The organism is Veronia nyctiphanis, from assembly GCF_004116385.1.
In the GTDB taxonomy this organism is placed as follows: domain Bacteria; phylum Pseudomonadota; class Gammaproteobacteria; order Enterobacterales; family Vibrionaceae; genus Veronia; species Veronia nyctiphanis.
In genome coordinates, this window is sequence record NZ_PEIB01000035.1 from 1 (window position 1) to 54124 (window position 54124).

General features: G+C 44.5%; 49 protein-coding genes and 8 pseudogenes. 28 read left to right on the forward strand and 29 right to left on the reverse strand.

The features are described 5' to 3' along the window. Positions 1 to 72: 72 nt before the first annotated feature. On the reverse strand, positions 73 to 1293 hold the full coding sequence (locus CS022_RS20240; protein ID WP_129123770.1) for a NupC/NupG family nucleoside CNT transporter: 1221 nt from the start codon (positions 1291 to 1293) through the stop codon (positions 73 to 75). A gap of 378 nt (positions 1294 to 1671) precedes the next feature. Here CS022_RS20240 and CS022_RS20245 point away from each other — a divergent pair, with 378 nt between their 5' ends. Beyond that, positions 1672 to 1938, forward strand: coding sequence for a hypothetical protein (locus tag CS022_RS20245; protein ID WP_129123771.1), 267 nt, complete (start codon positions 1672 to 1674; stop codon positions 1936 to 1938). Positions 1939 to 1948: 10 nt separating this feature from the next. Here CS022_RS20245 and CS022_RS20250 read toward each other — a convergent pair whose 3' ends face one another. The 3 genes from CS022_RS20250 to CS022_RS20255 all read right to left on the reverse strand — a co-directional run bounded on the left by CS022_RS20250 (position 1949) and on the right by CS022_RS20255 (position 3724). Next, a complete protein-coding gene (locus CS022_RS20250) occupies positions 1949 to 2647 on the reverse strand; it encodes an endonuclease/exonuclease/phosphatase family protein (RefSeq protein ID WP_235869821.1) in 699 nt (232 codons plus the stop codon). Then, positions 2617 to 2988 (reverse strand): hypothetical protein, encoded by a 372-nt coding sequence (locus CS022_RS26775; RefSeq protein ID WP_235869822.1) that lies wholly within the window; start codon positions 2986 to 2988, stop codon positions 2617 to 2619. The genes CS022_RS20250 and CS022_RS26775 overlap by 31 nt, the downstream gene beginning before the upstream one ends. A 184-nt stretch (positions 2989 to 3172) precedes the next feature. Beyond that, complete coding sequence (locus CS022_RS20255; RefSeq protein ID WP_129123772.1) at positions 3173 to 3724, reverse strand: YtfJ family protein; 552 nt, start codon at positions 3722 to 3724, stop codon at positions 3173 to 3175. A 245-nt stretch (positions 3725 to 3969) separates the two neighbouring features. On the opposite strand from CS022_RS20255, the gene CS022_RS27465 reads away from it, so the two are divergent. From CS022_RS27465 to CS022_RS26790, 5 genes and pseudogenes are all read left to right on the forward strand, one after another. Then, a complete protein-coding gene (locus CS022_RS27465; RefSeq protein ID WP_268967918.1) occupies positions 3970 to 5172 on the forward strand; it encodes a sugar-binding domain-containing protein in 1203 nt (400 codons plus the stop codon). Positions 5173 to 5182: 10 nt separating this feature from the next. Next, entirely contained in the window at positions 5183 to 5284 is a 102-nt protein-coding gene (locus CS022_RS27470) for a hypothetical protein (protein WP_268967920.1), read from the forward strand. Continuing rightward, entirely contained in the window at positions 5272 to 5961 is a 690-nt protein-coding gene (locus CS022_RS27475) for a glycoside hydrolase family 2 TIM barrel-domain containing protein (protein WP_268967919.1), read from the forward strand. Before CS022_RS27470 ends, CS022_RS27475 begins: the two co-directional genes overlap by 13 nt. Further along, a complete protein-coding gene (locus CS022_RS26785) occupies positions 5952 to 6158 on the forward strand; it encodes a DUF4981 domain-containing protein (RefSeq protein ID WP_235869823.1) in 207 nt (68 codons plus the stop codon). The genes CS022_RS27475 and CS022_RS26785 overlap by 10 nt, the downstream gene beginning before the upstream one ends. A 92-nt stretch (positions 6159 to 6250) precedes the next feature. Beyond that, positions 6251 to 7066 (forward strand): annotated as a pseudogene (locus CS022_RS26790) (beta-galactosidase small subunit-related protein). Positions 7067 to 7110: 44 nt separating this feature from the next. Here CS022_RS26790 and CS022_RS20265 read toward each other — a convergent pair. Both CS022_RS20265 and CS022_RS20270 read right to left on the reverse strand, forming a co-directional pair. Next, positions 7111 to 7461, reverse strand: coding sequence for a hypothetical protein (locus tag CS022_RS20265; RefSeq protein WP_129123809.1), 351 nt, complete (start codon positions 7459 to 7461; stop codon positions 7111 to 7113). 73 nt (positions 7462 to 7534) lie between these two features. Then, positions 7535 to 8257 carry a YebC/PmpR family DNA-binding transcriptional regulator gene (locus CS022_RS20270; protein WP_129123773.1) on the reverse strand — a complete coding sequence of 241 codons (723 nt, stop codon included), beginning with the start codon at positions 8255 to 8257 and terminating at the stop codon, positions 7535 to 7537. A 170-nt stretch (positions 8258 to 8427) separates the two neighbouring features. On the opposite strand from CS022_RS20270, the gene pcp reads away from it, so the two are divergent. Beyond that, positions 8428 to 9066 carry a pyroglutamyl-peptidase I gene (pcp, locus tag CS022_RS20275; RefSeq protein WP_129123774.1) on the forward strand — a complete coding sequence of 213 codons (639 nt, stop codon included), beginning with the start codon at positions 8428 to 8430 and terminating at the stop codon, positions 9064 to 9066. Between the two features lie 54 nt (positions 9067 to 9120). Here pcp and CS022_RS20280 read toward each other — a convergent pair whose 3' ends face one another. Further along, a complete protein-coding gene (locus CS022_RS20280) occupies positions 9121 to 11463 on the reverse strand; it encodes a M4 family metallopeptidase (protein WP_129123775.1) in 2343 nt (780 codons plus the stop codon). A 622-nt stretch (positions 11464 to 12085) separates the two neighbouring features. On the opposite strand from CS022_RS20280, the pseudogene CS022_RS20285 reads away from it, so the two are divergent. After that, positions 12086 to 13053 (forward strand): annotated as a pseudogene (locus CS022_RS20285) (ABC transporter substrate binding protein). Positions 13054 to 13117: 64 nt separating this feature from the next. On the opposite strand, the pseudogene CS022_RS20290 reads toward CS022_RS20285, so the two are convergent. Then, positions 13118 to 13572, reverse strand: a pseudogene (locus CS022_RS20290) (Lrp/AsnC family transcriptional regulator). Between the two features lie 179 nt (positions 13573 to 13751). Here CS022_RS20290 and CS022_RS20295 point away from each other — a divergent pair. Then, positions 13752 to 14747: a DMT family transporter gene (locus CS022_RS20295; RefSeq protein ID WP_235869827.1), complete on the forward strand. Its 996-nt coding sequence runs from the start codon at positions 13752 to 13754 to the stop codon at positions 14745 to 14747. Between the two features lie 56 nt (positions 14748 to 14803). Here CS022_RS20295 and CS022_RS20300 read toward each other — a convergent pair whose 3' ends face one another. Continuing rightward, positions 14804 to 15445, reverse strand: coding sequence for a hypothetical protein (locus CS022_RS20300; RefSeq protein WP_129123777.1), 642 nt, complete (start codon positions 15443 to 15445; stop codon positions 14804 to 14806). 203 nt (positions 15446 to 15648) lie between these two features. On the opposite strand from CS022_RS20300, the pseudogene CS022_RS20305 reads away from it, so the two are divergent. From CS022_RS20305 to CS022_RS20325, 5 genes and pseudogenes are all read left to right on the forward strand, one after another. Continuing rightward, positions 15649 to 16757: pseudogene (locus CS022_RS20305) on the forward strand (quinone-dependent dihydroorotate dehydrogenase). 156 nt (positions 16758 to 16913) lie between these two features. Beyond that, positions 16914 to 17252: a zinc ribbon domain-containing protein YjdM gene (locus tag CS022_RS20310; protein WP_129123778.1), complete on the forward strand. Its 339-nt coding sequence runs from the start codon at positions 16914 to 16916 to the stop codon at positions 17250 to 17252. 44 nt (positions 17253 to 17296) lie between these two features. Continuing rightward, on the forward strand, positions 17297 to 17689 hold the full coding sequence (locus CS022_RS20315; protein WP_129123779.1) for a DUF2750 domain-containing protein: 393 nt from the start codon (positions 17297 to 17299) through the stop codon (positions 17687 to 17689). A gap of 135 nt (positions 17690 to 17824) precedes the next feature. Then, on the forward strand, positions 17825 to 19147 hold the full coding sequence (locus CS022_RS20320) for an ABC1 kinase family protein (protein WP_408057277.1): 1323 nt from the start codon (positions 17825 to 17827) through the stop codon (positions 19145 to 19147). Between the two features lie 171 nt (positions 19148 to 19318). Further along, positions 19319 to 19972: a YdcF family protein gene (locus tag CS022_RS20325; RefSeq protein WP_129123781.1), complete on the forward strand. Its 654-nt coding sequence runs from the start codon at positions 19319 to 19321 to the stop codon at positions 19970 to 19972. A 16-nt stretch (positions 19973 to 19988) separates the two neighbouring features. On the opposite strand, the gene CS022_RS20330 is transcribed toward CS022_RS20325, so the two are convergent. From CS022_RS20330 to CS022_RS20360, 7 genes are all read right to left on the reverse strand, one after another. Next, positions 19989 to 20531: a GNAT family N-acetyltransferase gene (locus CS022_RS20330; RefSeq protein WP_129123782.1), complete on the reverse strand. Its 543-nt coding sequence runs from the start codon at positions 20529 to 20531 to the stop codon at positions 19989 to 19991. Positions 20532 to 20709: 178 nt separating this feature from the next. Then, positions 20710 to 21201: a LysE family translocator gene (locus CS022_RS20335; RefSeq protein WP_235869824.1), complete on the reverse strand. Its 492-nt coding sequence runs from the start codon at positions 21199 to 21201 to the stop codon at positions 20710 to 20712. Between the two features lie 177 nt (positions 21202 to 21378). Next, a complete protein-coding gene (gene rarD / locus CS022_RS20340; protein ID WP_129123783.1) occupies positions 21379 to 22290 on the reverse strand; it encodes an EamA family transporter RarD in 912 nt (303 codons plus the stop codon). A gap of 223 nt (positions 22291 to 22513) precedes the next feature. Next, positions 22514 to 22885, reverse strand: a complete 372-nt coding sequence (locus CS022_RS20345) for a hypothetical protein (RefSeq protein WP_129123784.1) — start codon at positions 22883 to 22885, stop codon at positions 22514 to 22516. A 238-nt stretch (positions 22886 to 23123) separates the two neighbouring features. Beyond that, positions 23124 to 24422 carry an alpha/beta fold hydrolase gene (locus CS022_RS20350; RefSeq protein WP_129123785.1) on the reverse strand — a complete coding sequence of 433 codons (1299 nt, stop codon included), beginning with the start codon at positions 24420 to 24422 and terminating at the stop codon, positions 23124 to 23126. 139 nt (positions 24423 to 24561) lie between these two features. Continuing rightward, entirely contained in the window at positions 24562 to 26004 is a 1443-nt protein-coding gene (locus tag CS022_RS20355; protein WP_129123810.1) for an ATP-binding cassette domain-containing protein, read from the reverse strand. Between the two features lie 122 nt (positions 26005 to 26126). Continuing rightward, a complete protein-coding gene (locus tag CS022_RS20360; protein ID WP_129123786.1) occupies positions 26127 to 26522 on the reverse strand; it encodes a thiol-disulfide oxidoreductase DCC family protein in 396 nt (131 codons plus the stop codon). A gap of 240 nt (positions 26523 to 26762) precedes the next feature. Between CS022_RS20360 and CS022_RS20365 the strand changes: the two genes are divergently transcribed. The 3 genes from CS022_RS20365 (at position 26763) to CS022_RS20375 (ending at position 29988) form a co-directional block, all read left to right on the forward strand. Next, positions 26763 to 27389, forward strand: a complete 627-nt coding sequence (locus CS022_RS20365; RefSeq protein ID WP_129123787.1) for a LysE family translocator — start codon at positions 26763 to 26765, stop codon at positions 27387 to 27389. A gap of 62 nt (positions 27390 to 27451) precedes the next feature. Then, positions 27452 to 28078 (forward strand): NAD(P)H-dependent oxidoreductase, encoded by a 627-nt coding sequence (locus CS022_RS20370; RefSeq protein ID WP_129123788.1) that lies wholly within the window; start codon positions 27452 to 27454, stop codon positions 28076 to 28078. Then, entirely contained in the window at positions 28075 to 29988 is a 1914-nt protein-coding gene (locus tag CS022_RS20375) for a monovalent cation:proton antiporter-2 (CPA2) family protein (RefSeq protein ID WP_129123789.1), read from the forward strand. Before CS022_RS20370 ends, CS022_RS20375 begins: the two co-directional genes overlap by 4 nt. A gap of 89 nt (positions 29989 to 30077) precedes the next feature. Here the strand turns inward: CS022_RS20375 and CS022_RS28265 are convergent. After that, positions 30078 to 30715 (reverse strand): annotated as a pseudogene (locus tag CS022_RS28265) (CatB-related O-acetyltransferase). A 70-nt stretch (positions 30716 to 30785) separates the two neighbouring features. After that, positions 30786 to 31685 (reverse strand): LysR family transcriptional regulator, encoded by a 900-nt coding sequence (locus tag CS022_RS20390; RefSeq protein ID WP_129123791.1) that lies wholly within the window; start codon positions 31683 to 31685, stop codon positions 30786 to 30788. Positions 31686 to 31807: 122 nt separating this feature from the next. On the opposite strand from CS022_RS20390, the gene CS022_RS20395 reads away from it, so the two are divergent. Beyond that, entirely contained in the window at positions 31808 to 32434 is a 627-nt protein-coding gene (locus CS022_RS20395; RefSeq protein WP_129123792.1) for a class I SAM-dependent methyltransferase, read from the forward strand. A gap of 269 nt (positions 32435 to 32703) precedes the next feature. Here CS022_RS20395 and CS022_RS20400 read toward each other — a convergent pair whose 3' ends face one another. The 3 genes from CS022_RS20400 to CS022_RS20410 form a co-directional block, all read right to left on the reverse strand. Then, positions 32704 to 33300 carry a hypothetical protein gene (locus CS022_RS20400; RefSeq protein WP_129123793.1) on the reverse strand — a complete coding sequence of 199 codons (597 nt, stop codon included), beginning with the start codon at positions 33298 to 33300 and terminating at the stop codon, positions 32704 to 32706. Between the two features lie 546 nt (positions 33301 to 33846). Next, complete coding sequence (locus tag CS022_RS20405) at positions 33847 to 34299, reverse strand: hypothetical protein (RefSeq protein ID WP_129123794.1); 453 nt, start codon at positions 34297 to 34299, stop codon at positions 33847 to 33849. A gap of 465 nt (positions 34300 to 34764) precedes the next feature. Continuing rightward, a complete protein-coding gene (locus CS022_RS20410; RefSeq protein ID WP_129123795.1) occupies positions 34765 to 35901 on the reverse strand; it encodes a fatty acid desaturase in 1137 nt (378 codons plus the stop codon). Between the two features lie 697 nt (positions 35902 to 36598). Here CS022_RS20410 and CS022_RS20415 point away from each other — a divergent pair. The 5 genes from CS022_RS20415 (at position 36599) to CS022_RS20435 (ending at position 41348) form a co-directional block, all read left to right on the forward strand. Further along, on the forward strand, positions 36599 to 36901 hold the full coding sequence (locus CS022_RS20415; protein WP_129123796.1) for a Rho-binding antiterminator: 303 nt from the start codon (positions 36599 to 36601) through the stop codon (positions 36899 to 36901). Positions 36902 to 36998: 97 nt separating this feature from the next. After that, positions 36999 to 37664 carry an HAD family hydrolase gene (locus CS022_RS20420; RefSeq protein WP_129123797.1) on the forward strand — a complete coding sequence of 222 codons (666 nt, stop codon included), beginning with the start codon at positions 36999 to 37001 and terminating at the stop codon, positions 37662 to 37664. Between the two features lie 180 nt (positions 37665 to 37844). Continuing rightward, entirely contained in the window at positions 37845 to 39674 is a 1830-nt protein-coding gene (locus tag CS022_RS20425; RefSeq protein ID WP_129123798.1) for a hybrid-cluster NAD(P)-dependent oxidoreductase, read from the forward strand. A 262-nt stretch (positions 39675 to 39936) separates the two neighbouring features. After that, the gene (locus CS022_RS20430; RefSeq protein WP_161569696.1) at positions 39937 to 40941 is read left to right on the forward strand and encodes a response regulator; all 1005 of its coding nucleotides are present in this window, start codon (positions 39937 to 39939) and stop codon (positions 40939 to 40941) included. Positions 40942 to 40946: 5 nt separating this feature from the next. Further along, positions 40947 to 41348: a PAS domain-containing protein gene (locus tag CS022_RS20435; RefSeq protein ID WP_129123800.1), complete on the forward strand. Its 402-nt coding sequence runs from the start codon at positions 40947 to 40949 to the stop codon at positions 41346 to 41348. An 85-nt stretch (positions 41349 to 41433) separates the two neighbouring features. Here CS022_RS20435 and CS022_RS20440 read toward each other — a convergent pair. After that, positions 41434 to 42212 (reverse strand): annotated as a pseudogene (locus CS022_RS20440) (M48 family metallopeptidase). A gap of 106 nt (positions 42213 to 42318) precedes the next feature. Between CS022_RS20440 and CS022_RS20445 the strand changes: the two are divergent. Continuing rightward, positions 42319 to 42747 (forward strand): hotdog fold thioesterase, encoded by a 429-nt coding sequence (locus tag CS022_RS20445; RefSeq protein ID WP_129123801.1) that lies wholly within the window; start codon positions 42319 to 42321, stop codon positions 42745 to 42747. 1 nt (position 42748) lies between these two features. After that, the gene (locus CS022_RS20450; protein WP_129123802.1) at positions 42749 to 42979 is read left to right on the forward strand and encodes a DUF3389 family protein; all 231 of its coding nucleotides are present in this window, start codon (positions 42749 to 42751) and stop codon (positions 42977 to 42979) included. A gap of 84 nt (positions 42980 to 43063) precedes the next feature. On the opposite strand, the gene CS022_RS20455 is transcribed toward CS022_RS20450, so the two are convergent. Together CS022_RS20455 and CS022_RS20460 are read right to left on the reverse strand one after the other, a co-directional pair. Then, positions 43064 to 43879: a DUF2797 domain-containing protein gene (locus tag CS022_RS20455; RefSeq protein ID WP_129123803.1), complete on the reverse strand. Its 816-nt coding sequence runs from the start codon at positions 43877 to 43879 to the stop codon at positions 43064 to 43066. 130 nt (positions 43880 to 44009) lie between these two features. Then, the gene (locus tag CS022_RS20460) at positions 44010 to 44963 is read right to left on the reverse strand and encodes an endonuclease/exonuclease/phosphatase family protein (protein WP_235869830.1); all 954 of its coding nucleotides are present in this window, start codon (positions 44961 to 44963) and stop codon (positions 44010 to 44012) included. 305 nt (positions 44964 to 45268) lie between these two features. Here CS022_RS20460 and CS022_RS20465 point away from each other — a divergent pair. After that, positions 45269 to 46449: pseudogene (locus CS022_RS20465) on the forward strand (amino acid aminotransferase). A 75-nt stretch (positions 46450 to 46524) separates the two neighbouring features. Here the strand turns inward: CS022_RS20465 and ylqF are convergent. The 4 genes from ylqF to CS022_RS20485 all read right to left on the reverse strand — a co-directional run bounded on the left by ylqF (position 46525) and on the right by CS022_RS20485 (position 50787). Then, entirely contained in the window at positions 46525 to 47460 is a 936-nt protein-coding gene (gene ylqF / locus CS022_RS20470; protein ID WP_129123805.1) for a ribosome biogenesis GTPase YlqF, read from the reverse strand. 197 nt (positions 47461 to 47657) lie between these two features. Next, entirely contained in the window at positions 47658 to 48947 is a 1290-nt protein-coding gene (locus CS022_RS20475; protein ID WP_129123806.1) for a TRAP transporter large permease, read from the reverse strand. A gap of 14 nt (positions 48948 to 48961) precedes the next feature. Continuing rightward, complete coding sequence (locus tag CS022_RS20480; RefSeq protein ID WP_235869825.1) at positions 48962 to 49552, reverse strand: TRAP transporter small permease; 591 nt, start codon at positions 49550 to 49552, stop codon at positions 48962 to 48964. A gap of 71 nt (positions 49553 to 49623) precedes the next feature. Then, a complete protein-coding gene (locus tag CS022_RS20485) occupies positions 49624 to 50787 on the reverse strand; it encodes a TRAP transporter substrate-binding protein (protein WP_129123812.1) in 1164 nt (387 codons plus the stop codon). A gap of 428 nt (positions 50788 to 51215) precedes the next feature. On the opposite strand from CS022_RS20485, the gene CS022_RS20490 reads away from it, so the two are divergent. After that, the gene (locus CS022_RS20490; protein WP_129123807.1) at positions 51216 to 52871 is read left to right on the forward strand and encodes a GMC family oxidoreductase; all 1656 of its coding nucleotides are present in this window, start codon (positions 51216 to 51218) and stop codon (positions 52869 to 52871) included. Here CS022_RS20490 and CS022_RS20495 read toward each other — a convergent pair. Beyond that, positions 52822 to 53610, reverse strand: coding sequence for an IclR family transcriptional regulator (locus CS022_RS20495; protein ID WP_129123808.1), 789 nt, complete (start codon positions 53608 to 53610; stop codon positions 52822 to 52824). The two genes, CS022_RS20490 and CS022_RS20495, sit on opposite strands and share 50 nt — an antisense overlap. 285 nt (positions 53611 to 53895) lie before the next feature. On the opposite strand from CS022_RS20495, the pseudogene tnpA reads away from it, so the two are divergent. Next, positions 53896 to 54117 (forward strand): annotated as a pseudogene (tnpA, locus tag CS022_RS20500) (IS200/IS605 family transposase); the annotation flags it as partial. Between the last annotated feature and the right edge of the window lie 7 nt (positions 54118 to 54124).

The window sequence follows — 54124 nt, forward strand, 5'->3', positions numbered from 1 at the left end:
GCCCCCTTTTAGGGGGCTCATTGAAAGCCACCTTCTTTAGAAGGTGGATGTTTACTTGTTTACACCGAGTTTTTACAGGCTGAGATAAATGCCAGCCAGAGTCGCACTCATCAGGTTCGCCAGCGTTGCCGCAAAAATCGCTTTGAGGCCAAGCTTGGCTATATCAGCGCGCCGAGATGGAACAATACCACCAAGTCCACCCATCAGCATTGCAATAGAAGTAAGGTTTGCAAAGCCACACAAGGCGAAAGTCACAACGGCTTGCGAATGTGCGCTCAACTGGTCTTTCACCGACATTAAGTCAATGAAGGCGACAAACTCATTGACTGCTATTTTTTTGCCAATAAGACTCCCAGCAGTAATGGCTTCTGACCAAGGTACACCAATAAGCCAGGCTACAGGCGCGAACAGGTAACCAAATATCCATTCTAGTGTTAGATAGGGCATATCAAACCACTGCCCCAGTTTAGCGAGACCACCATTAATTAGGGCGATCATACTGATCACTGCAAGAAGGCTTGCGCCAACTGCCATCGCAATTTGGAGCCCACTTAATGCCCCCTGTGTGCCGGCATCGATAACGTTAACAGGTTTGTCATCATCGTTATCAAACGTACTTGTTCTGTCATTCGTTGAGTGTTCTGTCTGAGGTAACAAAATCTTCGCCATCATTAAACCAGCTGGTGCAGACATGAATGACGCTGCAATGAGGTACTTAAGCTCGACGCCCAAACCAGCGTATCCAACCATGGTGCCGCCTGCGACAGATGCCAATCCGCCAACCATGACAGCAAACAGTTCTGAACGTGTCATTTTTTCAAGGTAGGGACGAACAACGAGAGGTGCTTCTACTGAGCCAACGAAAATATTTGCGGTTGCGGACATTGATTCGGTGCGGCTGGTACCTAAGAGTCGACGGAGGCCGCCTCCCAATATTTCTACCACTTTTCCCATAATACCGAGGTGATAAAGTACAGCAATTAAGGCAGAGAAAAATACAATGGTAGGAAGCACGTTGACTGCAAAGATGAAACCAAGTTTGTACTTTGCTAAATCCCCAAACACAAACTCTGATCCAACGCGACCAAAATCAATAATCCCAGATACGGCGCCAAAAACACTATTGAGTATGTCTCGACCAGCAGGAACAGAGAGGATGAATCCGGCGAAGGTGATTTGAATAGCAAAGGCACCTAAGACCGTTCGCCAATTTATAGCACGGCGATTTTCAGAACTGAGTACGGCAACCGCAAAAATAACTAAAATACCTAGGACACTGCCCCAGTGCTGCATGGTGATTCTCCGGGAATAGGAAATAGAAAACGATTGCGGCGGTATTCTAGCGGCAAAAATAAATGTGATAATTGTCTAATAAATAATGTAACATATTACATTTATGTTCGATGTAAAAAGAAGCAGATTTACTGATTTCTGGAGGGGAAATAGTCATAAAAACTGGTTTAACGATTGCGTAATCGGCTTAGTTGCCTTTTGGTGGGTCCACTACATCGAGTAACAGTGAGTACTATTTTGCGGTGCAACTATAAATGAACAATGTTGTCTTAATCGAAGAGCATCGGTTAGATTTTAAATCGACACTATATTTGATAGCGTAGAACCAATAGAGAAAGTAAAAGGGTCGAAGAGAACGACTCAAGGGGGATAGGTAATATGAAACAACTGATTTTAAATATCATCGCACTGTTTGCTGGCTTATTTGTACTGATGCTCTCTGGCGCATTTGTCATCGTTGTGTCTTTAGTTGTATTGATACTCAGCCCGATATTGAAGAAGAAGGTATTAATCTTGACGCAAAAGCTAAGGCAAGGTGGCAGCAGGACTTCGATAAATTTCGCCAAAATCAGCACGGTAAGCATTCCCAGAAGACTGGCAATGTTATCGAAGGTGACTATAAAGAGATCAAGTAGAGTAACTTGATCTCGTTTATCTAGCGCCGCAGTGACAGTGTTATGGAAACCAACGCGTGATCACTACTGTGGCTGTCTTGGTCAAAATGCGGATTGACCAAGTGTTTATCTTCGCAATGATACTCCGCTACTTCTACCAAGCTTGCAGGGTCTGAGCTGTCGAATTCATTTGAGAGTAAAATGTAATCGATAACGGACCCACGCCCACCATGGTAGTGCGTTGGGGGGCGTTCAAAGTCAATTTCTTCCTGCGTTTTCACATAAAGATCCCAACAATCGTGCATCTGGTAGTGAGACAACGGCATCTGAGCCATGTCTTCCGTTACTTTCCTGATTCCCCCTAAATGAAAAGGATGAAGAACCTCACTGTCTAAGCGATCATTAAAATCACCGAGTAACACGACGGGGTTGTTGGTATGAGAACGGCGACGCAAGATATGTGTCATCAACTGGCTTGCTTCAGTACCACGCTGAATTGCTGACGCCCAGAAGCCTGTCATTTCATCGATCATTGCATCATGCAGCGACACTTTTTCCTTCTCTTTGTCGCCAATTTCAATTGGACGTTTGGACTTCAGGTGAACGACATAAAAGTCTGTTTCACCTAACCCTGGAAGTTCTAAGGTGGCAAAAAGTGGGATTCTACTAAAAGCGAAATCTTTCGATAAACCGGCTTCAGACGCTAGGCTCAGATCGGGTAAAACGGGTTCTGCGCACAAGATAGGGTAGCGTGATGCCAGCGCAACAACAGGATCTTTGTAGATATACTCGTCACGAGCGTCGGCTCGTCGATAACCGCAAAAAACGTGTAGCCAAGGTGCTCCAACTGTGAACGAAGAGCTTTTGGGCTGAATACTTCTTGAAAAGCAATAACATCAGGATGGTAGTTGCCGATATAACGGTTTAGCCAGTTAAGCTTTTTATGCCACTCGTGCTCGGTGTAGATGTTATCAAATTCATAGCAAGCTTGAGGTGGCTCAATATAGTTAAACAGATTGACCGTGGCTACCTTCAGGCAGAATGCGCTGTGTGCAAATGAGCTTTTATTGGTTGCGAACACGTTACTGTCTCACGATTGAAATTAATTTTATCAGTATAGCGAAAGCTTGGCGTTTGATGTGTATAACTATTATGCGTAATGGCGCATAAAAAGGTATACAGTTAGGAAAAGTTAAGCGCTCGGCATGAAAATGAAACAAGAAAATACAAGGCTGAAAGTTATCTTACTCTCAGCCTAGGACTTGTTACAAAAGTGCGTTGATAATTTCCATGGCCTGAGCAATTTCTGTCTGCGTCAGTTCGCCGTCTTTCGCGAATCTCACGTTACCTTGTTGGTCAAGTACAATAATGGCCGAACTTTTCTTTTTTAATTGCCAAGCTTTAGCAACTGAACCCTCAGCGTCGAGAACAATCGAAGACCAGCTAAACTCCCGTTTACTGTCTTCAGCAGAGGAAGTAACAAACCCCCCTGTTCCCCAAATAGCGTCATCTTTGTTGATGATTGTGGTCGTTTGATATTTGTCTTTTGGTAAGTCTGCTGCTTTGATTGCTTCGATCATGGGTGCGTTAAGTTCTTTCGCTGATGAACGACCAGCGATCGCCTGAATGACGCGAACTTTACCTGTTAAACTCGAGCTGTCCCACGTTGAATAAGTAATCTTATCGCCCGAAAGTATTAGTTCGCCCTTATCTTTTACCACAACACTGGCAACGGGAGAGTTGGCCGCGAAGTTATGAGCGAAAGTGATTGAAGAGCAAAAGAGAGCAGCTAACGAAAGAAGATGAGAGAAACGCATAAGCTTTTATCCATAAATGTGAGTTATTGTCCAACTGTCTAGCATAGTTTAACCTTGTTGATTATCTTGAGGATTGTTCGGGAAGTTTGAGCTAACTCAGAGTTCTTAACCGCTATCAGTAACTATTTGGGCGAGATTTCCTCTCATATCTGAACCCATAAACATAATTGCTCTTTTGAACGCTTCAATTCTGGTTGCTTGACTATGCTGACTCAGCATACTGTCAATTAGACGGGGAGATAGAAGTGAAAAAACTCACTGACCTTATTAGGCGAGCAGACTGGCAAAACCCTGCAATCTGTCATATCAATGGTTTGCCTCCGCATTGCGAGTTATTTTCATTTAATAATCCAAGCGAGGCGCTCCTCGAGTGCCAAAATCCGAGGCCAGCCTCAAGCAACATACTCACATTGAATGGTAAGTGGCGGTTTTGTCTGTTTGATTCGCCCCACGACTTACCAGACGAAATTATTAACCCTGAAATCAATGACAGTGATTGGGAAAACCTTACTGTGCCAGGTGTCTGGCAACTCCAAATAGATGGTGATATTCCCATTTACACCAACATCCGCTATCCCTTCATTGTCGATCCTCCGTATGTTCCTTCTAAAAACCCGACGGGTGTTTACCGCAAAGAATTTTTCATATCCCAGCAATGGCTTCTTAAGCAAACAAGAATTCAATTTGCAGGCGTAAGCAGCGCGTTTTATCTCTGGTGCAACGGAAGCTTTGTAGGTTTTAGCAAGGACAGCCGTACACCCGCAGAGTTTGATCTATCAACCCATCTTCACGTTGGTGAGAACGTACTGACCGTCATAGTTTTGCGTTGGTCTGATGGCAGTTATCTTGAAGATCAGGACATGTGGTGGCTTAGCGGTATTTTCCGTGATGTGACTCTGCTTAGTAAACCCGTTTCGGCCATCACAGATTATGAGGTGATAACCAAGATCCGTGATGATGCGGCGTATGTAACGGTTCGTTGTTTCGCGAAGCGTGAGCTCATCAGTGCTCAACTATATCACCAAGGGAAAGTCTGTTCAGAGGCTACAAATGTGCCTTTGAAAACTCAGCAAAAAAGCAGCAGCCAAGATGAACCGCAATCCTGTGAGCTTATCTTGCGCGTTGAGTCACCCAAGCTCTGGAGTGATGAGGCGCCTCATCTCTACCAATTGGTGTTGACGCTTCTTGATAGTGATAACCAAATGTTGGATATCGAAGCATGCTGTGTCGGGTTAAGAACCGTCGAAATACGTAACGGTTTGCTGTGTGTGAATCAACAGCCTGTCACGATCCGAGGCATTAACAGGCACGAATTTGAACCAGAGAGCGGATATACACAGACAACCGAGAAAATTGAGCGGGATTTACGCCTGATAAAACAAAACAATTTCAACGCGGTCAGAACGGCGCATTATCCGAACCATCCGAGATTTTTACAGGCTTTGTGACAAATACGGCCTGTTTGTTGTTGATGAAGCGAACATCGAAACGCACGGGATGGAGCCCATTTCGTACCTTTCTGATGACCTTAATTGGCAGCCTGCTACATGGACAGACTGACACGAATGGTTGAGCGAGATAAGAACCATGCTTGCGTCATCATCTGGTCATTGGGGAATGAGTCTGGATTTGGGGTTAACCATCGAGCCATGTATCGCTGGTTGAAACAACGTGATCCGTCGAGGCCATTGCAATATGAAGGCGGTGGGGCGAATACTGAAGTGACAGATATTCTGTGTCCGATGTATGCAAGGGTTGACGAAGATACATTTTCGGAAGCTGAACCGAAATGGCGGCTAGAAAAAATGATTAATCAGCCAAATGAACAGCGTCCCCTCATTCTTTGTGAATATGCCCATGCAATGGGGAATAGCCTGGGTGGTTTTGGGCGTTATTGGCAAAGTTTTCGTGCTAATAGCCGCTTACAAGGTGGTTTTATCTGGGATTGGGCCGATCAGGGAATTTCGAGAAAAACAGATGATGGCGATGATTACTGGGCGTACGGTGGCGATTTTAGTGATGCTCCCAACGATCGTCAGTTTTGCATCAATGGGCTTGTTTTTCCTGATAGAACGGCCAAACCCTCTCTGATTGAAGCCAAATTTGAACAGCAACCCTTCCGATATCGTCTGATTTCTCAAAAGCCTTTGGTTGTTAGTATTCTCAATGAGTATAACTTCGTTCCGCCCGGCAAAATTAGACTCCAATGGGACTTAGTGGAGGAGGGGTGCCATTAGTCAGTGGACAGGAAACTCTCTACCTTGAACCACAGAAAGCGTGTGAGATTCCCTTATGCCTTAAAGACAATAATTGGGGTTCTGGAGCCGAAACCTTCCTCAATATCTCGCTGCATTTGGATGAGACGGTTTTGTGGGCGGATGAGGGACATGAGCTTGGCTGGTGGCAGTTTCCTTTGGCGTCAGCCCCTCAATAAAAAGCTTGTCGGAAGAAGCTCAGTTACTGCCACGATTTTTTGAAAACGGCGATAAGATTAAAATTGATTGTGACGCCGTCACATTTTATTTGATGCCGGAAACGGGTAACCTTTCGGCTTATACAGTCAATGGTGCACCTGTTATTTTGTCGCTTGCCGATAACTTCTTCCGGGCACCAACAGATAACGATATTGGTGCCAGTGAAGCCAACAACCCAGACCCAAACGCATGGGCGACACGATGGCGAAATGCAGGTGTTGGGCAATTCAAGAAATCTCTGATAGGGGATATTGAAATCACAAGCACCGACATTGCTGTCCGCATGATAGCGGAATATGAATAACGCCACAGCAACAAGCGAGCGATGACATCATGTTGGAGGTGGACATTTTTCTCGTCAGGTTATGTTGAACTTACTATTGATATAAAAATGGAGAAACACCTTCCGCCACTACCTAGAATCGGTATTGAACTTACGCTCCCACTGGAAGAATCGGTGAATTGGTATGGCCGAGGCCCTTTTGAAAACTACCCTGATAGAAATGAGGCAGCCAAGGTTGGCTCTTACGTGGCGCCTATCAAAGATATGCATACCGCATATATCTTTCCGTCGGAGAATGGACTGCGCACTGATGTCCGTCGTGTTTCCCTATCAAACCTCACTATCTTATTACTCGACAATGACCAGCCGTTTCATTTTTCCGTGAGTCGTTATAAACAGAAAAATTTGGCTATGGCGTCGTATCAACACCAGTTGAAAGAGGAGGAAGGCGTCATGTTTTTACGTCTTGATGGTTTTCATATGGGGGTAGGTGGTGATGATTCTTGGTCCCCCAGTGTTCATCAAGACTACGTACTCGACAACGCGGCTTACCAGTTTGGTTTCAGGCTGCATGTTGCCGAGTAAATTTCAGTTTAATCGCCAGACTGTCTGACTATTTTACAGCAGGCTTAACTGCGTTTTGGCTGCTGATAAGTGCGACCAGCCGCCGCGTATGTGTCTTTGTGCTTGACCTCAAACATGGCATAAAAAAACCATGAGATGAATACCAAGACATCATCACCTTCGTTCATAACGTGTTCAACAAACTCCTGATCTTCACCATCATCATTTGTTTCAGTGAACACATGGTAAATGCGCTTTTCACCCTCGACCTCAGCGAGAGAAAATTGACCCGCCAATGATTCTGCCGCCTTAGCAATTTCCTCATCTTCTGAAGCTTTGAGTGCATTCAGCGCCTCAGGGAGGTTTTCTAATTGGCAAAGGCTCGTGATGAGTGCTTCGAAGTCTTTTTGTTCCATGGTTGGTGTCTCTTTCGTGCTAAATTGAAAATGCCCGGCAGAACCGGGCATTCTGAATGATACTGCAAACTTATCAGCGAGCAACTTCAGCGTTGTGGTAGACGTTTTGCACGTCGTCACAGTCATCAAGCATATCGATAAACTTGTCGAACGTTGCCACATCATCGCCAGAAACTTCAGTCATTGTTTGCGGAACAAACGTAATTTCTTCAACGTCCAGCGTCACATCCGGCATCTCATCAGCCAGCGCATTTTTGACTTTGAAGAACTCAGTGTGTGGTGCAAACACAGTGATAACACCGTTTTCGCATTCGATGTCAGTAACATCAACATCAGCCATCATCAATGCTTCAAGAACCGCTTCTTCGTCGTCACCGTTAAACTGGAAAACTGACTGGTGCTCGAACATATGCGCAACAGAACCCGGACTACCGATCTTCGCATTTGTTTTCACGAAGCACTGGCGCACTTCCATGTAGGTACGGTTGTTGTTGTCGGTCAGACAATCAACGATAACGGAACAACCGCCGGGACCAAAACCTTCATAACGTGCAACTTCATAGTTCTCACCGCCCGCACCGTTCGCTTTTTCGAGGGCTTTATCGATGATGTGAGAAGGCACTTGGTCTTTCTTTGCTTTTTCAATCAAACGCTTCAGTGAAAGGTTTGAACTTGGATCTGTACCGCCATTTTTAGCGACAACGTAGATCTCTTTACCGTATTTTGAATAAACTTTGATTTTTGCGCCTTGTGTCTTCGCCATAGAGGCTTTGCGCACTTCGAAACTGCGTCCCATCGGGTCACTCTCTTTTTATTACTCAATCAATATTGTCGAGATTTTAACAACGTCAGCTTATACATTTCCAGCACTAGCGATGCCAAGGTGACGTAATTAGCGATTTAGCCATTTTACTTGGACGTTTCTCGGTTGATGTTGGCGGAATTATCAGCAACAAGGTGAAATTAATGACGAAAATACTGATCACAGGCTTTGATGCATTTGGTGGGGCAGCGATCAATCCCACAGCGGAGATTATCAAAGAGCTTGAGGGTGAAGTGATTGCAGGTGCTGAATTGGTGGTCTGCCGGGTGCCTGTTGTGAGATACGATTCATTAAAGACTGTGATGGATGCGATTTCCGAATATCAACCTGATGCGGTTGTTTGTCTTGGTCAAGCCGCTGGTCGAAAGGGCGTTACGCCGGAGAGAGTCGCCATCAATCTTGATGATTTTCGAATTCCTGATAATGCAGGTCATCAGGTGATTGATGAGCCTGTTGTTCAGGGGGCACCAGCGGCTTATTTTTCAACGTTACCGATAAAAGCAATGGTAAGAGACATGACTGAAGCAGGTATTGAAGCCTCAGTGTCTGAAAGTGCAGGAACCTTCGTGTGTAATCACCTTTTCTATGCTTTGCAGCATGCGCTTAATGGTACCGGGATACGAAATGGTTTTGTCCATGTTCCTTTGTTGCCTGAGCAGGCAAAAGATAACAGTTACCCGAGTATGCCGTTAGATATGATGACTGAGGCAGTGCGGGTGATGGTGAAAACATTGCAGACTGTTCAGGGTGATATTTCTGTCACTGGTGGGAAAATTTGTTAGTACCGGAAATAAAAAAGGGCGTCTTTGAAGACGCCCTATGTCATGACTTATTGTTTAGTTACAAGCACCGAGGTCTTTCCAAACACCCCATTGGCCAGTTGTGCCAGGCTCTTGACCTTGCGTCCACCATTTGGCTTCATACTTCTTGCCATTATGTGATATTTGGTCTCCAGTATTGTAAATTTTGCCTGCGTCCCATGCTGGAGCACAGCCGCCAGTGCTTCCTACTTTTACAGTGACTGATTTAGAGCTGCTTAAGCCTTCAGCATCTTTCACGGTCAGCACGACAGAGTAATCACCCGCTGAAGCGACAGTATGATTTACAACTTTATCTGCTGAAGACAATACAGAACCGTTCACACTCCATGTACGTGAAACGACGCCTTTATCATCTGTAGAGCTATCAGTTAAGGTGATCGTCAGGTCATTCACAACCGATGAGAAGTTGGCAACTGGCGCATCGTTCACTGGAGGGCAGTCGGCGAAAACAACCAGTCCTTGCACCTTTTTCCACACGTTGGTGTAGATGTCAGGGCGTGCGCCTGTTGACCACCAGGTTGCTTCATAAGTGCTGCCGTTGTACGTCACGATGTCGCCAACTTTGTAGCTCTTAGTTTCGCTCCATGCGTTGGCATCACCGCCACCACCATTTCCGCCATCATCGCACTTCTCTACAACCGTTACATTTAAAGACTTAGTGTCTTCTCCGAGGCTGTTTTTCGCAGAGAGTGAAACGCTATAAGTGCCTTCAGCGCCATATGTATGAACCGGGCTCATACTACTTGCTTCATTGCCGTCGCCGAATGTCCAAGAATACGAGTCAGCAAATTGCGAGGTGTTGTTGAAGGCCACTTTTAAGCCATCAACTGAAGTGTTAAAGCCCGCCACTGGCAGCTCATCACCGCCACCACAACCACTACCTGTTCTCGCGCCCGTTGTCACACCGACAACGTCGAACGCATCTACAACGTCATTGACACAGTAGCCCAGTGCTTCGGCGGCTTTGTAAACACCCGCACCACCTTGGTCAAAGGTTGAGTTTGCTGTCCAGTAAACTTGGTTTGCTTTGATATATGCATCAAAGGCTTTACGTATATCCCAACCCTCTTTGTTAGATAGAAGGTAGAACGCCTTGTTGAACACACCTGAGCTATAGTGCACGTTCATGCCGTTTGTGAAATCTCTGGCATGACCGATAGATTTTCCATCAAGCGGTGGATTGTCCATATAGCGCATTGCACCGCTGCCTTTCTTGATGCGATCACCGATTTTCCAGTTAAAATCGCCTTCAAGGTAATAGAGTGCAGCAGCTGCTGAGACATCAGAGAATGCTTCGTTCATGCCACCTGACTGGTTACGATAGACGAGGTTAGAGTTTTGAGATGTCACACCATGACTGACTTCGTGAGCGACAACGTCAAGAGAAACTAATGGGTAGAAGGTATTCTTGCCGTCACCAAAGGTCATTTGACGGCCATCCCAGAATGCATTCTCGTATTCGCTGTCATAGTGGACGCGTAGTCGAAGTTTCTGAGTGATAGGGCGTATGCCATACCATTCTTTGTACATGTCGAAGGTCACCAAGCCGAATGCATGGGCATCATTCATTGCAGAAAACGCACCATTGACTTGTCGCTCTGTGTTTTCTGGGCACGTAAAGCTGTGAACAGAACCACCGGATGTTCTGTTTCTCATATCCAGTGTTTCGACATTCGGGCTGTCCAGTGTACAGGTACTTCCATTTTGACGGACTTCGAAAGAGCCGTATCGTTTTCCTGGACCAAACTCATACCTGCCCGTTTTTCCGTTACCGCCGGGACCTGTTGCCTCGGCATGATTCAGACCATCCCAGCTATCGAGCAGCTTGCCAGATTTAGCATCAACAAAACCCATTGGACGAGTCGGATTTGAACCATAGATTGTGTAAGAAACATACCAAGCAAGGTGGGCAACATCTTTTGCATCTAACCAGACAACCAATTGCTTCTGTGGGCTGTGTATTCTATGAATTTCGTGCTGCCACTCGGAGGCAAGTGTTGAAACTGCAGTGTTTGCTTTTACAGACGGTTCTACTGAGGCAATGTCTTTATCGATACCAGAAATTGCTGTACCAGTGAATGCGGTCATGAAACCTAACGAGTTTTTGGTGGCGGCGAAGCTTTCACCAAATACCGGTAGACCTTGGTAGGTTTGCTGAATACGCACAATTTCATCACCATTGGCGGCGACGAATGATGCTCCTTCAACAAAAGCGTCATTAGAAATGACGCTTTGCGCTGCGTTGGCCGCAAATATCGTTGGTGCATCCAAGTTAATTCTGTCTGCGGCTAGCGCTGGTAACGAGATAATACCAGCGAGTGCAATAGCAACGGCTGATACTTTTGGGTAAGCCTTCATAATAACTCCATGTTCCTCAAAAAAGTTGATAGCACATATTCCTTGCGGCTATCTATAAAAGAGTCATCAGAAAAATTAACACTTAAAAACAATCTTTCTGATGCCTTTTGTTTAACTTTTGGGCTGGATTTATTCAACGCTCACTCGTGTTAATATAAGGTTAAATAAATGTTTTTTTGTACTTACTCCGAGCGAAACTGAAATGTTGCAAAATATATTTCAAAATACTGATACACATTCAATGAGGAGTATTTTATGAAGGCGTTCTTGAGTGGTATTTTTGGCTTGTTACTTTATGACTTGAAGTTATATCAACTGCTGGCCATTATGATATGTAATAACATAACATTTCATGCTTTAAGAATAAAATTAGTATGATAGTAAATTTTGAAATAGATCTGATAGTTGTTGCAAATGTAACGATGTTAAATTATGAGATGATTCATAAATTTATATCAATACTTTTTGTTTAAAAAACACATAAGATTAAACTCCGAATAAACATTTACATTTTTATTTGTTGCTAGTCGAAAATGTCCATCTAAATAATATAACTGACAGGAAATCTATATTCATTATGCTAACAATTATCCCTACATAATTATTAGTTAGAGGTAATGAAATGAAAGTCTCTGCATTATTAGGTGCGTTGTTGGTTTCTGCATCAGCATTAACCGTTCCATTCTCTATGGCGGCTGACGTAAAAAAAGTCGCCGTATCACAAATTGTTGAGCATCCAGCTCTGGACTCTGCACGTCAGGGAATTTTAGATGGACTTGCCGAGCGCGGTTATAAAGAGGGTGTAAACCTTGAGTTCGATTATCAAACGGCGCAAGGAAACCCTGCTATTGCAGTGCAGATTGCGCGACAATTTGTTGGTGAGCAACCGGATGTATTGGTTGGTATTGCGACCCCTTCTGCGCAAGCACTTGCATCAGCGACAAAAGACATCCCGATTGTGTTTACTGCGGTAACCGATCCAGTCGGCGCAAAACTTCTTAAAGATATGAAAAACCCTACCGGGAATATCACAGGTTTGTCTGACCTTTCACCAGTTTTTCAACATGTCGGGCTCGCTAAAGAAGTATTACCAGAAATGAAGCGGATCGGTGTTGTTTACAACCCGGGCGAGGCTAATTCAGTTTCATTGCTTAAACTCCTAAAAGAAGCAGCGAAAGAACATAATTTGACCTTGGTTGAGGGGACAGCGCTTAAAAGTGCTGATGTGCAGTCAGCGGCTCAAATCGTCGCTTCTAAGTCTGACGCTATCTATGCGCTGACAGATAACACAATGGGAATGGCGTTAGACAGTGTGGTTGCGGTTTCAAATAAAGCGGGTATTCCAGTCATTGCAGCAGATACAGGATTTACAAAGCGCGGTGCACTTGTCGGACTCGGATTTGATTACTACCAGATTGGCCTTGAAACAGCAGGTACGTGGCTGATATTCTCGACGGTAAGTTGCCGAAAGATTTACCCGCTAAGGTAGCGACAGGTTCCGACTTGTTTATTAACCAAAAAGCGGCACATACGCTGAATATTACACTGCCAAATGCGTTAGTCGAACGTGCAACGCAAGTAGTCAATTGAAAATGATACTCTGCCAAAAAAGCCGCCTCAAGGGCGGCTTTCTCAGTTAATAACACGATCTTTTTCACAGATAAATCGGCAACGCACCGCGATCTTTTACCTTACGGATTGCTAATTGGGTATGGATATCTTTCACCGTTTGCAGACACTGGAGTTTGCGCGTGAACTGCTCGTAAGCGACAAGATCTTTCGAAACCACCTCTAACAGGTAATCGTAACTGCCTGATACCACATGACAGCTTACGACTTCAGGCATCTCCCTGATAGCTTGTTCAAAGTCATCGACCGATGTCACCTGATGGTTACTCAAGCTGACTTCGACAAACATGGTCATAGCAATACCCACCTTATCGCGGGTCAGTGATGCGTGGTAACCCGCAACAATTTTTTCCTTTTCAAGGCGTTTTATTCTTCTCGCACAAGGGGAGGGTGAAAGCCTACCAGTTCTGCCAGTTCTGCAGTTGTCAGTCTCGCGTCGTTTTGCATGAGTGTGAGGAGTTGTTTATCAATTCGATCCATTTTCACGCTTTAATCCATCAATAATTGACAATATCTTAGCGTAAAAAGACAAAAATAGAACCTAAATGGCTCTACTTTGCCACCGAACACTAATAGGTTTACGTGATAATAGCGCCATAGAAATCGCCATAGAAATCGCCATAGAAATCGCCATAGAAAGGACCCCCTATATGACTTCAATGCAGCAAGGAGCCACAACGCCATTAATTGCCAACATTCTGAACGCAAAAACAAAAGGTTACTTAGCCATGCTGGTCACGCTTTTGATTTGGGCTGGCTTTTTTATATCGTTAAAGGGAGGGGCCAATTCTGACTTGCAGCCTGCCGATCTTTCACTGATGCGATTTGTTGTTCCCGCGATTTTTCTGATGCCATTTGTCTACAAGGCATGGAGAGAAATTTGCACTATCCCCAAGAAGTATCTGCTTGGCATGTTTATCGGTAGCGGGTTACCGTATTTATTGGTCGCAAGTACTGCAATGCAATATGCTCCGGTGTCTCACGGCAGCGCACTTGTGCCGGGTACTTTGTCATTGTTTGTCACGACCATTGCAGTCATTGTATTTCAACAGCCATTGAGCTCGCATCGAATTGCTGGTTTGACTGCGATACTTTTCGGAACAGTCCTTTTTCTCGCAACAAACCTCAGTGGTGGAATAGGTGCTGAGAGCTATGACGTTCTGCAATTACAGGGTCATGTTCTGTTTCTTACCGGAAGCTTAATGTGGGCAGTGTTCACGATTTGTGCACGAGTGGCTAACCTCAATCCATTAGCCTGCTCCGGCTTGCTCGCCATGATGTCATGTGCGGCACTGGTTGTTGCTATTACTATGAATTGGTTGCCAAGTTCGCTGGTCTCCTCCTCTCCCTCAACTTGGCCATGGCATGAAGTATTGAGCCATACTCTGTTGCAAGGTGTCGGCGCAGGTATTGTGGCCTCCTTTACCTACTTATACGCAGTTAAACAGTTGGGAGCGGAGCGAAGCGCTGCATTTGGAAGCGCAACTCCTGTTGTTGCTACTTTCTTTGCCTTCTTAATATTCGATGAAGTCCCAGACGGGATGACAATTGCTGCAATGACTGCTGTAAGCCTCGGCAGTTTGGTGGCCAGCAATATATTCATGAAAAATGACGCCTCAACACATTTTGACGCTCAGAAATTCAGGACTAGGTGAAGGGTATCGCGATATCAAGGCTGGAACCTCAGATTCCAGCCATTCAATTCTCTTTCTTATAGGTGGCTGGGCAATAGACCCGGAACAGCCTGCTCGAGTGCGAGTTTATCGGAGCTTGTAAAAGGTTCGTCAAAGTTTGAAGAGCACACCGGCACGGCATCGGACAGAATTGCAGGTACTGAACCATTAATTTCTTTGAGGATGTCGATAAACTCCTGATAGTTAACATTGTGAACTTTCTTGATGGTTGGAACGAAATTTCCTCGCTCTGCGAGGGATAGCGAAGCATCATCACACTTGTGGAAGGAGGTTTGGAATCGCGCTTCTGAACGTTGATAGTCAACGTGCTCAAATCTCAGCACCGCAGCCTCGGGAATTGCTTTCACCCTCACTTTTCCCAAGCACTCTTCCCAGCACACGCCACAAACCGTCAGTGAATAAATCGAGGGTATGTTCGAAACAGGTTTTGGGCAGACGCATTCACTTTCACTCAACTCCCTGAGAAGGGATGCCAGATTTTCTTCTTGTATTTGCTCAAGAGTTACCAAGCCAGATTTACTTTGATAGCGGAGCTTTAGCGTTGACAGTAGGTAGTACACGTGACCGTTTGGAAGCCAACGGGGCGATTCATTTTCAGTGTTGATGAATGTAGCACCGTTCTGTCTTCTCTTCACAAACTGAGCAAGCAACTTTCTCATTCCACCCTCCACGACGAACGTAATAAAATCTAAATATAAATACAAATGATAATGATTGCCATTAAGATCTTTGGTAATGTGGTTATGATTTAAACAAAACAGCCCCAAGAAAACCAAAGGAGAGAGAAATGAGTTACATCATTGGACTACGAAACTTCCTTCTTAAAGTTGTTTATCGTGTCGCCCGCCCCATCATCTTTTTAATGGATCCAGAAGCCGCTCACTACCGATTCAAGCGGGTAGGTGTGCTTTTGGGGTCAAATGCCTTTACCAAAGCGTTGACGTCACTCTTTTTCAATTACGAACACAAAAGCCTCAACATTACGGTAGATGGTGTTAAATATCGAAATCCTGTCGGCCTCTCAGCCGGGTTCGATAAAGACGGAGAGCTAACAAGTATCTACCCCTCGATAGGTTTTGGACTGGCTGAGCTTGGCTCGTTTACGGGGGAAGTGTGTCCCGGAAACCCGGGCAAACGATTGTTCAGAATGCCTAAATCAAAGTCTATTTTGGTATGGTACGGCCTGAATAACCAAGGCGCAGAGAAAATATCAGCTCGACTGAAGGATGTTGATTTTGGGTCATTACGAGTCGGTATTAATGCCGCTAAATCCAACCTGACGCCCGAATTTAATCTTCAAGAGTCCATCGAGGATTACACCAAAACGATGGATTGTTTCAAAGATATCGGGGATTACTACACCATCAACATCAGTTGTCCGAATACGCAAGATGGCGAACCTTTTGTCAACCCAGAATACCTGAATGCGTTATTGACAGCAGTGAACGAACACCGTGTCGAAGGTCGCCCTATTTATGTCAAACTCGCTGCGGATATGGAGCTAAGCGAAGTAGACGCCATCGTTGATGCTTGTGTTGAGCACGGTATGGACGGTGTTGTTCTGACAAACCTCGCAAAACCCAAGTACAACGAGGAGTATGTCAAAGAGGAACTGCCTTTCCATAAGGGTGCGATGAGTGGCCTGCCGTTGAATCGCATTTCTACCAGCTTGTTCGTCATGTCTATCGTCGCACAGGAGGAAAGCTGACAATCATCGGTGTTGGTGGCGTGTTTACTGCCAAGGATGCTTACGAAAAGATCACATCGGGTGCAAGCCTGCTGCACATGATCTCTACGTTAATATTTGATGGTCCTCAGAGCATCAGTGAAATCAATCGTGGTTTGGTGCAACTGCTTAAGGCTGACGGCTTTAACAGTATTAAAGAGGCAATTGGTTCACGTAACCCTCTGCCGAAAACGCTCAAGTCAGTTGACACAACTGAGCAAGAGAAAATTAAAGACATAGCGTAGCGCTAAAACAATCGATCGGTTGGTTAATACATCCTTCGTTTGTATGCCAATTGGTCGATTGTGCCACCCAATTTGTCCACTTAACTATAATAGTACCCCTAAGGTCTGTATTGGTTTACACTTGCGCCTCTTTTTTTGCTCACCGAGGCTCTACAAATGTCTTCCCTACCGCATTGCCCTGAATGTAACTCTGAATATACGTATGAAGATGGCATGTTATTCGTGTGCCCTGAATGCGCTCACGAGTGGTCACAAGAGCCATCTTCAGATGCTGAAGATGAAAAAGTGATCAAAGACTCGAACGGCAACGTGCTGCAGGACGGCGACACGGTAACGGTTATTAAGGATTTAAAAGTAAAAGGCTCGTCGCTGGTGGTTAAAGTGGGCACCAAAGTGAAGAATATTCGCTTGGTGGATGGAGACCATGACATCGATTGTAAGATTGATGGTGTGGGTGCAATGAAGCTTAAGTCTCAGTTTGTTAAAAAAGTCTGATAATCTCTATCTACTGAACATTCATCTGACGAGGAAAACTCAAAATGACTAAGCAACTGTCAGACAAGGACATCGAAAATACACTGTCGATGGATGCCGAGCGACGTTATAGCTACCTGCGTAAAGAAGTCGTTGCAAACCGTGAAATTTGGATTTTGGTTGACGACCATGGCTGTGTAATGCTCAACACAGAAGATGAAGACTGTGTGCCCGTTTGGCCAAATCGTGAGTTTGCTGAAATGTGGGCAAACGGTGAGTGGGAAGAATGCCGTGCTGAGAGTATCGCTCTTAACAAGTGGCATTCACGCTGGACGATGGGGCTCGAAGATGATGAGCTCGCCATTGTCGTCTTCCCGAATACCGAGAATGATGGCCTTATCCTGTACCCAGACGAATTTGATCAAGATTTAAAGAAACAGGCACGCAAGACAGGCTGAATGCATTGTTTCTTCAATGCTAATAAAAGCGGGCCCTGTGCTCGCTTTTTTTTGATAAATTGCCGTGTCTCAAATGAACGCTTTGGGGTAAATTGCCGTACTATTAAGTCTATGTATCTGTTCCAGGACAAGCACGTGACAAACTCTGAAAGCAAAACCGAAGCAAAAATTCCATCAACTAAACTACAACGTTTGGGTGTCATCGGTTCGTTGGTCACACGGGTCGCGTCTAATATGGTTGCTGAGGGAGCCAAACAGTTGGCCTCTGGCAAAAAACCAAACGCAAGAGACCTTTTGCTTACGCCCCAGAATGCTGCCAAGGTCGCGGAAAAGCTCTCTCATCTGCGTGGAGCAGCAATGAAAGTCGGTCAGTTGGTTAGTATGGAAGCTGGCGACCTGTTACCGAAAGAGCTAACTGAAATTCTCTCCATTCTTCGCTCCGACGCGTCACCGATGCCCGCAAAAGATCTTGCGAACATATTAGAAACAGAACTTGGTAGCCAATGGCAAGGCAATTTCATCACCTTCACATTTAAGCCGATGGCGGCGGCCTCTATTGGGCAAGTGCATGAAGCTTACAGCGATGATGGTGACCACCTTGCTATTAAAGTGCAGTACCCAGGGGTTAAAAACAGCATCGAGAGTGACGTAGATAATGTGGGTACTTTGCTACGCGTAACGGGTCTAGTGCCTGATGCTGTCGACTACAAAAGCCTACTAGTCGAAGCGAAAAAGCAACTTCTCGAAGAAGCTGACTACATTCGCGAAGCGGAAATGATAAACCAATACCGCGAAAAGCTTGCATCGCTACCTCAGTTCGTCGTCCCACGTGTTTTCGATAACATTACAACGCCAAATGTTCTTGCAATGGAATATATAGAAGGCGATGTGATTGACAGTGTCGTTGACCAGCCGCAAGAAGTCAGAGATGCGGTAGTGACTCACCTATTCGAACTTCTTTTAAAAGAAATATTCAGCTTCCGGTTAGTTCAGACTGACCCTAATTTTGCCAATTATCTTTACCAAAGCCATACCGGGAAAATAGCCTTGCTCGACTTTGGCGCGACCCGAGTTTACCCAGAGAAATTCAGCGTGGGTTATCTGCAATTGATGGCGTCAGCTGTGGCGGGAAATCAACAGGGAATAGAGAAAGCACTGTCTGACATCGGCTTTTTCAGCACTGAAATTATGCCAGAACAAAAACGTGCGGTGGTTGAGTTAGTCGAAATGGCGATGGAACCGATGAAGTTCTCAGGTGCTTATGATTTTGCCAGTAGCGACCTTGCTTTACGCATTCGTGAGGCAGGCATGGCGTTGAGTATGGAGAAAGGGTATTGGCATACGCCTCCCATAGATGCGATGTTTCTCCATCGGAAAATTGGCGGCTTGTACTTACTGGCTGTGAAGCTAAAAGCCAAAGTGAACGTTGCTAAGCTTCTAGAACCATACATAATCTAAACCCGCCAAAAAACTTAAATAAAGCTGATGTATTCATCTGTATGTCGGCTTCATTTCACTTCACGACAAAACTTCCAGTTTGCTAACAACTGCACGAACATAAACTAAAACCTTAGCAATCACGTTGTTTTAGCGTTGTAATTGATCAGTAGTTTCTCACCGGATAATGTTATGAACGCTGAGTATTTTCAGGATATCCTGACCATCTGGCAGTACCATCAACTTGAACATCAACCGTCGAAGTGTGACTGTATAATCGCCATGGGTAGCAATGACCTGCGAGTAGCGGACAGAGCGGCAGAGCTTTATCTGAATGGCATTGCCCCTCTCGTCGTCGTCTCAGGTGGTTTCGGTCGGTTTACTGAACACTACTTTGAACAGCCTGAGGCTGATTTATTTTCCGAAGTTTTGTTTGAACACGGTGTACCCGAATCGGCAGTGCTTATCGAAAATCACTCAACCAATACGGGCGAGAATGTGCGTTATTCTTGGGAAATACTGAAGGGCTCAGGTCACATTCCTGATCGCGTGCTTTTGGTTCACAAGCCCTACATGGAAAGACGCGCTTATTCGACGTTCCTGAAGCAATGGCCTCAGTATGCGGAAGAAGTGAAAGTAACATCGCCGAAAATAGATTTTTTAGATTTCATTACCGACGAATTTCCGATTGATAACTTGGTCGATGCCATGTTGGGAGACCTGCTGCGAATTCGTGATTATCCGGAAAGAGGTTTTCAGATCGAGCAAGTAATACCAGAGAATGTCTGGCAGTCATATCGTCGTTTAGTTGCTCTCGCTTTTCAAGGGGCTAGCCATTTGAGGTGATGTGGTATCAGCTGGCTTAAAGGTTTGTATTCAATAATCCATATAGTTGGCTATCGTTTATTTTACCGTCGAACTCCCATCTCCCTTTGAGTGTGCCCTCATGTTCAAAATTCAACGAAGAGAGAAGCTTTGCTGAATCTTTATTTTCAGGGTTTATATCAGCCTCGATACGACGAACTCCGACTTCGTCAAAGAGGTAAGCAATGACAGATTGCATGGCTTCCTTCATGTAGCCCTTCCTTCGATAATTTCTATTGAGTGCATAGCCAATTTCACCGCGCCTGCTTGTATCGATGAGATTAAAAAATAAAACAAGTCCGACTAACTTCATTGATGAACACTCGAATACACCAAGAGTCAACTTCGTTCCTGACGCCATCGCTTCCGTTGCGTCTTTAACGATGTTTGAAATGTCGGCTCTCTCATGAATGGGGTGCATTCCCCAGTATTTAATGGTGTCTCTGTCTGAATAAATCTCTTTGAGATCGTCAACATCCATTGGCTGAAGTGGCCTGAGAAAGAGGCGTTCGGTTTCAAGTTGTTGTAGGGTAAATTTCATCTTATCCAACGTTTCAGAATGTTAGGTATGGCACGACATCATCTGGATACTGCCAACTTTGCGGCCAACCCGATAAATATCAGGCCCAGAACGCCATCGGTATGTCGACCCAAGGTGATTTTATGTTTCAAGTGAGCGGCGAGTTTGCTGAACAAGAAGGCAATGAAAATGTTAAACGTTAAGGCAAGTAGCTGAGTAACACACCAAGGGTCATGATCTGGCCAATAAGACTGCTTTCATGGTGAGTAAATTGGGGTAAGAACAAACTGAAGAATATGAGCGCTTTTGGGTTCAACAGATTGTTTAACAGCCCTTGTGCAACAACGTCTTTTGTTGTGCGCTGAGATATTTCAATATCTACCGAACCGATATTCTGAGAATAAAACCACGCCTTGATCAGTTTTAGTCCAAGCCAAGAAAGGTAAAGCGCACCAACGACTTTTATCAATATCACCAGTGGCGGCAATTCCTGCATCAACTTTCCGAGACCAAACGCAACAAGCGTTGTTTGGAATAACCCGGACAAAAAGATCCCAAGCGAGACTAAAATGCCTGCCTTCATACCTCGGGCAGAAGAGTAGGTAGAGACAAGTAACAGATCTGGGCCAGGAGAAATCACCAGGAAGAAAGAGGCGATTAAAAAGACCGGCAGGATATTCACGTCTATCACAAGTTACTATGCCCCGATTTAGATTAATTAGATTGACGCGGGATCATATCATCATGATTTGTTGTCAGGGCTTTGGCGACCGAGAGATGGATAGAAAATTCGTGAACAGCTTGGGTCGGAGAGACAACGATGAGAGCGAAGCCTCAGAAGGTGAGGCTTCGCTCAACATAGCCGTGATTAAGTGTGACTGGAAGTGGCGGAAGAATATCGTCGGCGGATATTGAACAGCCCTTCCAAAACAAGGATCGCAAGACCAAGCCAAATCATGCCAAAGCTGACTGCTTTCACGTGATCGAACATCTCGCCGAATATCAATATGGCACAAAGGAATTGAAGGCTCGGTTCTATGTATTGCATAAAGCCTATCATCGATAACGAGGTGCGTTTGACTGCCGCGTTGAAAATAAATAAGGGTAATAATGTCACTGGCGCGGCACCAACATAAAAAAGAAGGGTGGATATGTCCTCGGTATTTATGGCCTCGATGGTACCATTGTTAAGCTTATAAAACAGATAGCCAAGAGCAAAAGGCAATAACAGAAAATGTTCAACGAACAGGCTGGTCAGCGTATCGTAATTCACTTGTTTTTTCGCTAAACCATACAAAGCGAAAAACGTCGCCATTTGCAGTGCAGCAAGAGGCAACTCGCCATATTGGTAAACTTCGTACCCCAACCCAAATGCACCTAACAACACCGCCAGTTTTTGTCCGGTGCTGAGTCTTTCTTTCAGAAATATTATACCGAGAGCAATCACCACCAGTGGGTTGATAAAGAACCCCATACTGGCTTCAAGTACGTTGTTATTTGTCAGAGCACTGATAAAAGCGATCCAAGATACACTCATAAATATTGCGGACAGAAGTGAATAGAGCAGTGACGCTTTGTCTTTCCAAATACCTTTGAAGTCAGGTAATTTCCGCTTAAATATCAAGAACGCAAGAGAAATGATGGGGACAGCAAAAGTTAGACGAACGGCATTGAGCTCATCCATCGCGGCATTGGGAATAAATTGATAATACAGAGGCATAAAGCCCCAGAGCACAAAAGCGAGCGCAGCAAGTAAATTGCCACTTTTTCTATTTGTCATTCGTCATCCAACCAACAAGAGATAAAGGCGTTACAGGGAGCGGGCAGGCGTTATGTTTGACTGCTCAAAGAGGGAAGTTGCTCCTGCTGCATTTGTACAAAAAATGACGGAGGAATGAAAGGAATATAATGCTTGAGAAGGTGATTTGTTCTGAGCTGTCTAGAGGGTAAGAGTAAAACGCCAGAATCTTCTTTAGCTTTAGATGATTTGGCGTTTGGTTCAATTAATAGCCTTCAAAGTGAATCTGGCCTGATTCTGTGTCCCTTGGTAGTGAATGTTGCATCACTAGAATTTCGTTAGCCTGACAAAAGCTGTGTGTCTTGTTCAGGGCTTTACGTGCTTCTTCAATTTGAATTTCAGCCAGTCTTCTGACTTCCACATCCGCTTGTTTGTCGCTAAAGCTGATTTGGCGTTCAAGCATGTTTTTTGCGAAGATTTCTCGGCATGTGGTTTCCTGATTCTTTGTTTTTCTCGCGAGAAGGAACGATGCATCATCGCGATGAAGCGATGAGGGCTGTTCCTCATCATCGACGTCAGTGGCCAGCGCGAGCGAAGGGATAGCAAATAACAAAGGTAGTAAATAATTTTTTAGCATTAGTACTGTACAGCAATGAACCCAGTAAAATTTTGCCATTAGGCTTGATTGACAGCGAGAGGCGGATGGCAATGATCCGGAGAATATCACAGGTTTAAAATTTAGAACTTGAAAGAAAAAACAGAAATTCAGGCATCCTGCGGCAAAGAACAACCTTTTAACAAAATCTAATAATTTCAGTCATGTAAATTGAACATGGAGTCCACCGATTGACGGACACCATGTTTTATTGACTAAATTATACTTTCGGCCTTGATGCAATACTCTCAGCAATATCGATGAGTTTGCCTAAAATTCGCTCACCGTCTGCCCGAAGGCCATTGTGTTCGTATTCATTCGTTATCCACGCTTTACTGTTCGGTACTTTCGCCAGCGTTTCTCTCGAATAATCCATTTCTACATACATATCATCTGCATAGACAGCACAGGCAAAGGGCACGGTATTCTCAGCCAATGTTTCAGGTGAATATAACGGTGCCCAATCTGATTTTTCAGCGATAAGCTGAGCAGCTTCTTTCAGGGCAGTAAGGTTCTTCAGTTGGTCGAACATCCATGGGTAAACCATTTCACCTGTGAACAGGAAAGGCTGACCTGTTTGATAGTTGAATTCGGCATATTCTTCATTACGGATGCGGTGAGCAGACCATTCAGATGCGGTATGTTGATTGTAAATAGCTTCATGCAAAATCGCGTAGATAGGGTTTGTCTGGTGCGACTGCATTTGAAGCATTTGGTCGAGGAAGGTGTAGCTGAGTGTTTCTTTTCCGCCTACGTCAACGAAAGCATCTTCAAGTAGGTAGTACATAGGCAAATAAGCATCACTGCCACCAAACTCGATGCCAATTTGCTGAAATTGTTCGACAGTAAAGTGCTGTCCATTTGGAAGTTCAACATGGTTGGTAAGCAAATGGTCTGCGATTTTTTGACATTGAACCTGAGCTGATGGGAACTGAGCAAAGAACTCCGCGTTTTTGTCGTGTACACGTTTATATGTTGCGCGATAAACATCGTCAGCATGACGAGTGATTGAAGGCACACCGCCAGTGGTATAGACGCGATGCAGACTGTTTGGATAAAAAGAAAGGTACGTGAGGTTACAGAAACCCCCGAAGCTTTGCCCAAGCAACGACCACTTATCGACACCAAGCTGTTCGCGAATAGCTTCAGCATCGCGCACGATGTTGTCTGCTCGGAAGTGACTGAGGTAAGCAACTTGTTCTTCGGTCGACAAGTCACCCATAGTTTGGTGTGTAATCGGGGTGCTCTTTCCGGTACCGCGTTGATCAAGCAGCAGAACGCGATACTCGCTCAACGCGCGTTTTAGCCAACCTGATTTTCCGCCTGGCCGTGGCGATGGAAAGCCCGGACCACCTTGCATATAAACCAGCCATGGAAGGTCAGCATCGCTCTTGTCTGTATCGACCACTTCTCGGGCAAATACAGTAAGCTTTTTCCCTTCTGGCGTTTGATAATCGAGAGGGAGAGAGAAGGTATGTTGACGGTACAAAACACCGTCTTCAATAAAACTCGCTTGCATGCCTGTTTCCTTTCAATGCTGGGTCATTATCAGGCTAGGGTACTTGGTTTTAAAATGAATGAAACCGGAGTTTTGCGGCGAAGATCAGAATTCGCCGCATCGAAAAATCGAATGAATAAAACCTGAACAGAAAACATGCCTATTGGTGGCTGATTATGACGCGATGAGCGTTTTCTGTAGGTTCAAAGTCTATGAAGTGATTAATTCCTGAAAGCTTGTCTTCATTATGGTGACTAACAAAGAGAAGTTGACTGAGATGCTCTTCTGCAATCATTTGAAGCGCATTAGCGACCAATTTCCTGCTGAGAAAATCTAAGCCTTGATAAGGCTCGTCGAGAATCAGTAACGCTGGTCGTTTTATCAATGCTCTCGCGATAAGCAAGAGACGTTGCTGACCATATTCAAGCCGGCGGAATGACGTTTTAGCCAGCGACTCCATGTGGAAGATTTTTAACCACTCCATAGCTTTGTCTGTTTCAGCTTTAGTTGGTTTTTGGTAGAGCCCTATGGAGTCGTGAAGCCCGGAAATCACGGTATCTAGCGCCGACGATCCGACACGATATTCTAGGTGTAGAGCGGATGAAACCATGCCGATGTGGCGTTTAATATCCCAGATAGTCTCGCCACTGCCGCGCTTGAAGCCAAATATGTCGATGTCGTTACTGTAACACTGAGGATGATCACCAAATATCAGACCGAGCAGGGTACTTTTCCCACATCCGTTTGGTCCTCGAATCTGCCAATGTTCACCATGATTAATTTGCCAGTTCACCTTTTCAAAAATCAGGGTATCGGTATACGCCACTCTTCCATTCGTGAGTTTAACCAGAGGGTCTGGTAGCGCAGTCTGATGCTTATTTTTTCTGAGTAGTTCCACCATCGCATCACTGCGTTTTGATGTTTGCGCTGACAATTGACTGATAATGGGATGACTGAGCCATTTATCTCTCGTCATGACGAGCGGCTCTTCGTGACTAAAGGCGCAAACATGGGTGACACAGTCCGGCAGGTCATCAAGGCGGGAAGTCAAAATAATTAACTGATGGTTGAGCACCAACTCGTTCATGATGTCTGATAACGTCTCACGATGCGCGACGTCTAAGCCAGAGTAGGGATCATCAAGGATGAGTAAATCTGGCTCTGTCGCCATGGCTCTTGCCAGCATTAAACGTCGTGTTTCTCCTGTGGAGAGCTGTCGAAAACCCCGATCAGCAAGGTGCACGAGGTCGAGTTTGTCCATCAGGCTATCAACATCAACAGAAGAAGATATGCAGCAGTCTTCGATAAGCTGTTGAACGGATGTACCCGGATCAATCCTATCGAGAAAATCGGTGTCGTCGTTTGCTAATTCGTCTTCTAAAAGTGCTTGTTGGGAAGATAAGGAAACAAGGCCAACTTTTTCAGGTGTGCCTGAGATTGTGCCGCTTTGCGGCGTTATCATGCCAGCAAGAAGCGTTGCGAACAGTTCACCGTGGTTACCCGATGAGGAGAACATGAGCCAATGCTGGTCAGGTTTTATCTCGAGGTGAGGAATGGAAAGTGTCGTCTGTCCGTGCTGGTGATTCAGCGCATCAATTTCTATCATTGCGGTCCCTGCTGATGGTACATCTCTCGTTATTGTTTTGTCGCACTGATTGGTGCCTGTTAAGAACAGTATCCAATTCGGGAGAGAAACCGCAATAGTTATTCAGTCAACGGCTTAGTTTACTTGATATCGCACTTTCCGTTGTTGCAAGGCTCACAACGAGATTTTCCTGTGAAGATCCACGAAATTTTGTAGCGATTGCGGGCAAAAAACAGGTATGCAGCGTCAGCAGCTATTTTGATGACCGGCCACCTTAGAATACGTAACCACGATTTTCTGTTCACCGTCGACCACGCTTTCACGGTTGCATCAAGCCCCAAAAATATCTCACCGTCTTCGCCTTTGGCGTGCAGGATTTGAGTAGCTTTCTGAATATCGATGTCGGGAAACCGCTCATTGAAGTTCTCTGAAAAAATGTCTTCAAACTGAATAGCGTTATTGGTGTTCAAGGTCCGTAGCTCATTCATTTCAGCCACGCACAACGGACAGGTTCCGTCGAAGAAAATCGTTAGCATTTATTGGTCTTCTCTCAGAATGTTTATATGTAAAACTTAATATATACGAATACTTGCTTCCACTGGATTAATGCAGTCTGATAATCACATCTAGCACCATATTTCTTCCAGTTAGCTCATTGCTCATCAGTTGGTGACGCGCATGGTCGCACTTTTGCTATGTTTGGATGCACATCGTTTTGCTCTTTAGGATGAAGTGCGCTAAAACAAAGAGTCGACAATTTATTGAGATTCGTAGCTATGGATTTTTTTCAGGCATTTTTGACTGTCACCATTGTTCACTTGCTTGCAGCGGCATCACCCGGCCCAGATTTCGTGATGGTGACACAGCAGTCTTTATCAAATGGCAGGCGAGCAGGAATGCTCGTAAGTCTCGGTATTGCACTTGGTCTGTCTGTGCATATTTTGTACTCTTCTCTCGGAATGGCTGCGCTGGTCAGTGAATCTAGCGAGATACTGATTTGGATGAAATATCTTGCTGCTGGGTTCCTGGCATATATGGGCATTAGAGGGTTGATGAGTAAGCCTGCCAGTGGCGAAGTTTGTAATCTGCAGGTGAAAAGAGAGCCGGGGATAAAACTCATTTCTATTGGATTTCTGTGTAATGCGCTAAACCCAAAGGCACCACTGTACTTTGTGTCGTTATTTACTTTGGTTCTTAGTCCGCAGATGCCTGTATTTCAGCTATTTTTATTAGGGATATGGATGATGCTGGTGCAGCTGTTCTGGTTTGGTGCCGTGTCTTTCGTGTTGTCCAAACCAACCATCCAAAAACGATTTCGTACCTTCTCACATTGGATAGACAGGGTCATGGGCTCTTTGCTATTCGCAGGTAGTTTGCGCCTGTTGCTAACAGAGACAAAATAAAGCCGTCAGGTTTGTCTGTCCGAGCGGGTATAAGCTGCTAAAGCTGTTAGTTAAGGGAAGCTATGACAGACAAACCTCGCAGTGTCTTGGTACTTTTTGCGCATCCTTCACAGGGTCGCTCGGAGGCTAATTCTCCACTTTTCAAAGCGGTCTCCTCAATAGAGGGTGTCACCAGTGTCGATTTATACGCTGAGTATCCCACTTACCATATTGATATTGAAAAAGAACAAAAGCGCCTTTTGAAACATGATGTAGTGATCTTTCAGTTCCCTATGTTTTGGTATTCGACCCCGTCGATTCTCAAGGAATGGATGGATTTGGTGCTGGAATACGGATTTGCATATGGAGAGGGTGGCATTGCGCTGCACGGTAAAATTTTACTTTGTGCAATGACGGCAGGAGGCAGAGAAGAAGCCTATTGCCAGCAAGGTTATAACCACTTTTCAGTGAGAGAACTCCTGCGGCCAATCGAGCAAACGGCAAGTTTGGTCGGTATGACCTATGTACCGCCTTTTCCACTGTTCGGGTCGCGGACGGCAAAAGAGGAAGGGCGACTTGATGCTCACACTCGTGACTATGTTGATTTAGTGCAGGCTCTCGTTGAACGGCGCTTTGATGTTGAACAAAGCCAACCTCTGAGCAAGATTTCCCTAAGTTTGAATGAATTAATCACGGGGCGTGAAGTATGACGGTTTATCTAATTTATGCCTTTTTGTTTCTGGCTGCTGCCGTATTTACGGTGCCCATTGCCAAAAAATTGGGCTTGGGGTCTGTGCTTGGCTATCTGGTCGCAGGGTTATTAATTGGTCCCGTCACCGGGCTTGTCGGGTCGGAAACCGAATCTATTCAGCATTTCGCCGAGTTTGGCGTAGTGATGATGCTGTTCCTGGTTGGACTTGAACTTGATCCCCGAGTGCTTTGGAATATGCGCCGCCGACTATTTGGCCTTGGTGGTTTACAGCTGCTCCTGACGATTTTACCCGTTATGGGTATTGCGATGCTTTTCGACTTTGAATGGACGATTGCGTTGACTATCGGCTTCATTTTTTCGTTGTCTTCCACCGCCATCGTTTTACAAACTTTTCATGAAAAATCGCTAACCAATACTGAAGGGGGCCGTAGCGCTTTTTCCGTGTTACTGGTGCAGGATATTGCGGTGATTCCCATGTTGGCGGTGATCCCGTTGTTAGCGTTGCCAGAACTAGCTGCCTTGTCGGAGGCATCGGCAGATGCGCATCACAATCTATCTTTGGTAGAGGGTAAGCCTGGCTGGATGCTGGCGCTTATTATTGTTGGGTCTATCGCTTTGGTTGTTGTCGGCGGGCATTACTTAAGTCGGCCCTTGTTCAATTTTGTTGCGGCGTCAAAACTACGAGAGGTATTTACTGCCACAGCACTAATGCTGGTGATTGGTATTGCAGCCTTGATGAGCTTGGTTGGCCTTTCTCCTGCATTGGGAACCTTCTTAGCCGGCGTTGTGCTGGCGAACAGTGAGTTTCGCCATGAACTGGAATCGAGTATTGAACCGTTCAAAGGTCTGTTACTCGGTTTATTCTTCATCACAGTGGGATGTGGTGTTGATTTTGGTGTGCTTGTACAAGAGCTGGATATTGTTATCCTGCTGACATTGAGCGTTATGTTGCTCAAAGCGATTGTGTTGTTGGCATTAACATTTATCTTCAAAATCCACTTTTCAAACCGCTGGCTTTTTTCACTGAGTCTTGCGCAGGCGGGTGAATTCGGTTTTGTCTTACTCAGCTTCTCGGTACAGAATTCAGTGCTGCCACAGGATATGGCTAAAATCCTCTCGCTGGTTGTTGCGTTATCTATGTTCTTAACACCGCTTCTTTTCATCTTATTCGAGCGGGTTGCGTTGCCCCGATTTGAAAAAGCGAGTAATGCGAAGGTACGAGATTCCGATGAGGTTGATGAGTGGGGGCCTGTTGTTATTGCCGGTGGAGGCCGATTTGGTCAGATAGTCAATCGATTGCTGGTGGCAAACAATATCAAGACTGTCGTGCTAGATGCTGAGATAGCGCAGATAGATAACCTGAGAGAAGTAAAAATAAAAGCCTTCTTCGGCGACGCAACAAGGCCTGAGCTTCTGCACACCGCTGGTATTGAGCAGGCGAGTTTGTTGATTAACGCGATGGATAATCACGAAGGCAGTTTGATGCTGATTGAGCATGTAAAAAAGGCGTACCCACACATCAAAATCCTGACCCGTGCTTTTGACCGCAGTGTCGGATATGAATATAAGCTAGCAGGTGCAGATTATATAATTTCAGAAACCTATCACTCGGCGCTTGAACTCGGCTCTGAAGCAATGCGAAGCCTTGGCTACCATCCTTTCTTGGTTGAACAGAAACGTGAAACCTTCGAACGCGTCGAACGAGAGGGGTCAGGGATACTCTACGAGAAATGGCTACATAAAAATGAAGAGGATCCGCTCGGCATTCACTTCAGTGATATGTTCATTCAGCTGGAAGAGTCCATCAAAGAAGCCATGAAGCGGGATCGTGCAGATAGGCACAACTTCGCAGAGCGGGAGTGGATGCCACCGCCTAAAGGCTATGATGAGGGGCTTTCTGAAGACTGAGTCGTCTTCACGGGCCAACAAGTATAAAGCCAAAGAATAAGGCCGGGATTCCGGCCTTTTTGTCACGCCATAGGCGGTTTATGCCACTACTACTCGCTCTTGTGGGAAACCAAATGCTTTATGTCTCGACCTAATATGTGCTCTAAGTTTGCGGTTATTTTTTCTGCAGGCCAATCCCACCAGGCAGCCTGCAATAGGCGTTCTATTGTTTCGGGCTCAAAACGATATTTAATTACTCTTGCTGGGTTCCCGCCGACTACAGCGTAGGAGGAACATCTTTGCTCACGACGGATTTATTGGCAATGATAGCACCATCGCCAATTGTTATGCCTGGCATGATGGTTGATTCGTAACCTATCCAAACATCATTTCCAACAACTGTGTTTCCTTTATTTGGCAGGTCAGCTATCTGAGGCTTAACGCGTTCCCAGCCACCGCCAAACTGATAAAAAGGCTAGGTAGAGAAGCCCTTTGTGATGTGGTTTGCACCATTCATCACAAACTGAACGTCTTTTGCTATTGCACAAAACTTCCCGATAATCAGTTTGTCGCCCATCACAGGTGCGTGAAAGATTACGTTATCTTCAAAACGTTCGGGCCCTTCAGGATCGTTATAATAGGTGTAATCGCCAACAATAATGTGCTCTGACTTGATGAAGTTTTTCAAGAAGCCAATCTGTGGAAATCCATTCACAGGCGCTTTATCATTTGGTTCTGGGCCTTTCAATCTATTTTCCTTTTGTGTCTGTTTTATCGAGCATCTAGCCGAAATTAAAGCACATATAAAATCTATGTTTTCACTTCGAATTACCTAACGTTTGATATATCTCATCAAAAACGACGCGAACTCGGCGGCTGGTGTGAAGCTCGCGATGCACCACCAGCCAATACTGCCCCTCAAAGACGACCTGTTCGGGGCAAAGGCGCACCATGTGCTCGCATTGCTCTGCGATGTTGGTGAACATGACCCCGATGCCTAAACCTTGTTTAGCCAGTGTCCAATGTGCTAGGTGACTATTTCCGCGCAGCATCACTTGAGCGTCACTGACATTAATCCCCTTTGACCGCAACTGCTCTAGGTATTGGTCTCGACCATCGGTAAAACCGATAAACTGGGCTTGGGTGAGTTCCTCGATGGTTTTAGGGAAACCCAATGATTGGGCATAACTCTTTGTGGCGTACAAACCTAATTCAAAATCACACAAAGGTTTGGCAATTAAATCTGGCTCGGTTGGTTGATAGGCGCGAATAGCAATGTCTGCCTCGCGCCGTTTCAAATCACTGCTGGTATCAGTGCCCATGATGTCTAACTGGAGATTAGGATACTGCTGATGCAATTTTTTCAACACAGGTGACAGCTCAAATGCGGCCATTACCATACAACTGATACGCACAGTGCCGGCAATACTGCTGTTGTGCCCCATGGCACTTAGTGATAGGGCAGAGGCAGCTTCCGCCATAATTTGTACATGCTCGACCAATGCCAGCGCCTGTGGGGTTGGCTCAATGCCTTTACCGACTCGTTCGAATAAGACAATGCCCAGGCTTCTTTCTAAAGCCGCCATCTGACGACTCAAGGTTGGCTGCGCCACCTGCAAAGTTTTAGCTGCCGCCGATAGTGATCCCTGCTCGATAGTAAGTAAGAATGCTTTGATATGATTCCAGTCAAAATTGACGGCCTGCCAGTTAATGGTCATGAACCTACTCTTGGTTTTCTATACATTTATGTATATTTGTTATCAACAATTATGCAATTTACATTAGATTCAATTGTGGCAGACTTTATCTTGTATTCTCAAGGAGATAGGAGACATTTCCCATGGCCGATGCCATCTTTTGGAACAAAATCGCTGACAAATATGCCGCTACTCCCATTGCCAATGAGTCGGTCTATCAAAAAAAATTGGCCATTACAGATAAATATTTGACTGAACAGTCAGAGATTTTAGAGTTTGGTTGCGGTACCGGATCCACTGCGCTGATTCACGCACCTAAGGTAAGCGACTATACCGCGCTCGACACTTCGGCGCGTATGATTGAAATAGCCCAAGAGAAGCTGCAACAAACTCCGCAGTCGAACCTGACGTTTGTCGAAAGCACATTGGAAAACTGGCAACAAGCGCATTCTGATACCAAGTATGATGTGATGCTGGGTTTAAATGTGTTGCACTTGATGGCCGACTACAGACAAGTGATCCGCCAAAGCTTTGATATGCTTAAGCCCGGTGGCTATTTCATTACCAGTAGTGCTTGCTTTGAGGGCTTTTCTTGGTGGAGCCTCGCCTTGCCTGTTATGAAGCTAATTGGTAAAGCGCCGCATGTAGAAAAATTTACCGCCAAACAGTTGATGCAAGCCATGCTCGATGCTGGTTTCGTTCTTGCTCAAGAGTGGAAACCCAGCCCAAAAGGTGGACAGACGTTTTTGGTGATGCAAAGACCCAAGTAGCCCAGTTGATTGATGGATTTAAAGACGGTCACGAGACCGTCAAACCTAGGTGATTTGTCTTTGTACGAAATCATGGCCGACGGAACAACAGGTTCAGCATCAGCATAGCCTCTTACCCAGGAATAGTATGCTGAAACATCCGCGGCTAACATTCAACGAAAAGATGACAGCTTTGGATCACAGCGATCGGAGGTTTTTTCTGCGTTAAATAAATATAATTAAAGCTGGCCCTTTTTGAGAGAGCCAGCTTCGTAGTTAGAAGACAATCTTTAGACGTTCACCTGCAACCTTTGATAGAGCTGAGCATCATTAGACGCTCTTTCTCGCAGCGCTAAAAGAGCAGTTTCTTCAGCACGCTGTACGTTCTCTGTCAGCTCGCGATAGCGCTGTACATACTCTAAACCAAACTGCTTTATCGATGTCTGGTCAAAACGAGAAGAGTGGGCGCGACTTTCCGCAACATATTCGTGGCGCTCATCATCTTCAAAATGTAAAAGTTCTGTGCTTTCGAGTAAGTACTTGGCCCTTTCATGTTTTGGTAGTTGCAGCAATGCTAGGTCGAGCTCGAACGTCGCAATCTTGCTGTCATAATCTGCAAGTCTGTCACATTCATATTGTGTTAAGAGTTTACCCGACAAGCATTTGTCTTTTATTTCCAGATAGTCCTTTTTTTCTGAGTCCAGTGCGAACAAATGTGAAAAATTCAGAATCAGGTTAATGTCGCTTTTACTGATAGTTGAGCTTCTGTTTGTTTTGAAATCTGACTTGAAGTGTTTCTCGACAGATAAAACGTTATTGCTCATTCCGTTCGACAGCTGATTGTCTGAATCACAGAAGGCCGCAGACCGGAGTCTGTTTTCTTCCATATACGTTCCTTATTTAATTGTTTCATCCTATGAGCCTTTCCGATTGCGGTTGGATCTAGCGTAAATTAACTACTACTCAATCGGGGATGACGAATATAAGAGTAATGAATGACACACCGACAGATTGACGTGCCCACAGTACTTAATACTCATCACTCTCTCTGTACCTAAGGCAAGGGTTAGGTTCCATTCAAGCTTTTGCGCGGTGGTTAGTAATTGGTAAGATGTGGATAAGCATGCGGAATTTATGACTGAAAATTAAAAAGTGCCCGGAACGCACACATCATCACGTGGCTGGTCGAATTGTGACATGCTTTCGTGCTAACCATCCCATGGTTTCCGGGCTAAATAGTTCGACAGGAACATTATCGAATTCATAGATACTTACAGGAGAAGAGAGAATTTAGATCAGTGAAAAGCCACATTGCTGCGACTTTTGAAGAATAAGCGACAATACCAAAGCGTCTTGGGTATGGCTTTCTGAGAAGACCCAACTCAATGAGAGCATAAACTGCCCACATTGAGAGGCTATTCCTATTCCCTGATTTATAAGTATCGGTTGGGTGGTGAGTTTCTTAGCCATTCAAGTGGCATTGAATAAGTCGGTTTAGGCTTTCCATACGGTATGATTTGTGGCCTGTGACAACAAACAAAAGGAGGTGGCAAAAATGACCCCGGATAAAAAGTTGAACCACGTAACATTGCATAAAATTGCATTAGCTGCATTTGCATATGTTGAATCTGCATTTGTTGCTGTTGAAGTTTGTATTTCAGGTACATTTCATTCTTTGAGCCACCATTGTGATATTTACCGCAGCAATGTTTGTGTTTAGGGCACTCGGGCTTTGGCTTTTCAGGCGGTTTATGCTCTGGGGGTTTTGCCACTGGCTTGTGCTCAGGGGGGGCTGGCTTATGCTTTTTCTTGTGCTTCAGAGCACCAAGAAGAGCAGCCCCGCCTGCGGCTACAACACCAATAGCTGCGATGGCCAAACAGATCATTATGAATTTCCTCCCAAATAGAAACTCACCGTCTTAAACGTGGCGAATTTCAGTTTTTATTCGAAATGACAAACGACACGGATTGCGGTTTCGCATATCAGTAGTGAAAATTAGCGATAGTTATTAAATTACATCTGAGCTTTATAAAACATCATTCATGATAATTAAATTTATTATCGTTCACTAATGTAAGTGCCTCCGGTTTCGTATTAATTATGTGAGTTGAGTGTCACGGAGTATGATTAAGTTCCCGTTGGAATCACTTAAATAATTAATATGCATTAGAGGAGATTAAATTAACTTTTAGCAATATATTAAATTAAAATATAGTTTAGAAGTTTAAAGTTAAATATATTATAATTTAATTCTCATGATGAGTGTTTTATACAGAGAAGAACTTATTTGTCAGAAAGCGGATTTAAAAAAGCGACCCACTTGGGCCGCCTTTCGTCGTGTTGTCTTTGGCTAGTATGAATAACTGGCTGCTAGCGAGTACCATGTTTTTCGTTGCTGTTGCAGTTCAGATTTCATTTTCTGCAATTGATTAAGCAAATCTGCCCGTTCGTACTTTTTAAGCAAACGACGCTTTTTAAGGTCAAAGAAACGTTTCTTCATCGCGTAGTAGTCAGTCATTCTGGCAAGAAGTGCATCGTACTCAAACTGAATAAGCTGGATACGCCGTTGATTTTCGTCACTCACGCTGAGCCTCGTTTTCAGTCTTGTTAGGAGCATCGTCGCCTTGGCTTTCTCGATTCTTTCCTCGGGCGTTATACGTAGTTTGGTTGTTAAACCTACCCACGAACCTGCTTTAATTAGCCATTTTGTTGGGTCAAACTGCCACCAATGAATACCATTTCGATAGTCATTCTCAAAGATGTGGTGGAAGTTATGGTAGCCCTCACCAAAGGTCAATAGCGCAAGAAAGCCGTTGTCTCTGGCAGAGTTTTTGTTGGTGTATGGTTGTTTACCCCAGATGTGAGCCAGTGAGTTGATGAAAAAGGTCGTGTGATGGTTCAACACCAGTCTCGTAAAACCGATTAAGATCAGTGCGCCCCAGATATCACCGTGGAGTACACCAAACACTAAAGGGATACCAAAGTTGGTTAGCAGAACCAGTGGTAGATAATACTTATGCTGCCACATCACGATTTTGTCTTTTTGAAGATCACGGCAATTGGTGTAATCCGCGTATCTATTTCGTTGATAATCTCTCAGCATCCATCCAATGTGAGAATACCAGAAACCACGGTTAGCGGAATATGGGTCGACGTCGTTGTCATCAACATGACGATGGTGAATTCTGTGATCAGAGGCCCAGTGGAGAATGCTATTTTGAATGGCAAATGCGCCGCCGAGAGCGAAGATGACTTTCAGGACAGAGTTAGCTTCATAAGCTTTGTGAGACCAAAGCCTGTGATAGCCAGCGGTTATGGACATACCCGTAAAGGTAAATGCCACACCTAGCATGATAAATTGAGCAAGGTCAAAGCCATGATGCCAAGCCCAAAGGGGGGTACCAATTGCCGCTACCGCAAAAGTGACGGTAAAGACAATGACATTGAGCCATAAGACTTTTGGCTGTTTAGGTTGTTGACTATCCATAATGATTTTGAAATTCCAGCGAACACTTGTGCGCTAGAATAATTGCCTCTGTTAAATTATGTCAAGAAATTATAGGGGAGCTGTAATGATTATGTGCCTAAATGTAAGAGGCGTGTTCGATCTCATACAGTTTCAGAGTTATGTGTGACTGTGTGAATCCTCGTCTCGAGGTGAAGAGCTTTCGGAAGTGATGTTAATTTGATAGGGAATAAGTGGCGGAGTTTTCGGTCTGTCAGTCAAAACTCCGACAAGGTTGTTACTGCCTAGTGGAATATCATAATGACGTTATATGGTGTACGGCAAAAAACACAGATTGAGTAATGGATAAGGATAAAAACGTTTGATTTTATCTTTCTCATGAGGAACTGGGAGTAATCAGTGCATTTATGGCAGAAGAGTATGCCCATATATGTATGCATAAGATTTATCATATCTTTATTTAATTAATTACTTAATATGTTTCACTGCTTTGAAATTTCGTTAATTTTCAGAAAATTTTTTATTCCAACGTACTATATATCTGGATAATAACTATTATTTTATGAACGCATATTAATTTCTTAGTCTTTGTGAAGTATTAATAATTATACGAATATAAATGATGATATTGGCGTAATGTGGCACGTATAAATATTCCAAAAAAATATGGCTTAGATAAAGATTAAATTAAGGCGTACATGATATAGGGGAATAAATCATGATTAGCAGGGAAGCATACAGGTTTGTGGAGCTGTCATGTCAGCACTACTACGAAATTGAGATACTCTTGCAAAATGGCGAAGAAATCAGTGGCTTTGCGAATAAAGTAGAGTTGATTGATATAAAAGGCGAACCTCGGGAGTTTCTCGTATTAAGGCAGCCTGGAATTAGCATTGATATTGCGCTTGATGAAGTATACGCAATAACCGCTATCACTGAAAATCCGCACTTCAATTATGTCAAGATTGCGGGAAGAAACGCAGCAGTGCCATATAAGGCAAAAAACTGTGCAAAAAAATAGGTGCTTGTTGAGTGTCATAAAACATCGGTAGTAAAGCTATACACTGCGTATTACATTAAAAACGACGAATTCTGATGTAATCGCGAGCAACTGTACTATGACAAAAAAGCTTTATGTTTTTCACTTAGACGAGACCCTTATCCGAACTGATTGCTCCGTTGAGTGGAATCAGTTCCTTGTTGAAAAAGGCGTGGTAAACGATCCGAATTATCTGGAGGAAGATCGTCGGCTGATGGCCGAGTATGCAGCGGGTAATCAAAATTTAGATGAATATCTAACGTTTGCATTGTCCCCGCTTGTTAGCATGCCCACCACTGACGTGAGCGCCTTGGTTGATGAGTGTATAACGACGAGGATCATCCCAACCGTCTATCCGGAAGCGAAGGCTCTGATAGATAAGCTCAGTGAAGAAAACACTCAGATGGTGATCATATCAGCGTCAGTCAGTTTTCTTGTCGAGGCAATAGCCGAAAAATTGGGTCTGAAAAATGCGCTGGGTGTTGACCTAGAAATACTAAATGGATGCTACACGCCGAAAGTAAGAGGTGTAGCCAGTTATAAAGAAGGGAAGGTGGCGCGTTTGAAGCAGTGGATGGAATCCGAATCTATTGCCGTTGATGAAATCCATTTTTATACAGACTCGATTAATGACTTAGCCTCTTGCCTCTATGCTGATCATGTTTATCTGGTTAACCCATGTGCAAAACTACGAGAATTTGCACGTAATACCGATTGGACTATTCTCCCTTGGGGAAATGCATAAACGCGCAGTAAACTCTGGTCTTTCTATGTATAAGTCACTCGATAGAGTGGCTTTTTACGTTTTGGTCGATAGTTTTATCAAAGGCGCTGACAGCCGAAGCTTGCTATGTTCAAATGGATACTCCTCCACCGCCACATTGATTTTGCATAGGCGGAAAAACTAAACAAAAAGGAGTCTTTTGTGAGTAAAGCGGTTGTATCTGATATTTTCGTCTATCCCGTAAAATCAGGTGGTAGCATTAATCTTTCTCAGTCATGGGTGGAGAAAGAGGGCCTGTCTTTTGATAGGCGTTTTATGATTGCTGAAACCAGCGGAAAGATGCTTACGGGTCGAACTTCTGTCGAAATCCCTCAAATAACAATCACGTTACAGCCAGACGGGCTTACCTTCACTCACCCTACAATGTCTCCGCTGATACTAAAATATTCAACATTCGCGATGGACACCTTCAAGACCGGTGTCTGGGATGACGAATTTGAGGGGTTTACAACCACTTCAACCGCAGACGCGTGGCTGAGCCACCTGATAGGAAAAAGTGTCAAGTTACTCTATACCGGAGAGAAATCGCCTAGGCATGGTTCGAAAGCCAAAGTCGATGTCAGCTTCGCTGATGCATTTCCCTTACTTTTGATTTCAGAAGCCTCTCTTGAAGCACTTAATGACCGAGCTCCTGAACCCGTCAGTATGTCTCAGTTCAGGACGAACCTCGTAGTAAAAGGGACGAAACCTTTCGAAGAGGACTCTTGGGCAAAAATCAAAATTGGACAAGTAGAGTTTAAGGTTGATTGTCCATGTAGCCGATGTGTGTTTACAACACTCGATGTTGATGCCGGTATTTATCACCCAAAAGGGGAGCCAATAACCACACTCAGTAAATTCAGGACTGACGGAGATGGAAACGTCAACTTTGGCATGAATATCGTGGCTCTCAACGAAGGTGTCATTTCTGCTGATGACGACATTGAGGTATTGGAATACCGCGACACAGAGGTTTACGAAGATAACACAACGCCAAAATCCCGCCTTGTCTGTGAGGAACGTGAAGAGGTAGCCAAAGACTTTATGACATTCTGGTTGAAGCCTGAAAACGGCGACGTACCTGAATATAAAGCAGGGCAACACCTTCCTATTGATTTTTCTATTAACGGTAACATTGTTCAAAGACGTTACACACTCTCTTCTTCACCAACGCGTCCAGACAGATTGTCTATTTCAGTGAAGCGCGTAGAGGGCGGGTTGGTCTCAAACTGGTTACACGATCATTTTCAGGTCGAAAGCGGTATAAAAGCACAGCTTCCATCGGGTGATTTTCATCTTGATGACGCACCTGAAAAGCGTCAATCTCTGCTCTTTCTCTCCGCGGGAAGTGGTGTCACTCCCATGGTATCTATGCTGCGGTCATTAGCGGATCGTGACCAAGTCAACGATGTTGTGTTTTTCCATCAATGTCGGTCTGAAGAGGATATTCCGTTTATCAGTGATTTGAATGACATTGCAGAGCGGTATCCGAGCCTTAAGATTATGATCAACCTGACTCAGCCAAGCGTTGATTGGGTCGGGATGACTGGGCGTCTTGACCAAGGTCATCTGTCGGCCATTCCGGACCTTCAGGTAAGAGAGACGTTTGTTTGTGGACCACAAGGGTTCATGGAGTCTGCCATGGATTTACTTAAGACCGCAGGCGTTGCAGAATCTCAACTGCATCAGGAATTCTTTGCATCGCCTGAAGTGAAAAATGACGAGGTGTCTAAGCCAGTTGGAATCCAGATTGATGGTGAGTATGTTCGAGGTGACAATCAGCGCGTATTGTTAACTCAGGCTGAAGAAGCGGGATTGAACCTTCCTTACAGTTGTCGCGCAGGCGTTTGCGGCACGTGTAAAGTGAAATTGGTGTCAGGTGAAGTCGAACAGCCAGATATGCCAGGTCTGATGCCCGGAGAGAGTGACGATGGCATGATTTTGGCCTGTTGCTGCGTACCAAAGACAGATATTGAAGTCATTACGCTTTAACTCGATGACGCTCATCATTTGAAATTTGTAGGGCACCTCAACACGAGGTGCCTTATTTTTGAAAGCGCGGCTTTCATTCTTTCATGACCCGTTGACATCTATGCACTTATGAATTGCCCACTACGTGACGTTTAGATAAAATCGCGCTATGGCGCTATGATTAGACGTAATGGTTTTGACATATTGAATTCTAAATTCGAAGGGGCGCAGTAGGTGTTCAGCGCGGAGTAGGTTTAGGTTCGATAATACGAAGAGTTTTGGTTTGCCGCTAAAGATACTGCTCGCTGATGCTTCCTCTTTTTCTGCCAAGCAGCTCGTCAGAACGTTGCCTGAGAGTTTTAGTCGTCATGTTCAGACAGTGCATAACGCGCACGATATGTGTCAGTCACTGTTAACCAGTCAGTTTGACGTACTTATCTTTGATACTGGTTTCGAGTCCTTAGACACCACGGACGCTATCGACCATTTGCGGAAAGAGCAGAGTGAAATACAGATCATTGCCGTGACAGTTGATATGCAATCAGAGAATAAAGAGATGCTGATTGCCTCGGGTGTTGAGTATATTTTACAAAAACCTGTTAGTGCCGCTCAGCTAGAAAGTACTTTGTCTGTCTTGTCCGAAAGCAAACAAAAGAAGGATACCCCTCCCTCAGTTGATGTTTTGATTTCTGCGCTTGGCGCCAGAGAGGTTTATATTGAGGCGGTGCGTTTGGCAATCGCTGAAATCTGCGATAAAAACCACGTTAATGACAACTTTGTTCTTGCTGGATTTACGTCTCAGGTAAACGTGATACGCACAAGCGAATTAACGATGACAGTATTCCACCGGTTGAAAGAGGCATCATATCGAACATTTGTCACCGAATTGGGGGCGGAAGGCATTTCAGCAGAATGTTTACTTCTGTTGCCCAAGTGCACAGCAGATCAATATCAGGGGTGGTTGAACGTAGGTGATAGCGTTGAAATAAACGACCAAGAGTCAGCGCGAGACTTCGCGTTGCTAATGACATCTCGAATTGTGTCGGCATTCGGCCAGCAGATGGGGTTAAACTTTACGCTACAGTGCCCCCAACGTCTCGATGAAGTTTTTGAAATGTCGACAAATGATTTGGTGAAATTGGAAAAGTGCTTTGAACACAAAGTCGCCATTGAATTTCATTTTTGGATAGAGAGTAAAGCGTCCGAAGTGTCAGTGTTATTGATTTTTACCGATGATTCAATTCCTCTCGTGAACAATAAGTTGGCGTATCTGAGTGAAGAGGAGTGACAACATTGTCAGATGATGAATTTGATGCTCTCAACCGGATGCTGGATATTATTCAGCATATTGATGTTGGCGTTATTGTCCTCAACAAGAATCTGGAAATTGAGCTTTGGAACAGCTTCATGACTCATCACACCGGCTTCTTATCAAATCAGGTAAAGAATAAGCGTCTTTTTGAGGTGTTTCCCACAATTGATCAAGGCTGGTTTATGTCGAAAATTTCTCCGGCTTTCGAACATAAAGTGGCACAATTTAGTCTAAACAGTGACAGAGAACCCTATTTTTTGGGCCGCTCCACACGCCCTATCACCGGAAAAAAACGTCCTGTCCGACAGGATGTGACGTTTAAACCGTTAACAAGTCTGACTGGTAAGGTCAGCCATATCGGGGTGTTTATATATCACCGTTAAGGCTGTTTACGATAGACCGAACTCTTTGCAAATCCAGCTAAACGGGCACGGCAACGATTTTATGTATGCCGCACCTACGAATTACTTAAATTTTACAATTTGGCGCCTGCATTTTTTGCCCGGGTAATACACCTATGGCGGCTCGCAAATCATTAATTCGCGTGTTGCTGGAAGGGTGAGTGGATAAAAGTTCTGGTGGCGCACCTTTCGAGCTCTGGCCATGTTTTGCCATAAAGTTACACTTTGATTCGGTCTAAAACCCGCTTCGTTCATGATTTTCAGGCCGATTAAGTCAGACTCGGTTTCATGTGCGCGGCTGAAAGGGAGGATCACACCAAGCTGAAGACCAATGCCAAGACCTGACATGATTTCATTTTTGTATTCGCTTTGCAGTGCCACACTCGCTATCTGTAGCGCAGAGTTACTGGCGATAGAGTGGGATACGCGTTCTGCACCATGATTTGCCAGCACATGACCGATTTCATGTCCGATAACAGCAGCAAGTTGATCTTGTGTTTTTGCTACTTTAAGCAGGCCGGTATAAACGCCAATCTTTCCGCCAGGGAGCGCGAAGGCGTTGACCTGAGGGCTATCAAAGACAACAACTTCCCATTGTTTAAATTCGGCTTGCGGCGGCACAACACGAAGCAAAGCGTCAGTCACACAGTTAACGTACCTGACGGTTGATCTGTTTGAGCTGATTTTTTCTTTTTGTTTTATTTCATCAAATGCTTGTAAACCCATTTGTGCCATTTGCTGGCCATCAGTGATGATGAATTGACTCCTGCCAGTTGGAGATGTTGCACAGGCGGTCAGCAAACACATTGCTCCAACGAGAGCTGCTTTAAGACTGTGATGACTCATTGAAACGTCCCTTTTTTAATTTCATTAATCCAAGCTTAGCATTGTCACATGGCTGAGTTTACCTAAAAATAAAGAACAAACTGATTAGCGTAAATAGGGATGTATTTTGGCGATTTGGAAAAAAGACATTTCACTCGAAAACCTGAACAAAACATCTGAAGACACCATGGTGGAGCATTTAGGTATTGTATTTACAGCATTTGACGAGAAGAGCATTTCAGGCACAATGCCTGTCGATAAGCGGACTCATCAACCACTTGGTCTATTGCACGGTGGTGCATCTGTAGTATTGGCAGAAACTTTGGGCTCGGTAGCAGCTAACTTTGCTGTTGATGAGGGGAAATATTGCGTCGGTCTCGACATAAATGCGAATCACGTGAGGGCTGTTCGTTCTGGCACGGTGACTGGCCGTGCCACTGCTGTGCATATTGGTGCCACAACGCATGTCTGGGCGATTGAAATTACTGATGAGCGAGACAGACTCGTCTGTACCTGCCGCCTTACTATTGCGGTGTTGAAGAAAAAGAGAAATTAAATTGGTTATAGATATTCCGGGCGGAAAGTTAATCGTGACTGCCCATGAAGTTATGGTGAAGCTACAGCAAAACAGAATGACGCTTCAGGCGCAAACGGACGATATTAGCATCCTGGGCGGCGCTAATATGCTTGTCGCCAATGGCGGTAGTGTCAACTGGAGTATTTCTCTTGGCTCAGAGGAAATAGCCAAAAATGTGAGTGAAGCTAGCGGCGTAGCAATAAAGCGATAAAAAAGCCGGACGCTTATGTCCGGCTCTGTTTTTTATACGAATCTTTTGATTCAGCGAATATATGGCGCTCTTAACTACAGAGAGTTAGCACTCTGCATTGACTTCATAACTGGTAAATTTACGGATATTGATAACGCCAGTATCAAAGAATAAGTACTGTCCTTTTATTCCTTGCAACACACCAGAAACGACTGGGTTTTTATCAAAGTTATGAGAGCTGATCTTTGTCGGGTGTTGTTCGACGGGGTAGCTAATTTCAACGACTTCCTGTTGTATGTCCTCGATGGCATCGTCACCAAACTCTGCAGTGATTGAAGCAAGTTGTTCTTTGACCATAGGAATCAGACGTGCAGCTTCTGCGTGCAAGTCTATGTTGTCATTGTCGCCCTTGAGCATTGCTCGCCAGTTGGTTTTGTCGGCGACCCAATTGCCTAGGGCGATTTCAACCAGACCAGAAATGTGACGCGTTTTTACTTTCATAATCGGCAGTGCTTGAGTGGCACCTTGGTCAATCCAACGCGTTGGGATCTGGCTTGCCCGAGTAATACCCACCTTTAGGCCTGAGGTATTTGATAGGTAAACGATGTGGTCAGTCATACAAAACTGTTGGCCCCATTCCGGCTCACGGCATGTCCCTTCAGCAAAATGACAGGTTTCAGGTTTCATAATGCACATATCACAGCGGGCAAGCTTTTTCATGCAAGGAAAACAATGTCCTTGGCTATAGCTTTTCTTGGTTTTTTTACCGCATGCATCGCAGTATATATTTCCGGTATGGGTAAGGGTGAGTGATTTTCCGATCAGGTCGTTCAGTAAGATTTCTTCCTTACCAACAGGTAAACGGTATTGTACAGCACCCTCGAGAGAGCTGCGCATTTTGCTCAAAGTTCCAGTAATCATTGCTATCTACTTATTGTGTTTTTGGCAAGTGTATCAGAGAGGGCTGGTGTTCGCTGGCTAAAATCGATGCATTTAAACCTGTATGTAACGTAAGTGGAAAATAGGCAAAAACCACAAGCCTAAAGCCCAGCTACTGAAGGGTAACAGAGACTGGACAATGATCGGAAAGTCGATGATTTGCGCTCAGGTGATAGGGATATTGATATTGTTCAGCCTTTACAGTCTTGCTGCTGATGAGCAATTGACTACTTAAGATATGATCGACGAGGTTTGTGTAAACCATTTTTTCCCAACGTTGCAGTCTGTGATTGTAACGTTTTACTTTACACTGAGATGAAACGTTTTTGGTCAACAAGGCTGGTTGTGATGCGTGACCATCCGACAGTATCTGAGAAACGCGATTCCCCTCAATATTAAGGTAATGATTAAAATCGCCTGCAATCATGTACTGCTGCTGTTTTTTCTCTCTGTCTGAAATCCATGCGTTTAATTCGTCAGCTTGTTCATAGAGCTTTCGACAATCACGTGTTCGCTTCGAGTGCTTGTGGAAGCACCCTGATTTTAAATGTATAGAGAGAAGGTGTATGGGTTTCGAATTCATCGGCCTGATTTCAATATAATCGCCATATCTCAAGCCACTTTTGCGGAAAAAACTGGGTAAAGACAGAGCGACGTCGTCCGGGTGGTCGAGGACGGTTAACCCCATTTTGACAACCCACCCAGTATATTGCTGACTAGTGATAGATGGCTGGTCATCTCGTCGTTCGGAAAAGTAAATTGCATATTGATCTGATGGAACAATCCGCCGCAAAGCGTCTTCTGAGTCAACTTCTTGAAAAGCCATTACATCGGGCTCAATGTCTGAAAATATCTGAGCAAGTGCCGAATAGTCTGTATCGACGCGCTTCGTTTGCTCCAAATCCCCTTTATCAGACAGCCACTCTAGATTCCAAGTCGTTACTTTTATTGCCGCAGTCGCTTTCGCTGAAAAAAAGTACAGGCAAACAACAAGCACAAAATAGACAACACTATAAGTGGTCTGATTTCGGTCTGAGGTGTTTGGTCTTCGCGGTAAAACGATCATGGCGTTCAAATAGCTATCATGTCTGACATAACTTCATAATTTGCATAAATATACAGACATGGCGCTCATTTTCAAAAGTGATAGATACTTGATGAGGTATTACGCGAAGTTTTTGCTGTGGATTGGATGAAAAGCCATCATTGTTTGATGGCGAATTGAGCTGTAAAAACAGTTGTTCATTTCTATTGCCAAATTTACAGCATAAAAGACCCCAAAACATTCATGTGTAAGGTTTTACCGACGTGAAACTTTGTGTATGTTGTCTGGCATACTGAGATAAGTAAAAAGAGATAAGGAAGTTACTTATGTTTGATCTGCTTACGCCTGCTCAGCAGGATCCTATTCTGTCTTTGACGATTGCATTCAGAGAAGATCCTCGAGAGCAGAAAATCGATCTGGGTATTGGTGTTTATCGCGATAACAATGGCCAGACACCTATCATGCAAGCCGTGCGCAAAGCGCAGCAGCAGCTGGCAGAGACTCAGGAATCTAAAAGTTATGTTGGCCTAGCAGGCAGTGAGCCTTTCAATCAGGCGATCACCGACCTGCTTTTAAAAGGGACTGATGGCTATAGCCGCAGTGCGACTGTGCAAACACCGGGTGCCAGTGGTGCGCTCCGTATGCTGGCTGACTTGATGCATGTTGCTAAGCCGCAAACGACAGTCTGGATCAGTGACCCAAGCTATGTGAATCATAAGCCTGTTATGGAAGCTGCAGGCCTTAAAGTACGTTTCTACCCGTACTTCGACCGTCAGACGAAAACAGTAAATATCGACGCGATGCTGAAAACGCTGTCAGAAGCAGGTCAGGATGACGTAGTACTTCTGCACGGTTGTTGCCACAACCCAACGGGTGCAGACATTCGCCCAGAACATTGGCAAGCAATCACTGAAATGGCGCAAAAACAAGGTTTCACGCCGTTTGTTGACATCGCCTATCAGGGCTTTGGTGATGGTATTGAAGAAGATGCTTATGGCGTTCGTTTGCTTGCAGACAACGTTGAAGAACTAATGATCTCAACGTCATGCTCAAAGAACTTTGGTCTTTACCGTGAGCGTACCGGTGCAGCAATCGTTGTGAGCAAAAACCGCGAAACAGCTTGAATGCAAAAGGTCGTATCCTGACTCTGGCGCGTGCAACTTACACAATGCCGCCTGATCACGGTGCAGCGATTGTCGAAAAAGTACTGACACAACCAGAACTGACTCAAATCTGGCGTCAAGAGCTGGACGACATGAATGCTCGCATTCTGCGTCTTCGTGAAGGTCTGAGTGGTGCGCTGAAGGCCCGTTGTGGAGATGACCGCTTTGAGTTCATCAAAGAACATAAAGGCATGTTCTCTGTACTGGGTATGGAAACTGCCCAAGTTGATCGCCTGCGCGACGAGTTTGGTATTTATGCTGTTGGCGATAGTCGCATTAACATTGCAGGCCTTGCTGAAGCCGATATTGATTATCTTGCAGACGCACTGATTGCCGTTTCGTAATTTGGTAATACGCTAACAAAAAAGCCAGTGTATGAAGCACTGGCTTTTTTTATGTCTGAGCTTGTTAAGAGGCGCTTAGCGTTTGTTTTTGAGATAACGCTTGCGTCTCTCTTCTTTTCTCGCTGCTTTCTCTTCCGCTTTACGTTGATTTTCTTCTTCAACTTCAACCAATTCCTGAGTGATCATGTCGGGATGTTCAAGGGTGATTAAGCCTAAAGTGCCATTCCTTAGATCATTTATCAGTATCTCGGATACTTTATGAATATCGATTCGACCACCGGCACGAAGACAACCCCGTTTCCTGCCAATCTCTTCCATCAGCTCTATTTCAGTTTCAGGCAGTTCACCCAGTCCATAGCGCTCTTGCAGCAGTTGAGGATATTTAGTCGCGAGATACTCAACGGTATAAAACGCAACGTCTTCATATTCCATTGCTGTATCTTTTACAGCACCAGTTGCAGCTAACCGGAATCCACTGTGTGGGTTTTCAACTTTTGGCCACAGAATTCCCGGTGTGTCAGAAAGCACAACGCCATTTTGTAGATTGATACGTTGCTGTTGACGAGTGACTGCTGGTTGGTTACCTGTTTTGGCGACGACACGGCCTGCCAACGTGTTGATGATGGTCGATTTACCCACATTCGGGATGCCCATAATCATAGTTCGGATATTCTTACCGGTTTCCTGACGGTGCGGAGCAAGCTTCTGGCACAGGTCCATGATCTTGTTCACTTCGCTGACTTGCTCGGTAGTGATCGCCATGGCTTTTACGCCTTGCTCTTTTTCAAGATGCTCCAGCCATATTGCCGTCATCTCAGGGTCAGCAAGGTCGCGCTTGTTTAGCACTTTAATCACTGGCTTATCGCGGCGAATTCGACGGATGAGGGGGTTCTCGCTGCTAAAAGGGATTCGAGCGTCCAATACTTCTATGATGACATCGATCTTTGGAACGACTTCTTGAATCTCTTTTTGCGCCTTGTGCATGTGGCCAGGAAACCATTGGATGGACATGCGTTTTTCCTCTATCCGTTGTAATGGGTGCCATAGTTTAATGATTATATTGGATTTGACCAGAAACTTATCAAATGAGCACGTTTAAGTGATTTTTAATAGAGAGAAGGTATTAAGTTCGAATTGGTGAATGATGAACAAATAAGGGAGCTTGTGCTCCCTTATTAAATACCATCGTCTGAGATGCCATAGCCCGTTTAACCTGCTCCCCCGAAAGTGAGCAAGATGGTCGATAAAGGCGGAACGAAGGCAATAATCAACCAGGCAACGCAGAGTGCGAAGAGATAAGGCAGTACAAACTTAACGATAGTGAAATACGGAATACCCGTTATCCCGCTTGCTACGTAAAGATTCAGACCATACGGCGGGGTGATAAATCCAACCGCATCACCGACAAGAAAGATGACCGCAAAGTGAATGGGGTCAACACCGACACTGTAGGCGATAGGCGCTAAGATTGGTGCAAGAATGATGGTATTCGGAAGGCTTTCTAATACCGTTCCTGCTAGCAAAACCATCAACATACAAGTCAATAAGACCAGTGTCGGACTACCGATGCTGTTCATCCAGCCCGTTACTATTTCACCAACGCCGAGTAACGATAAAAGCTGCTGCATAACGACAGAGACGGCGATCAGCGGTGCCAACATACCTGTAATTTGCCCTGAGCGCATTAATATCGTTGGCAGGTTTTTAATTTTCACCTGACGGGTAACTAACACACCCGCAATCAAGCAAAACCCCACTGTTACACCAGCGGCCTCTGTAGGCGAAAACTTGCCCGAGTAAATGCCGTACAAGACGATAGCAATAGCAATAATACCCAAGTATGCCCTGAAGCCTGCTTTGATGATCCGCTTGGGTTGAAAGGCAATCATGGTTCCCCAGCCGTTACGTTTCGAGACGATGTAGCAGGCAAGTTGCATGGCAAAAACCATCAACAATCCGGGAATCATACCGCCGATAAACAAATCACTGATCGATAAATCAAGCAAAAAACCATAAACAATAAAGATAATACTCGGCGGGATGATAATACCAACAGTACCGCCAGCCGCGGCCGTGGCAGCTGCAAAGCGTTCATCATAGCCATTTTTAGCCATTTCAGGTTGCATTATCGAGCCAATGGTTGCGGTTGTGCCCGCATTTGAGCCTGAAATGGCAGCGAACATACCGCAAGCTCCGATTGTCGCCATGCCTAAACCGCCGCGTACAAACCCTAAAATTGAATAGGCAAAATCAGACATTTTTTTTGCTATTCCAGCGGCATTGATCAAATCACCGGTCATAATAAACAGGGGCAACGCTAATAGGCCAAAAAAGTTTAGCCCTTCAAATAACGTTACACCTATATTTGCAAGCGTAAAATCGATAACAAGACTACATCCTACAATCCAGAACCCAATAACAAGAAATATAGGAACACCGAGAATAAAGAGTGCGGTCACAGCTAAAGATATTAACGTGATAATTGTTCCATCTGACATAATTAACCCTCGTATTAGTCTAAAAGTGAGGCATTAATTGTAAATGCTTCTTTATTTCTATATTTAATTACATCTTCATAGAGGTTTTGCAAGACACGAATAATTATTAAACCCCATGCCAGTGGTGTCGCCAAATAAAACCACCACTCCATCACGTCATCAGTACCGCCTACGATGGCAAAATTATCGTAAGCTAACCAAGTTTGGTGGGTTGAGTGGTAAATGACTACTCCAGCGAATATGATCCATAAAGTTGCATCTAAGATAAGGCAAAAAAATTGCAGGCGGTATGGAAAACGTTGCCTAACTTCCGTTAAGGCAAGGTGTGTTCGCTTTTTTATATTATAAGAAGCGCCAAACCAAGTAACCCATAAAAATAATAAAACGGGTACTGTTGTGCTCCATGCCACCTGCTCATTAAAAAGGAAGCGTCGAATTACCTCAACGAATATAATCGCTGCCATTGAGGTATAAGTGATCAGTATAATCACCTTCTCTGTATTATTATTTAACCAGTTCAAGATAAAAGTTAATACGCTGCTTTTTCTTTCTTTTACAGAGTTGTCAATTACGTGATTATCCATTACACCAACATCCCTAGCCATTTCTACTTCCTTTCTCTGACGTTGTATCAGCCTTATAAGACCAGACACCTCAATAAAAAATATTTATAGTTTTAGCTCATCCACCAACGCTGAGGTTGGACATTTACGACATCTGTATCTTTTGGTATTTCTCGCGCGATATCGTAAATTTCTTGATAAGTATCATGACCGCCAGACCACTTATTAAGTCTATCTCTCCATTTCTCCCATGGTTTCGGATTAAACTCAGGCGAACACATCTCTTCAGCTTTTCTTAATTCAGCATCTGACAGCGTCGCAACGCGGGTATTATTATTCGCAAAGATGGTTCCGGGTTTAGGTGGATTGGTTGCGCCAACAACATCAATCAGTGCAGCTTCGTTCATTCCTTGCGTGAAGATTTGTGCCAGGTAGGCTGATTCCATAACGTCGTCCTGCAAGTCAGAACCGAGCTTTTCGAAAACAGGTAAACTCATAGCGGTATGCTCTGTACCGCAGAAGAATTTAAGATCGACACATTGTGAAACGACCGGAGACATACCGGCATAAGCCACCGCACCCATCCATGTTTCAGCACCATCGATCAGACCCTGTTTCAGGCCATCCAAGGTTTCTTCCCATGCAATAGGTACCGGATTCAGGTTCATCAACTCCATTGCGATTCTGCCGAGTTGTGTTCCAGTAACACGGTTCTTTGTGCCGGCTAACTGGTCAATCGAGGTAACCAAAGGTTTATCTTTCCACTTAAGGCCTAACTGGATTCCTCGCAACTCGCAGTGAGTGAACAAAAACTGAATATTATGTCGTTGTCTCAATGGCTCTCTGAGCAAGGTTTCACTCTTATTGCTGTAGAAGAAGTGGAATTGAGCTGCCCGGGAAGGAAACATATAGGCGTAGTCGAGCACATTCAGATAAGGTGCGCCCCCTGCGGAGTTTTGCGTTGATGCAGAGTAGATATCAACGATGCCTTGCTGGGTTTTCTTGACGCAATTTGTTTGACCACAGATTTGGTTGCTACCAATAAACTCAACGCGTATTGCGCCGTTGGTCCGTTCTTCCAAATCTCTCGCAAAGAAGAGTTGTCCTGACTTTTGAATGTCGAGGTTTTTTTCGTTAAAGCCAGATGCACCGAATTTGAGCTGAAATTTTGGTGCAACGGTATACCGTTTTTTCTGAGTAGCTTCAGCGGCATTTGCCAGTGAGGAAAGTGAAGCCCCTGCGCCAACCGCTCCAGCGGCAATGAGCGATGAAGTCATACCAAATTTGGCAGAGACTTTCATGAAATCCCGGCGTGAAAAAGCCGATTTATCCTTACCCATTTCTGTCACTCCTTTGTGTTGTAGATTGCCCGTGCTTACTACTGCGTGCCTCTGTCATTTTCGATGTGTGGGACAGCGGCACTAAAACACCTGAGTACTTACGCAACCGAAATGCTTGTTAAACGATAGTTGCGATATTGTTTAAATCAAGTTCATTTTTATCACCGATTTGTCAAAAATCAAGTATTGACTTAAAAATTCGGGACGATTAATCTCGAAAGTGTCCTTTGTGAGATTCCATAGAGGCAGAGAATATGTCCATAAAAAAGAGAAGAGTCATTTTTGAACCGTGGTGACGTGGAGTAATTGAACAGCTATCCATACCAAGAGTGATTCATCGTCAAAGAAAAGGAGATGATGAAAAAATGAGTTTTCACGCTGAAAAGTATGACTTTATTGTTGTTGGCGCAGGGAGCGCGGGCTGTGTTGTGGCAAGCAGACTATCTGAGAACCCGTTCATTAAAGTGCTACTGATTGAAGCTGGATCAAAAGACAATAACCCATGGCTGCATATACCTGTTGGATATTTTAAGACGATGCACAACCCCAAAACCGACTGGTGTTTCATAACTGAGCCAGATCCGGGAATAAACAATCGTCAGTTGCAATGGCCTCGCGGCAAGGTACTGGGAGGGTCCAGCGCGTTGAACGGGCTACTCTATATCCGCGGTCAACGTGAAGATTACGACCGATGGTCTGATCTTGGGAATGCAGGTTGGTCCTACGATGAAGTTTTACCTTACTTTAAGAAATCTGAAGATCAGGAGCGAGGTGAAGATGCCTACCACGGAGCCGGCGGGCCGCTGAAAGTCAGTGATTTAAGGCTAAGGAGGCCGATTGCTGACATGTTTATTGAAGCTGCTAAAAACAGTGGTATCCCTTACAACAACGATTGTAATGGGAAAGATCAAGAAGGCGTTGGATTCTACCAACAGACAGCCAGCAACGGACTGAGATGCAGCACAGCAAAGGCATTTCTGAAAAGTGCTAAGTCGAGAACGAATCTTGATATCGTTACCTGTTCTCATGCCACTAAGGTATTGATTGAAAACCAGCGTGCTGTTGGCGTTGAATTCGAAAAAAATGGAGAACGGCACCGAGTATTTGCAGAAAAAGAAGTGATTTTAAGTTGTGGCGCAATTGGTAGCCCTCAAATACTTCAGCTGTCTGGTATCGGACCAAAAGCGCTTCTAGAAAAGTATGATATCCCACTGGTCTGTGATTTACCTGGTGTCGGTGAGAACTTGCAAGACCACCTACAAATTAGGTTAGTGTATAAGACGAGTCAAAGAACGCTCAACGACGAACTGAATAATATATTTAAACGAATGGCGGTAGGCCTTCAGTATATTTTTACACAATCTGGCCCTTTAACTCTCGCAGCTAGTCAAGTTTATGTATTCACAAAATCAAATGAGGACGAGCCTCGACCCGATATTCAATTTCATATGCAGCCCTTAAGCGCTGATAAACCGGGTGATGGTGTACATCCATTTTCGGCTTTTACGTCTTCTGTCTGTCAACTGAGGCCGTATTCTCGTGGTCGAGTTCGAATCGTATCATCAGATCCTAAAGTGCATCCTGCGATTGATTCATGTTATCTGTCTGATCAAAGAGACCAACAAGTTGCTATTGATGCTATTAAAGTTGCTCGTCGCATTGCAAATACAAGCCCGCTGGCTGAGCACATTATCAGTGAGCATGTTCCCGGCGAAAATTATCAGACAGACGAAGAGTTATTGGCGGCAGCAAGAAAGTATAGTCAGACGATTTATCATCCGACGAGTACCTGCAAAATGGGGAAGGATGCGACTTCAGTAGTAGATGAAAGACTCCGTGTTCATGGCGTTAAAAACCTGCGCATTGTCGACGCATCAATAATGCCGGAAATTACCTCCGGCAATACCAATGCGCCGACGATTATGATCGGAGAAAAAGCAGTGGACATGATAATTCAAGACCATTTTTCGCCTAGCGCTGAGGATCATGCTCAGAAGGAGCGAACTCCCCAAACTCAGTGACAGCAAATCGTTGAGCAGCATTGCGGAGCGCAGGTAAAAATTGCCTGAGCTCCTCTATCGATTTCCTAGCTGATGGTGCATGCACGGCGATTGTAAACACCACCTGATTTGACTTATCAAAAACAGGTACAGCGACAGCAACCATATCATCTAAAAATTCACCATTGTCTGTGCCCATTCCCGACTCGCAGATGCTCTCTAAGTGTCGCTCCAACGTATTCACATCGGTGATTGTTTTCTCCGTTTCCTTAGTCAGTGTTATCGACTTTAACAAACGTTTTCGCGTGGCTTTTGGCATATTTGCTAAAAACAATTTACCTGAGGCCGTGCAGTGGAGCGGATAGTGTTTTCCTACGGGCAACTGGATTCGATATGGCCAGTTTGTTTCAACGCGCTCGAGGTAAAGAATTTCGTTACCATCCAGAATGGTCAGGTTACATGTCTCACCTACCTCTTTAGATAAGTCAGAGAGGATGATTTTTCTGTGGCTGTTGAGAGAAGAGTGTTTAAGCGCATCTCTGGCCATGTCTCTAAACTCATCACCCACCGAGAATTTTTTACCGTTGGGCTCTCTTTTAAGGTACCCCTGTTCTTCTAGTTGTTGTGCAATTCTGTGAACCGTTTGTTTGGGTAAATCTAACTCTTCAGCAAGATAGGCACTGGAGACTGCACGTCCTGTTTTGACAACAAGCTTAAGCAGTTCGAAACCTCTCACTAGTGTCGATTGTGTCTCTTTCATGTACGTTCTCGCACTCTCGAAGTGGTTTTTCCTATTGTTTATCTCTCAATCATATCATATGGAATTGATGAAATTGAGATTATAAGTCTCAAATCTGTACATGATTGCTCCGGTTTGATGGTCGCTGAGTGTCTTTTTCCATACAAAAATAGAGAGTTAATTGATATTAACTCTCCAATGATAAATTAATCCTAACAAAAGATAATTAGAGTAATTAATTATCAAAATTGACACAAAAAATAAATGAATGATGGGTCATTGTAAAATCGTGTTCATATAAATACTATTCAAATATCCAAGCTGATGGGGGTATTGAAAGGAAAAATAGCTCTGAAGATGTTTAGCAAATTCCCGTATTTGCGTAAGAACAAGCTTTGGGGAAGTCATTTCTGGCAGAGGGGTTATTTCGTTGATACGGTCGGCATCAATGAAGAAATAATTCGTCGATATGTAAGACACCAAGAAAAGGTGGAAAAGCAAAGTCAGTTAGAGATAGAGCTAGAATAGCCAAGAG

Coding starts and splice junctions, on each gene's coding strand:
- CS022_RS20240 (WP_129123770.1), bottom strand. CDS start 1,293: ATGCAGCACTGGGGCAGTGTCCTAGGTATTTTAGTTATTTTTGCGGTT.
- CS022_RS20245 (WP_129123771.1), top strand. CDS start 1,672: ATGAAACAACTGATTTTAAATATCATCGCACTGTTTGCTGGCTTATTT.
- CS022_RS20255 (WP_129123772.1), bottom strand. CDS start 3,724: ATGCGTTTCTCTCATCTTCTTTCGTTAGCTGCTCTCTTTTGCTCTTCA.
- CS022_RS27475 (WP_268967919.1), top strand. CDS start 5,272: ATGGACAGACTGACACGAATGGTTGAGCGAGATAAGAACCATGCTTGC.
- CS022_RS20265 (WP_129123809.1), bottom strand. CDS start 7,461: ATGGAACAAAAAGACTTCGAAGCACTCATCACGAGCCTTTGCCAATTA.
- CS022_RS20270 (WP_129123773.1), bottom strand. CDS start 8,257: ATGGGACGCAGTTTCGAAGTGCGCAAAGCCTCTATGGCGAAGACACAA.
- pcp (WP_129123774.1), top strand. CDS start 8,428: ATGACGAAAATACTGATCACAGGCTTTGATGCATTTGGTGGGGCAGCG.
- CS022_RS20280 (WP_129123775.1), bottom strand. CDS start 11,463: ATGAAGGCTTACCCAAAAGTATCAGCCGTTGCTATTGCACTCGCTGGT.
- CS022_RS20295 (WP_235869827.1), top strand. CDS start 13,752: ATGCAGCAAGGAGCCACAACGCCATTAATTGCCAACATTCTGAACGCA.
- CS022_RS20300 (WP_129123777.1), bottom strand. CDS start 15,445: ATGAGAAAGTTGCTTGCTCAGTTTGTGAAGAGAAGACAGAACGGTGCT.
- CS022_RS20310 (WP_129123778.1), top strand. CDS start 16,914: ATGTCTTCCCTACCGCATTGCCCTGAATGTAACTCTGAATATACGTAT.
- CS022_RS20315 (WP_129123779.1), top strand. CDS start 17,297: ATGACTAAGCAACTGTCAGACAAGGACATCGAAAATACACTGTCGATG.
- CS022_RS20325 (WP_129123781.1), top strand. CDS start 19,319: ATGAACGCTGAGTATTTTCAGGATATCCTGACCATCTGGCAGTACCAT.
- CS022_RS20330 (WP_129123782.1), bottom strand. CDS start 20,531: ATGAAATTTACCCTACAACAACTTGAAACCGAACGCCTCTTTCTCAGG.
- rarD (WP_129123783.1), bottom strand. CDS start 22,290: ATGACAAATAGAAAAAGTGGCAATTTACTTGCTGCGCTCGCTTTTGTG.
- CS022_RS20345 (WP_129123784.1), bottom strand. CDS start 22,885: ATGCTAAAAAATTATTTACTACCTTTGTTATTTGCTATCCCTTCGCTC.
- CS022_RS20350 (WP_129123785.1), bottom strand. CDS start 24,422: ATGCAAGCGAGTTTTATTGAAGACGGTGTTTTGTACCGTCAACATACC.
- CS022_RS20360 (WP_129123786.1), bottom strand. CDS start 26,522: ATGCTAACGATTTTCTTCGACGGAACCTGTCCGTTGTGCGTGGCTGAA.
- CS022_RS20365 (WP_129123787.1), top strand. CDS start 26,763: ATGGATTTTTTTCAGGCATTTTTGACTGTCACCATTGTTCACTTGCTT.
- CS022_RS20370 (WP_129123788.1), top strand. CDS start 27,452: ATGACAGACAAACCTCGCAGTGTCTTGGTACTTTTTGCGCATCCTTCA.
- CS022_RS20375 (WP_129123789.1), top strand. CDS start 28,075: ATGACGGTTTATCTAATTTATGCCTTTTTGTTTCTGGCTGCTGCCGTA.
- CS022_RS20390 (WP_129123791.1), bottom strand. CDS start 31,685: ATGACCATTAACTGGCAGGCCGTCAATTTTGACTGGAATCATATCAAA.
- CS022_RS20395 (WP_129123792.1), top strand. CDS start 31,808: ATGGCCGATGCCATCTTTTGGAACAAAATCGCTGACAAATATGCCGCT.
- CS022_RS20400 (WP_129123793.1), bottom strand. CDS start 33,300: ATGGAAGAAAACAGACTCCGGTCTGCGGCCTTCTGTGATTCAGACAAT.
- CS022_RS20405 (WP_129123794.1), bottom strand. CDS start 34,299: ATGATCTGTTTGGCCATCGCAGCTATTGGTGTTGTAGCCGCAGGCGGG.
- CS022_RS20410 (WP_129123795.1), bottom strand. CDS start 35,901: ATGGATAGTCAACAACCTAAACAGCCAAAAGTCTTATGGCTCAATGTC.
- CS022_RS20415 (WP_129123796.1), top strand. CDS start 36,599: ATGATTAGCAGGGAAGCATACAGGTTTGTGGAGCTGTCATGTCAGCAC.
- CS022_RS20420 (WP_129123797.1), top strand. CDS start 36,999: ATGACAAAAAAGCTTTATGTTTTTCACTTAGACGAGACCCTTATCCGA.
- CS022_RS20455 (WP_129123803.1), bottom strand. CDS start 43,879: ATGATTACTGGAACTTTGAGCAAAATGCGCAGCTCTCTCGAGGGTGCT.
- CS022_RS20460 (WP_235869830.1), bottom strand. CDS start 44,963: ATGATCGTTTTACCGCGAAGACCAAACACCTCAGACCGAAATCAGACC.
- ylqF (WP_129123805.1), bottom strand. CDS start 47,460: ATGTCCATCCAATGGTTTCCTGGCCACATGCACAAGGCGCAAAAAGAG.
- CS022_RS20475 (WP_129123806.1), bottom strand. CDS start 48,947: ATGTCAGATGGAACAATTATCACGTTAATATCTTTAGCTGTGACCGCA.
- CS022_RS20480 (WP_235869825.1), bottom strand. CDS start 49,552: ATGGCTAGGGATGTTGGTGTAATGGATAATCACGTAATTGACAACTCT.
- CS022_RS20485 (WP_129123812.1), bottom strand. CDS start 50,787: ATGACTTCATCGCTCATTGCCGCTGGAGCGGTTGGCGCAGGGGCTTCA.
- CS022_RS20490 (WP_129123807.1), top strand. CDS start 51,216: ATGAGTTTTCACGCTGAAAAGTATGACTTTATTGTTGTTGGCGCAGGG.
- CS022_RS20495 (WP_129123808.1), bottom strand. CDS start 53,610: ATGAAAGAGACACAATCGACACTAGTGAGAGGTTTCGAACTGCTTAAG.